Annotated in this window: 48 protein-coding genes and 3 pseudogenes (1 of these 51 running past the window's edge); 25 read left to right on the top strand and 26 right to left on the bottom strand. The window is 59.7% G+C overall.

What is annotated here, in order from left to right; genetic code table 11:
* Positions 1-282, bottom strand: the start of a protein-coding gene (locus AC1DT6_RS24890) for a LysR family transcriptional regulator (protein ID WP_035871513.1). The gene continues 636 nt to the left of window position 1, outside the view; only the first 282 of its 918 coding nucleotides appear in the window; it begins with the start codon at positions 280-282; the stop codon falls past the left edge of the window.
* A gap of 95 nt (positions 283-377) precedes the next feature.
* Between AC1DT6_RS24890 and AC1DT6_RS24885 the strand changes: the two genes are divergently transcribed.
* The 4 genes from AC1DT6_RS24885 to AC1DT6_RS24870 all read left to right on the top strand — a co-directional run bounded on the left by AC1DT6_RS24885 (position 378) and on the right by AC1DT6_RS24870 (position 6,949).
* Positions 378-3,809 (top strand): molybdopterin-dependent oxidoreductase, encoded by a 3,432-nt coding sequence (locus AC1DT6_RS24885; RefSeq protein ID WP_441633617.1) that lies wholly within the window; start codon positions 378-380, stop codon positions 3,807-3,809.
* Between the two features lie 47 nt (positions 3,810-3,856).
* Positions 3,857-4,822 carry a bifunctional Delta(1)-pyrroline-2-carboxylate/Delta(1)-piperideine-2-carboxylate reductase gene (gene lhpI, locus AC1DT6_RS24880; RefSeq protein ID WP_441633562.1) on the top strand — a complete coding sequence of 322 codons (966 nt, stop codon included), beginning with the start codon at positions 3,857-3,859 and terminating at the stop codon, positions 4,820-4,822.
* A gap of 10 nt (positions 4,823-4,832) precedes the next feature.
* Positions 4,833-6,278, top strand: coding sequence for a short-chain fatty acid transporter (locus AC1DT6_RS24875; protein ID WP_441633560.1), 1,446 nt, complete (start codon positions 4,833-4,835; stop codon positions 6,276-6,278).
* Between the two features lie 266 nt (positions 6,279-6,544).
* Entirely contained in the window at positions 6,545-6,949 is a 405-nt protein-coding gene (locus AC1DT6_RS24870; RefSeq protein WP_035871523.1) for an FKBP-type peptidyl-prolyl cis-trans isomerase, read from the top strand.
* 296 nt (positions 6,950-7,245) lie between these two features.
* Here the strand turns inward: AC1DT6_RS24870 and hfq are convergent, their stop codons facing one another.
* A complete protein-coding gene (gene hfq, locus AC1DT6_RS24865; protein WP_477104316.1) occupies positions 7,246-7,626 on the bottom strand; it encodes an RNA chaperone Hfq in 381 nt (126 codons plus the stop codon).
* Positions 7,627-7,917: 291 nt separating this feature from the next.
* On the opposite strand from hfq, the gene AC1DT6_RS24860 reads away from it, so the two are divergent.
* The 4 genes from AC1DT6_RS24860 to AC1DT6_RS24845 all read left to right on the top strand — a co-directional run bounded on the left by AC1DT6_RS24860 (position 7,918) and on the right by AC1DT6_RS24845 (position 10,262).
* A complete protein-coding gene (locus AC1DT6_RS24860; protein ID WP_276288488.1) occupies positions 7,918-8,184 on the top strand; it encodes a PepSY domain-containing protein in 267 nt (88 codons plus the stop codon).
* A 23-nt stretch (positions 8,185-8,207) separates the two neighbouring features.
* On the top strand, positions 8,208-8,744 hold the full coding sequence (locus AC1DT6_RS24855) for a cytochrome b/b6 domain-containing protein (protein ID WP_035871531.1): 537 nt from the start codon (positions 8,208-8,210) through the stop codon (positions 8,742-8,744).
* A gap of 314 nt (positions 8,745-9,058) precedes the next feature.
* Positions 9,059-9,502, top strand: coding sequence for a GNAT family N-acetyltransferase (locus AC1DT6_RS24850; protein WP_441634818.1), 444 nt, complete (start codon positions 9,059-9,061; stop codon positions 9,500-9,502).
* Positions 9,503-10,025: 523 nt separating this feature from the next.
* Positions 10,026-10,262, top strand: coding sequence for a hypothetical protein (locus AC1DT6_RS24845; RefSeq protein WP_441634816.1), 237 nt, complete (start codon positions 10,026-10,028; stop codon positions 10,260-10,262).
* A 1-nt stretch (position 10,263) separates the two neighbouring features.
* On the opposite strand, the gene AC1DT6_RS24840 is transcribed toward AC1DT6_RS24845, so the two are convergent.
* Entirely contained in the window at positions 10,264-10,701 is a 438-nt protein-coding gene (locus tag AC1DT6_RS24840; protein ID WP_441634814.1) for a tripartite tricarboxylate transporter substrate-binding protein, read from the bottom strand.
* A gap of 218 nt (positions 10,702-10,919) precedes the next feature.
* Between AC1DT6_RS24840 and AC1DT6_RS24835 the strand changes: the two are divergent.
* The 5 genes and pseudogenes from AC1DT6_RS24835 to AC1DT6_RS24815 all read left to right on the top strand — a co-directional run.
* Positions 10,920-11,135, top strand: a pseudogene (locus AC1DT6_RS24835) (DUF6538 domain-containing protein); the annotation flags it as partial.
* A 234-nt stretch (positions 11,136-11,369) separates the two neighbouring features.
* Positions 11,370-12,353: a site-specific integrase gene (locus AC1DT6_RS24830; protein ID WP_441634828.1), complete on the top strand. Its 984-nt coding sequence runs from the start codon at positions 11,370-11,372 to the stop codon at positions 12,351-12,353.
* 337 nt (positions 12,354-12,690) lie between these two features.
* Positions 12,691-14,436 carry a DUF6538 domain-containing protein gene (locus AC1DT6_RS24825; RefSeq protein ID WP_441634812.1) on the top strand — a complete coding sequence of 582 codons (1,746 nt, stop codon included), beginning with the start codon at positions 12,691-12,693 and terminating at the stop codon, positions 14,434-14,436.
* Between the two features lie 232 nt (positions 14,437-14,668).
* The gene (locus tag AC1DT6_RS24820; protein WP_441634810.1) at positions 14,669-15,484 is read left to right on the top strand and encodes a replication initiation protein; all 816 of its coding nucleotides are present in this window, start codon (positions 14,669-14,671) and stop codon (positions 15,482-15,484) included.
* Between the two features lie 1,841 nt (positions 15,485-17,325).
* Positions 17,326-18,072, top strand: coding sequence for a site-specific integrase (locus AC1DT6_RS24815; protein WP_441634808.1), 747 nt, complete (start codon positions 17,326-17,328; stop codon positions 18,070-18,072).
* 195 nt (positions 18,073-18,267) lie between these two features.
* Here AC1DT6_RS24815 and AC1DT6_RS24810 read toward each other — a convergent pair whose 3' ends face one another.
* From AC1DT6_RS24810 to AC1DT6_RS24800, 3 genes are all read right to left on the bottom strand, one after another.
* The gene (locus tag AC1DT6_RS24810) at positions 18,268-19,635 is read right to left on the bottom strand and encodes an MFS family transporter (RefSeq protein WP_441634806.1); all 1,368 of its coding nucleotides are present in this window, start codon (positions 19,633-19,635) and stop codon (positions 18,268-18,270) included.
* Between the two features lie 360 nt (positions 19,636-19,995).
* Complete coding sequence (locus AC1DT6_RS24805) at positions 19,996-21,156, bottom strand: acyl-CoA dehydrogenase family protein (RefSeq protein WP_477102907.1); 1,161 nt, start codon at positions 21,154-21,156, stop codon at positions 19,996-19,998.
* 22 nt (positions 21,157-21,178) lie between these two features.
* The gene (locus AC1DT6_RS24800) at positions 21,179-22,027 is read right to left on the bottom strand and encodes an HTD2 family dehydratase (RefSeq protein WP_441634802.1); all 849 of its coding nucleotides are present in this window, start codon (positions 22,025-22,027) and stop codon (positions 21,179-21,181) included.
* A 268-nt stretch (positions 22,028-22,295) separates the two neighbouring features.
* Here AC1DT6_RS24800 and AC1DT6_RS24795 point away from each other — a divergent pair, with 268 nt between their 5' ends.
* Both AC1DT6_RS24795 and citF read left to right on the top strand, forming a co-directional pair.
* Positions 22,296-22,847: a hypothetical protein gene (locus AC1DT6_RS24795; protein WP_441634800.1), complete on the top strand. Its 552-nt coding sequence runs from the start codon at positions 22,296-22,298 to the stop codon at positions 22,845-22,847.
* Between the two features lie 26 nt (positions 22,848-22,873).
* Positions 22,874-24,415 (top strand): citrate lyase subunit alpha, encoded by a 1,542-nt coding sequence (gene citF, locus AC1DT6_RS24790; RefSeq protein WP_441634798.1) that lies wholly within the window; start codon positions 22,874-22,876, stop codon positions 24,413-24,415.
* 54 nt (positions 24,416-24,469) lie between these two features.
* On the opposite strand, the gene AC1DT6_RS24785 is transcribed toward citF, so the two are convergent.
* From AC1DT6_RS24785 to AC1DT6_RS24775, 3 genes are all read right to left on the bottom strand, one after another.
* Entirely contained in the window at positions 24,470-27,916 is a 3,447-nt protein-coding gene (locus AC1DT6_RS24785) for a pyruvate carboxylase (RefSeq protein WP_441634826.1), read from the bottom strand.
* 44 nt (positions 27,917-27,960) lie between these two features.
* Entirely contained in the window at positions 27,961-28,779 is an 819-nt protein-coding gene (locus tag AC1DT6_RS24780; protein WP_441634796.1) for an HpcH/HpaI aldolase/citrate lyase family protein, read from the bottom strand.
* Between the two features lie 114 nt (positions 28,780-28,893).
* Complete coding sequence (locus AC1DT6_RS24775) at positions 28,894-30,072, bottom strand: CaiB/BaiF CoA transferase family protein (protein ID WP_477114975.1); 1,179 nt, start codon at positions 30,070-30,072, stop codon at positions 28,894-28,896.
* A 346-nt stretch (positions 30,073-30,418) separates the two neighbouring features.
* On the opposite strand from AC1DT6_RS24775, the gene AC1DT6_RS24770 reads away from it, so the two are divergent.
* Positions 30,419-31,342, top strand: coding sequence for a LysR family transcriptional regulator (locus AC1DT6_RS24770; protein ID WP_441634792.1), 924 nt, complete (start codon positions 30,419-30,421; stop codon positions 31,340-31,342).
* Positions 31,343-31,562: 220 nt separating this feature from the next.
* On the opposite strand, the gene AC1DT6_RS24765 is transcribed toward AC1DT6_RS24770, so the two are convergent.
* The 6 genes from AC1DT6_RS24765 to AC1DT6_RS24740 are packed head-to-tail and all read right to left on the bottom strand — an operon-like array spanning position 31,563 to position 36,183.
* Entirely contained in the window at positions 31,563-32,024 is a 462-nt protein-coding gene (locus tag AC1DT6_RS24765) for a RidA family protein (protein WP_441634790.1), read from the bottom strand.
* Positions 32,021-33,016, bottom strand: a complete 996-nt coding sequence (locus AC1DT6_RS24760; RefSeq protein ID WP_477114974.1) for a threonine ammonia-lyase — start codon at positions 33,014-33,016, stop codon at positions 32,021-32,023. Before AC1DT6_RS24760 ends, AC1DT6_RS24765 begins: the two co-directional genes overlap by 4 nt.
* A 60-nt stretch (positions 33,017-33,076) precedes the next feature.
* Positions 33,077-33,805, bottom strand: coding sequence for an amino acid ABC transporter ATP-binding protein (locus tag AC1DT6_RS24755; RefSeq protein WP_441634825.1), 729 nt, complete (start codon positions 33,803-33,805; stop codon positions 33,077-33,079).
* 56 nt (positions 33,806-33,861) lie between these two features.
* Entirely contained in the window at positions 33,862-34,602 is a 741-nt protein-coding gene (locus tag AC1DT6_RS24750) for an amino acid ABC transporter permease (RefSeq protein ID WP_441634823.1), read from the bottom strand.
* Positions 34,603-34,614: 12 nt separating this feature from the next.
* Positions 34,615-35,307, bottom strand: a complete 693-nt coding sequence (locus AC1DT6_RS24745; RefSeq protein WP_441634786.1) for an amino acid ABC transporter permease — start codon at positions 35,305-35,307, stop codon at positions 34,615-34,617.
* Between the two features lie 57 nt (positions 35,308-35,364).
* On the bottom strand, positions 35,365-36,183 hold the full coding sequence (locus tag AC1DT6_RS24740) for an ABC transporter substrate-binding protein (protein WP_441634784.1): 819 nt from the start codon (positions 36,181-36,183) through the stop codon (positions 35,365-35,367).
* Positions 36,184-36,552: 369 nt separating this feature from the next.
* Between AC1DT6_RS24740 and AC1DT6_RS24735 the strand changes: the two genes are divergently transcribed.
* On the top strand, positions 36,553-37,449 hold the full coding sequence (locus AC1DT6_RS24735; RefSeq protein ID WP_441634782.1) for a LysR family transcriptional regulator: 897 nt from the start codon (positions 36,553-36,555) through the stop codon (positions 37,447-37,449).
* 46 nt (positions 37,450-37,495) lie between these two features.
* Here the strand turns inward: AC1DT6_RS24735 and AC1DT6_RS24730 are convergent, their stop codons facing one another.
* From AC1DT6_RS24730 to AC1DT6_RS24710, 5 genes are all read right to left on the bottom strand, one after another.
* Positions 37,496-38,146 (bottom strand): alpha/beta hydrolase, encoded by a 651-nt coding sequence (locus tag AC1DT6_RS24730; RefSeq protein ID WP_477102904.1) that lies wholly within the window; start codon positions 38,144-38,146, stop codon positions 37,496-37,498.
* 84 nt (positions 38,147-38,230) lie between these two features.
* A complete protein-coding gene (locus AC1DT6_RS24725; protein ID WP_441635755.1) occupies positions 38,231-39,226 on the bottom strand; it encodes a succinylglutamate desuccinylase/aspartoacylase family protein in 996 nt (331 codons plus the stop codon).
* A gap of 108 nt (positions 39,227-39,334) precedes the next feature.
* The gene (locus AC1DT6_RS24720; protein WP_441635753.1) at positions 39,335-40,804 is read right to left on the bottom strand and encodes an aldehyde dehydrogenase; all 1,470 of its coding nucleotides are present in this window, start codon (positions 40,802-40,804) and stop codon (positions 39,335-39,337) included.
* 30 nt (positions 40,805-40,834) lie between these two features.
* Entirely contained in the window at positions 40,835-41,431 is a 597-nt protein-coding gene (locus tag AC1DT6_RS24715; RefSeq protein ID WP_045235681.1) for a thiamine pyrophosphate-dependent enzyme, read from the bottom strand.
* 2 nt (positions 41,432-41,433) lie between these two features.
* Complete coding sequence (locus AC1DT6_RS24710; protein WP_441635751.1) at positions 41,434-41,967, bottom strand: phosphonopyruvate decarboxylase; 534 nt, start codon at positions 41,965-41,967, stop codon at positions 41,434-41,436.
* Positions 41,968-42,092: 125 nt separating this feature from the next.
* On the opposite strand from AC1DT6_RS24710, the gene AC1DT6_RS24705 reads away from it, so the two are divergent.
* Positions 42,093-43,022, top strand: coding sequence for a LysR family transcriptional regulator (locus tag AC1DT6_RS24705; protein ID WP_045235683.1), 930 nt, complete (start codon positions 42,093-42,095; stop codon positions 43,020-43,022).
* 19 nt (positions 43,023-43,041) lie between these two features.
* Here the strand turns inward: AC1DT6_RS24705 and AC1DT6_RS24700 are convergent, their stop codons facing one another.
* Positions 43,042-44,004: a Bug family tripartite tricarboxylate transporter substrate binding protein gene (locus tag AC1DT6_RS24700; RefSeq protein ID WP_045235684.1), complete on the bottom strand. Its 963-nt coding sequence runs from the start codon at positions 44,002-44,004 to the stop codon at positions 43,042-43,044.
* Between the two features lie 501 nt (positions 44,005-44,505).
* The gene (locus AC1DT6_RS24695) at positions 44,506-45,459 is read right to left on the bottom strand and encodes a tripartite tricarboxylate transporter substrate-binding protein (RefSeq protein ID WP_441635756.1); all 954 of its coding nucleotides are present in this window, start codon (positions 45,457-45,459) and stop codon (positions 44,506-44,508) included.
* Between the two features lie 807 nt (positions 45,460-46,266).
* Between AC1DT6_RS24695 and AC1DT6_RS24690 the strand changes: the two genes are divergently transcribed.
* The 5 genes from AC1DT6_RS24690 to AC1DT6_RS24670 all read left to right on the top strand — a co-directional run bounded on the left by AC1DT6_RS24690 (position 46,267) and on the right by AC1DT6_RS24670 (position 51,783).
* Positions 46,267-47,040, top strand: a complete 774-nt coding sequence (locus AC1DT6_RS24690; RefSeq protein ID WP_477114973.1) for a GntR family transcriptional regulator — start codon at positions 46,267-46,269, stop codon at positions 47,038-47,040.
* Positions 47,041-47,303: 263 nt separating this feature from the next.
* Entirely contained in the window at positions 47,304-48,284 is a 981-nt protein-coding gene (locus AC1DT6_RS24685; protein WP_441635745.1) for a Bug family tripartite tricarboxylate transporter substrate binding protein, read from the top strand.
* Between the two features lie 64 nt (positions 48,285-48,348).
* Complete coding sequence (locus AC1DT6_RS24680) at positions 48,349-49,140, top strand: enoyl-CoA hydratase/isomerase family protein (protein ID WP_441635743.1); 792 nt, start codon at positions 48,349-48,351, stop codon at positions 49,138-49,140.
* A 45-nt stretch (positions 49,141-49,185) separates the two neighbouring features.
* Complete coding sequence (locus AC1DT6_RS24675; RefSeq protein ID WP_477102902.1) at positions 49,186-50,337, top strand: CaiB/BaiF CoA transferase family protein; 1,152 nt, start codon at positions 49,186-49,188, stop codon at positions 50,335-50,337.
* A gap of 141 nt (positions 50,338-50,478) precedes the next feature.
* The gene (locus tag AC1DT6_RS24670) at positions 50,479-51,783 is read left to right on the top strand and encodes an MFS transporter (RefSeq protein ID WP_441635739.1); all 1,305 of its coding nucleotides are present in this window, start codon (positions 50,479-50,481) and stop codon (positions 51,781-51,783) included.
* A gap of 197 nt (positions 51,784-51,980) precedes the next feature.
* On the opposite strand, the pseudogene AC1DT6_RS24665 reads toward AC1DT6_RS24670, so the two are convergent.
* The 3 genes and pseudogenes from AC1DT6_RS24665 to AC1DT6_RS24655 form a co-directional block, all read right to left on the bottom strand.
* A pseudogene (locus AC1DT6_RS24665) lies at positions 51,981-52,146 on the bottom strand (diaminopropionate ammonia-lyase); the annotation flags it as partial.
* 1 nt (position 52,147) lies between these two features.
* Positions 52,148-52,768 (bottom strand): annotated as a pseudogene (locus AC1DT6_RS24660) (CaiB/BaiF CoA transferase family protein); the annotation flags it as partial.
* Positions 52,769-52,873: 105 nt separating this feature from the next.
* Positions 52,874-53,797, bottom strand: a complete 924-nt coding sequence (locus tag AC1DT6_RS24655) for a LysR family transcriptional regulator (RefSeq protein WP_441635737.1) — start codon at positions 53,795-53,797, stop codon at positions 52,874-52,876.
* A 169-nt stretch (positions 53,798-53,966) separates the two neighbouring features.
* Between AC1DT6_RS24655 and AC1DT6_RS24650 the strand changes: the two genes are divergently transcribed.
* Together AC1DT6_RS24650 and AC1DT6_RS24645 are read left to right on the top strand one after the other, a co-directional pair.
* Positions 53,967-55,280: a dicarboxylate/amino acid:cation symporter gene (locus AC1DT6_RS24650; RefSeq protein ID WP_441635735.1), complete on the top strand. Its 1,314-nt coding sequence runs from the start codon at positions 53,967-53,969 to the stop codon at positions 55,278-55,280.
* Between the two features lie 67 nt (positions 55,281-55,347).
* Positions 55,348-56,310, top strand: a complete 963-nt coding sequence (locus AC1DT6_RS24645; RefSeq protein WP_477114972.1) for a hydroxymethylglutaryl-CoA lyase — start codon at positions 55,348-55,350, stop codon at positions 56,308-56,310.
* Positions 56,311-56,769: 459 nt separating this feature from the next.
* On the opposite strand, the gene AC1DT6_RS24640 is transcribed toward AC1DT6_RS24645, so the two are convergent.
* A complete protein-coding gene (locus AC1DT6_RS24640; RefSeq protein WP_441635731.1) occupies positions 56,770-57,546 on the bottom strand; it encodes a glycerate kinase in 777 nt (258 codons plus the stop codon).
* Positions 57,547-57,671: the final 125 nt, after the last annotated feature.

Raw genomic sequence — 57,671 nt, 5'->3', positions numbered from 1 at the left:
CGTGCCGGCGATCTCCACCGGGGCCACGCTCACGGCTTCCACCGCGTCCAGCACCGCATCCTCGATCTGCTGGGCATGCCGGAGAAAGCGCGTGCCGGCGTCGGTCAGGCGGACGCCGCCAGCATGGCGCGTGAACAACTGTGCGCCCACCGCTTCCTCCAGCGCCTTCAGGGATGCCGTCATCGACGACTGCGACACATGGCAGCGAAGTGCGGCACGCGACACCTGCCCGGTCTCCGCGATGGCCACGAAATGCTGCATTTGCTTCAAAGTCGGGATCATCGATTTTTACGATATTACTGTGTCGAAATTATGAATTAGAAATACCTCCACATGCTAGCTAGCATCCGGTCAGGAGACAAGATGCGGTGACACTCATGACAAAGGAAGACAAACGCGGCTACTGCACGTTGTGCCGCTCACGATGCGGCACGGTGAACGTGGTGGCGAATGATGCGCTGATCGAAGTCCGCCCCGACACCTCGCACCCCACGGGCAAGGCGATGTGCATGAAGGGCAAATCGGCGCCGGAACTGGTCCACAGCGCGGACCGCCTCCTTTATCCGATGCGGCGGACCAACCCCAAGACCGATGCGGATCCCGGCTGGCAACGCATTTCGTGGGAAGAGGCCCTGTCCGAAGTGGCGCGGCGGATGCTCCAGGCCCGGCGCGACGGCGGCGCCGAGTCGGTTGCGTTTGCCGTCACCACGCCGAGCGGCACGCCGCTGTCCGACAGCATCGACTGGATCGAGCGGTTTATCCGGCTATTCGGCAGCCCCAACACCTGTTACGCCACGGAAATCTGCAACTGGCACAAGGACTACGCGCACGCTTTCACCTTCGGCTGCGGCATGCCGACCGCGGACTACCGCAATGCCAACCTCATCGTGCTGTGGGGCCATAACCCGACCAACACCTGGCTGGCGCAGGCCGAGGCGATTGGCGCCGGCAGGGCCGCCGGCGCCAAGCTGCTGGTGGTGGACCCCAGGGAAACGGCGCTGGCCGGCCAGGCGGAGCAATGGCTGCGCGTGCGGCCGGGGACGGATGCCGTGCTCGCCATGGCAATCGCCAACCTGCTGATCGAGGCGAATGCGTTCGATCTCGCCTTCGTGCGTCAATGGACCAACGGCCCCTTGCTGGTCCGCAACGACAACGGGCGCTTGCTGCGGGGCCGCGACGTGGGGCTCGCCGATGGCGAGGCCTGCCTGGTATGGGATGCCTGCGCCGGACAAGTCCGGCCGTCATCGGCGCTGGCCGGGCGGGATTTCGAGCAGGTCGCGCTGCGGGGGACGTTCGAAGTGGGCAATGCCAACCGGCCGGGTCCCCCCACCCTCGCCTGCCGGCCCGCCTTCGACCTGTATGCAAGCGAATGCGCCCGCTATCCGGCGGACGTTGCCGCGGCACTCACCTGGGTGGCGGAGGCGGAGATCCGCCATGCAGCCAGCCTGTTCGGCGCGGCTGAGCGCGTGGCCTATCACGCGTGGTCCGGCGTCGGCCAGCATGACAATGCGACCCAGACGGACCGGGCGATTGCCTGCCTCTACGCCTTGACAGGCAGCTTCGACAAGCAGGGCGGCAATCGCATTTATCAAAAGCCGCCGTACAACCCCGTCAGCAGCTTCGGCCTCTTGCCGCCGGAGCAAAAATGCAAGGCGCTGGGCTATGAGGCGAGGCCGCTCGGCCCGCCCGCGCAAGGATGGGTCACGGCGCGCGACTTGTATCGGGCCATCCTGCACGCGCAACCTTACGCCGTGCGCACCCTGGTTGCCTTTGGCACCAATCCCCTGCTGTCGCAGGCCGACGTGGAAGACGGCGCGCGCGCCCTGCGCAGCCTGGACTTCTACGTACATTGCGACCTGTTTGAGACACCCAGCGCCCGCTACGCCGATGTCTTGCTGCCGGTCAACACACCATGGGAGCGAGAAGGCCTGCGCATCGGCTTCGAGATCTCCGCCGAGGCCGAACAACTGGTGCAGTTGCGCCAGCGCATGGTGTCGCCGCGCGGCGAATCGCGCGCGGACAACGACATCGTGTTCGACCTGGCTGTGCGGCTGGGCATGTCGGAGGCCTTCTTCGGTGGCAGCCTGGAAGCGGGGTGGAATCATATGCTGGCCCCTTGCGGCCTGACGGTGGGCAAGTTGCGCGAGCAGCCGGAAGGCATCCGCGTGCCGGTCGCCGACGTGGAGCGCAAGTATGCGCGCAGGCCACGCGATCGTGCCTTCAATACGCCGACCGGGCTGGTGGAGCTATATGCCGAGCAGCTCCTGCGCCACGGCTATCCGCCCTTGCCACGCCCGGACCAGTCTCCTATGGATGCCGAGGACGCTTCGGGCGACGCCTTCCCGTTCGTGCTGACCTCGGCCAAGAGCGGCTACTACTGCCACAGCCAGCATCGCGGCCTGCCCTCGCTCAGGCGCCGTGCGCTCCAGCCCGAAGCGGAGATCCCTGCCGCGCTGGCGGCCGCGCGCGGCATAGTCAGCGGCGATGCGATCCGGGTGAGCACAGCCGTCGGCAGCGCAAGGTTTATCGCCAAGGTCAGGGAAGGCCTGCATCCGCGCGTGGTGGTCGGCGAGTTTGGCTGGTGGCAGCGCTGCGACGCGCTTGCGCAACCCGCGCTGGCTGTCTCGGGACAGGGCAACAGCAACTACAACGGCCTGATCGCCGCTGACAGCATCGACCCCGTCAGCGGCTCCGTGCCGCTGCGCGGCTACCGCTGCAACGTGGAGCGCGATCCCGGCGTCGATGTGGGGCGGCGCAGGTGGGACGGATATCGCGCCTTCCGCGTCGCCAGCCTGGTGAAGGAAGCCCGCGAGGTCACGTCGGTATTTCTGGAACCCGCCGATGGCGGCGGCCTGCCGGACTTCCAGCCCGGCCAGCATGTGACGATCAGGCTGACGATGCCGCCCGCCGGCGAGGAGATCGTGCGCTCGTATTCGCTCACCGGCCCGGCCCTCGTGCCGGACCGGCGCGGCTACTCCATCTCCGTGCGCCGCGCGGTGGGCGTGTCGGAAACCGGCGAGACTGTATTCGGGCGCGCCTCCTCGCATATCAACCTGTGCCTTGCGGCCGGCGATACGGTCTGGCTGCGGGCGCCGTCCGGCACCTTTGTCATGCCGCTGCATACCCGGCGGCCGCTGGTGCTGCTGGCCGGCGGGATCGGCATCACGCCGTTCGTCTGCCTGCTCGAATCGCTGGCCAGCCTCGCCGATCCGCCGAAGATCCTGCTCCTTTACGCGAACCAGAATGGCCTTGCCCATGCATTCCGGTCACGCATCCGGGCACTACGGCAAACCCTCCGGGGGCTGGAAGTCGTCGACTTCTACGACCGTCCGGCGGAATGCGACGTGCCCGGGGTCGACTACGACATAGCCGGACGCGTCAGCGCCGACCATGTCCCGGCACGCCTGCTTGCCCAGCGTCCCCTGGTCTATATGTGCGGCCCCGCGCCGATGATGAGCGCTTTCGCCGATGCGCTGGCTGCCCGCGGCGTGCCCCGCTCCGACATCCTCCGGGAAGTGTTCCGCTCCCCCGAACGGACGGTGGCCGGGACCGGCCAGCAGTTCAACGTGGTGTTCGCCAGGTCCGGCATGTCCAGCACCTGGCGCTCGGCGGACGGGCCTTTGCTGGGCTTCGCCGAAAGACTCGGCCTGGCATTGCCCAGCGGGTGCCGGGTCGGCCAGTGCGAAAGCTGCGCGGTACCCATCGTGTCGGGCCGCATCCGGCACCTGCACGGCGAGGATCCCGACGATGCCGGCGTGTGCCTGGCGTGCCAGGCCGTTCCGGCCAGCGACATCGTGCTGAATGCGTGATCGCGATTGCCGGCGCCTGCCTTATTCCAACCCCCACCCAAGCCACTATGTTGATACTGGACTCCGACACCACCCGTGCCCTGCTGCCGTTCGAGAATCTCGTGCCCGCGCTGCGCGCGGCGTTTATCCGGGGCTGCGAAGTCCCGCAGCGCCACAGCCATGCCATTGATGCGGACGGAACCATGCTGCTGATGCCCTCCTGGCGGGGCGGCGCCTACCTTGGCGTGAAGACCGTGACGATCTACCCCGGCAACACGGCGAAAGGCCTGCCGGGCTTGTACTCGACCTACCTGCTGCACGACGCGCGCACCGGCAAGCCGCTGGCCATGATCGACGGCAACGAGATCACGTCCAGGCGCACCGCCGCCGCGTCGGCGATGGCGGCCTCGTACCTGAGCCGCAAGGATGCGTCGTCGATGCTGGTGCTCGGCTCGGGCCGGGTCGCCAGCCTGCTGCCCCATGCCTATCGCGCCGTCAGGCCAATCGGGCGCGTTGCCGTCTGGGACATTCATGCGCCGCAAGGCGAAGCGCTGGTGGCACGGCTGCAGGCCGACGGCTTCGACGCGCGCTTTGTCCCGACGATCGCCGCCGCCTGCGAAGACGCAGACATCGTGACCGCAGCCACGCTCTCCACCGCGCCCCTCGTGCATCGCGCGTTCCTCAGGCCCGGCACCCACCTGGACCTGATCGGCGGCTTCACGCCAGCCATGCGCGAGGCCGATGACGGTTGCTTCGATGCGGCTTCCGTCTTCGTCGACACGGGCGAGGCCGTGCTCAAGGCCGGCGACCTGCTGCACCCGATCGAGGCCGGCGTGCTCGACGCGGCCGACATCCGGGCCACGCTCGCGGACTTGTGCCAGCGGCGCCATCCCGGCCGCGTGGACGACGCGGAAATCACCGTCTTCAAGGCTGTCGGCACCGCGCTGGAAGATCTCGCGGCGGCCGTCATGGCCTATGAAGGATTCAAGGGCTCGCAAGGCGCCACGCCGAGCGCAGAAGCCATGTCAATGTAAGGAGACAGCAATGAAAAGCACCCCCCTATCGCTGGACGCGGCGGACCATCCAGGCCGCGGCGGACTCGAACGGCTGGCCGTCAAGGTCACCGACTGGTCCGAGCGCTGGTTCCCCGATTCCTATATCTTTGCCGCCATCGCGGTGATCGTCGTGGCAATCGGCGCAATGGCGGCCGGCGCGCCGGCGCAAAGCGTGGCGCAAGCATTTGGCGACGGCTTCTGGAGCCTGATCCCGTTCACCATGCAGATGGCGGTGGTGGCCATCTCCGGGTATGTGGTGGCGGCTTCGCCGCCTGCTTCGCTGCTGATCCGGCGGCTCGCCGCCCTGCCCAGGACGGCGCGGGGCGCCATCGCCTTCGTCGCGCTGGTGAGCCTGCTGACTTCCCTGCTCAACTGGGCCATCAGCCTGATCCTAAGCGGACTGCTGGTGCGGGCCATCGCAAGGCGCAGCGGACTGCGCGTGGACTACCGCGCGGCCAGCGCGGCGGCCTACCTGGGGATGGGGGCCACCTGGGCGCTGGGCCTGAGTTCTTCCGCCGCGCAGTTGCAGGCCAATCCCGCCAGCCTGCCCAAATCCCTGCTCGATATCACCGGCGTGATCCCTTTCTCCCAGACCATCTTCCTGTGGCAGTCGATGGCGATGACGGCGGTGCTGATCGTTGCGTCATTGCTGGTGGCATATTTCTCCGCACCGGCGGGAGACCGCGCGCGCACCGCGCAGGACATGGGCGTAGATCTCGATGACGCCGGCGATGGCATCGGCCGTCCCACGCGTCCCGGCGAATGGCTGGAGTACAGCCCCTTGCTGACCTTGCTGATCGTGGCGCTGGGCGCGGGATGGCTGGTCCGCGAGTTCACCACCAAGGATCCTGTCCTCGCCATCTCCAATCTCAACACCTACAACTTCCTGTTCCTCATGCTGGGAATGCTGTTGAACTGGCGGCCCAAGCGCTTCCTGCGCGCCGTGGCCAAATCGGTGCCCTCCACCGCCGGCGTGCTGATCCAGTTTCCGCTGTATGGCGGCATCGCATTCATCCTTACCAAGGCTGCCGGCATAGACGGCACTACCCTTTCGCACCACCTGGCGTCGGCCTTTGTCTCGGTCGCCACCAGGGAATCGTTTTCCGCCGTCATGGGCGCGTACTCCGCCGTGCTCGGCTTCTTCGTGCCGTCGGGCGGTGGCAAATGGGTTATCGAAGCGCCCTACGTGATGCAGGCGGCAAACGCGCTGCAGGTCCACCTGGGCTGGGCGGTGCAGGTGTATAACGCCGCGGAGGCGCTGCCCAACCTGATCAACCCGTTCTGGATGCTGCCGCTGCTCGGCGTGCTGGGGATCCGGGCCAAGGACGTGGTGGGCTTTACCTTCACCCAGCTGCTGGTTCACACGCCGCTTGTGCTGTTCATGCTCTGGGCATTTGCTTCGACGCTGCCTTACCGCCCGCCCGTGATGCCTTGATGCGTACAGGCTCCGCCAAGCCGCGGAGGCCGGAGGCGGCCCCTGTTCAACCGGATATGCCGGTGCCTCCGGCGCATTGCCCGGTTGAGTCTGGCCATCGGGGAGTCCATGCTTCGCAACGGCGTCTGGCGGCGCTGGCGCCATCGCGCCCGGCCCCCTGGGTTCAGCCCGGTTGCGGCTTGCGATGGTCATCCCGGTTTAAGATGGTGGTTTCCGGCCGGCCTTGCCGGCCCGGACTTCACCCCCACCACTCTGCAAACTGACACATGAAGAAAATTGCCCTGCTACTTGCCGCCCTGGGAATGGCCTCCGTCGCCCACGCAGCCGCTCCGGCCGTGGAAACCCTGCCGTCCGGCATGTCCATCGAGCAAATCGTCAAGGGCACCGGCGCCACGCCGAAGGCGTCGGACACGGTAAAGGTGCACTACCGCGGCACGCTGACCGACGGCACCGAGTTCGATAGCTCGTACAAGCGCGGCCAGCCGATCTCGTTCCCGCTGAACCGCGTCATCCCCTGCTGGACCGAAGGCGTGCAGAAGATGCAGGTCGGCGGCAAGGCCAAGCTGGTCTGCCCGGGCCCGACCGCCTATGGCGCGCGCGGCGTGCCGGGGACGATCCCGCCGAATGCCACGCTGAACTTTGAAGTGGAGTTGCTCGGCATCGGCAACTGACGGAGGGCGGTTCCACAGTTTGACCAGGCCCCGGCAATCCCGCCGGGGCGCTGACGAACTGACGATTGCGAGCGAGTCGCCCGGGAAGATCGTGAAGAGCGTGAAGAGGCCGGGATGTGACCATCGCCAGCACGTGCTGCCGGATGAGCCAGGCGAATCATCGCTGTCGGATCGGGTTCGAGCCACTCGATCCGATCATGGCGAGGACGAACTCGACCCGCAGCTATCTGACGCAGCAATTCGCGGCGATCAACAACGCATCCGGCAAAAACGGACTTCGCGGCAGCGTGGCAACCCTATTCGTTTGTGCCGCCGGGCGCCATGGAGCGACGCTTCCGCGTCACCACAAGGGGCGCCTGGGTATTGCCGTCGGACGTCACGCGTGGCGTGCGCGGACCAACGCCCGGCATGCGCGGCCCGCTGCCTGGCGCACGCGCGCCGCCACCGCCACCGCCGCCTGGCGGCCGCGTGCCGGTGTCCAGCTGGATGGTCGATATGGCTCGCTTGTAGATGGTCTGCATGCCGCCAGGTGTGCTCAGCATCACCACGAAGGCGTCGAATGACTCGATCGAGCCGACGAGCCGGATGCCGCTGACCAGGTACACCTGCACACGCTTGCGCTCTTTGCGCGTTGTGTTCAGGAAGGAGTTTTGCGGGTTGGTATCGTCGAGCTGCATGTGAATTCAAAAATGGGGCAGGCGAAGCGCTGCGGGAAACTTGGGCTACTGCGGCGTTGCCTGGCCGGCGCCGGCGCACCACATCGGTGCTTGCACGCACATGCGCCATGTGCCGCGCACGCCGGAATGGCGCCGCGCCATCCTGGCCTGCATTAGCCATTCTAGCGCAAGCCGATCAGTCCCCCTGAAACCGATACGCTGCCCGCGCGGCGGCAGGGGCAAATCCGTATTGCGAATCGTTACCTGCTTGTCTATGCTTCGCAGTCACATATGACTAAGCGGAGGTCTTCCATGCAGCGTATTTGCCTGTTCCTGCTCGCTGGCGTGTTCTCAACGGGAGCAATCGCTGGTGCCAAGTGCGTCGCCCATCCCAAGGCCGAATGGATGAAAGAAGCCGACGCCAGGGCCAGGATCGAAGCCCAGGGCTACACCATCAAAAAGTTCAAGGTGGACGGAAACTGCTACGAGATCTACGGCACGACGAAGGAAGGCAAGAAGGCCGAGATCTACTATGACACCAAGACCCTCGATGTCGTGAAATCTGAAATCGAGAAGTAACGGCAGTCTCAGACGTGCACGCCATGATGACCGGCGCTGCGTCGATTCGCGTTTGGGATATTGCCGTGCGCCTGACGCACTGGAGCGTGGCCGCGCTTGTGCTGCGGGACCTGGTCGAGGACTCCGGCGGCCCGTCGCACCGCGCCGTGGGCTATGTTGCCGCCGGGCTGGTCCTGTTCCGGATCCTGTGGGGTTTCATCGGCAGCGAGCCTGCCAGGTTTTCCGCGTGGCTGCCCACGCCCTCCCGCCTGCTGGCCTACCTCAAGGCACTGATTGCACACCGCCCGCCCCGGTATCTGAGCCACACCCCGCTCGGCGCGATGATGATGATCACCATGTGGGCCATCATCATCGCGCTCGCCGTGACGGGCTGGATGTCGAGGCTGGACGCCTTCTGGGGCGAGGATGGACCGAAGGACGTGCACGAGTTGCTGGCGGACGCCCTGATGGTGCTGATCGTCATACACCTCATTGCCGCCGTCGCGATGAGCATGGCTCACAAGGAGAATCTCATCGCCGCCATGCTGACCGGCAACAAGCGGCGCGATGGCGGCACTTGAAGGTGCCGCGGCAGCATGTCAGCATTGTCGCGATACGGGTCTCCCGCCAGCCATTGCGATTCGGCTTGGCCCGTGCCGATGCGCGGCTTCCAGGAGAGCGGCAATTCTGCCAAATTCCTGCCTGCGCGCGCCGATAACACATACATCACACAGTGATACAAATTGGAGTTACCTCGGGCTTGTCACGAGAACGTTCAAGCTGGTAGCATCCCGCAACTAGTTGCATCGTATCAGCAGTGGGTGCTGACGCGCGGCATCAACAAAGTGCCAGAGCTGCCCGGCAGCCTCATCGAGCACTGACCGGAGACTGTTTCATGCTTACCCACGTCTATCTCCGTTCGGCGTCCCAAGCCGACATCGAGCCGATGACTTCGTTGCTGGCAAAATGCGGCCTAGCCACGGAGGACGTAACGGAGATTCTCGACAGCTTCCAGATTGCGCTTTGTGACGGTCGTATCGTTGGCTGTGCTGCAGCGGAGCGCCGTGGACACTCAATTGTCATCCGGTCCGTGGCAGTGGAGTCCGGCTATCGAGATAGAGGCGTCGCGAGCCGCCTCGTAGAAAAACTTCTCGTGCGCGCCCGCGGCACCGAAGTCCGACATGCTTTTCTCTTGTCCGCATCGGCCCCCTCCTATTTCGCGCGCTGGGGTTTCTGCCACATCCCGTTTGATAAAGCGCCGCCTGAAGTCCAAGCCTCACGGGAATTCAGTAATGCTGCGCAAAGCTCAGCGCTATGCATGTACTGCGAGCTCAGGTAGGCATGGCCTGACGCGTGAAGGCCCTTGCCTCGCTTACTGYCCCTGTAGGCGCTTCTTGCCAGAAGAAAATCCAGTGCACGTTCGCCACAAAAATACCCGCGTCGCCGGAAACCGGTGGCACGGGTGGCAGCAGGACTATATCGCCAGCCCATGCAGAATTGAGAGTTCCTAATCCGCGAATTAAACGGATTTTTCCTGCTCATCTCTTGACCATTGTGACCCTCACCACCCATGGCATGGCAGGTGGCGGGCAAGTTGTCATGACACAGCGCTAAGGTTAACCCGCGCCCCACTGATATCCGTCTTTTTCGGCACTCGCCTGACTCCAAATTGTCATCAAGGTCCCGTTAAATACGCGAGCGGTTACCGCAGTAGCATCGGCGAATTCATCGCCGCTACTGGCGAGCCAGACTCCGGCATGTTTGCCAAAACTAAAAAGAACGCCCGTTCGCTAGATACCGCCAAGCAGAACGAGGCATAGCAATATTTGAAGGTCAATATGCATCAAGCTCTCGCTTCTCCCATGGCCACGAACGACGCGTCGCTACCCGGCGCTGGCAGTGGGAGAAGGACTCGCTGGACCGTCTCGGCCGGCATCAAGGCCCTGCGCCAGGAAGCGGCAAGCCTGCGCGCAACTGCTCAGGCAAGGATGACCCTGGCCGGCACTTGTGTTGCGCTCTGTGAACCTGGCGACTTGCTGCAGCGGGCCGCGATTCTCGACAGGGGCGCCGACGTTCTGGCGCTGACCGACTGGACCTGAGTCAGTTCGCTTTCTTTATCGTCGCCCGGGCAGTAAGCGATGGTGCCGCGAGGCCATACCACGCGCTCATCTGCATACCCTTGATGCCGTGTTCGGTGAAGATCGGGACCTCGGGGAACAACCGAAGACGCCTCTCCGCAGCGACCGCGATAGCGCGGACTTTTCCACGTCGGATATATGGGACGGCCCCGGTGTCGAACAGATATGAGAGCTGTCCGGCCATGACATCAGAGATGGCTGGGCCACTACCTTTGTAGGGCATGTGGATGACGTCGATGCCGGCAATGGACTTGAACAGTTCACCTGCCAAGTGAGCCGATGCGCCAATGCCGCCCGAACCATGGGAGAGCTTTCCTGGTTTTGCTTTGGCAGCATCGACGATGTCTTTCGGTGACTTGAATGGCGATGCCGCAGGCAATGCTACAAAGCGCTGCCACATCGGTGGGGCAGGCCCGACGCCCACTATCTATGCTGCCCTTGCAGTCTCCCCGCCACGCGTGCTATGGTGCGGCTTCCAGGAGAACGAAGCGCCCTCCGCCATAGCAGGTTGGGCGCTTCTACCGAAGGCGTACCCCTGAAACGCTTACGGGTCGGCTAAATCGCCTACTCGCCTGGCAAACCCGCGCCAGCGCTGGCTTTCCCGGCTGCGGCTGCTACATGAGACTGCTACATTTTCGTCTCGGAGGCAGCATGGCACACCCCTACCTCACCACCCGCAAGACGACGCGCCAGCTCTACTTCCGGCGAGCGGTACCCAGCGATTTGCACGCCATCCTGCCCCGCGAAATCTGGATAAGTCTGGCGACACCTTGCCGGCGCACTGCGCTGACACGGCTGCCGAGGGCAGCCATGTGGTTTGAAGAAACGCTGGAACAGGCGCGACGCCGGCTCGGGGGCGGGCTCACGGGTAGCTGGACACCCGGCCCGGAAAGCGGCCTACGTCAGCCCCGCAGCGCGGCGCCCCCGCCTCAGCCATGGCCCGACGCAGAGCGATGGCTTGACCCTAATCTGGCCGCATGGGAGACACGCCTCGACGCGATAGCGACCCAGGCAGCGCCGGCGCCACCGAGACTCCCCCCAGCCGGGCCCGAGGATACCTGGCCCACCGTGTTGGCATCCTGGCATCAGCTGCGCGCCCCCGCCGACAGAACCTTCGCGGCGGCCGCCAGCGAAGTGGCCCGCTTCATCACCCTCACGGGCGACAAGCCAGTAACGCATATCACCTTCGCCGACGTCGAGCACTACAAGCGGCACTGCCAGGAGGAACTTGAGCTCTCCCTGGCCACTATCAACAAGAATCTGTCCACGCTGTCGGGCATCCTGGGCAGCGCCATCCGCGCGCATCTGGGTAGCCTGACCACCAATCCCTTTGCGGGCGGCAAATACGCAAAAAAGGCAGTCACCAAGGGCCGGGCACACCGCCGCGACGCATATTCACCGGAAGAGCTAACCCTGTTGTTGCACTCCCCGGTGTTCACCACCGGCCTGCGCCCCCAGGCGGGCGCGGCGGAAGCGGCATACTGGCTGCCGCTACTCGGATTGATGACGGGGGCGAGACTCGAAGACCTGTGCTCGCTGCGACCTTGCGACATCGTGCAACGAGAGGGCGTCTGGTGCGCGCATCTGCACGACGCAAAACGCGAAAAACGCCTGGGCCTGCCCGACATCAAACGCCATGTGCCGCTGCACGCGGCCCTGGGGTTCCTGTCGTACGTGCAGCAGCTACGCGCGCTCGGGCCCTCGGGTCGCCTGTTTCCCGCCTTGCGTGCGGATAAATGGGGGCTCCACGGCAAGATTTTCGGCGGCTGGTACAACCGGTACCTCGACGCACTCGGCCTGGACGACCCCCGCCTGACATTTCACAGCTTCCGTCACACCTTCCGCGCGGCCTGTGAAGAATCAGGGATTAGCGGCGACATCGCAGAGGCCCTGATGGGCCGAGCCCCCGATGCGGACTACGGTCGTAACGAAAACGGTGAAAAACGGCTGTCCATCCCAGTGCTCGCCGCCGCCATCGCCAAGCTGCGCTTTGATGGCGTGGAGATGGCACACCTCTACGTGAACCCGGCCCCGATGCCCGGCTTGACTTGAGATGTGCTCCACCGCCATCGACCGGATTTGGCTGGCTTGGTCAATGCCCTTGGCAAGCGAAAGCCCCCCGGCCATCAGGTCGCTCGAACGCAGCGAAGTGCGCAGCAGGCCCGGCGCCACCGGTTAAACCCGACCACGGCCGCCATCGCAGGACGCGACAAGTCTCCCGCCGCGGTGGGCATCCCTGCGGCACAGAAGTCGGATACGCTCAAGCGGGCTCCCCCTGAAACGCTCCCGACCGGCCTAAAACGATTCTTACCTAAGCCCGGCCTAAATTAAAGGATTTGAACGCCTGGGTGCTACACGAGGCTGTTACATCAACCGTCTCGGAGTCACCATGTCGCACCCTTATCTCGCTACGCGCAAGAACTCGCGCAACCTGTACTTTCGCCGTGCCATTCCGGCAGAACTCCGCCCTATCCTGCAACGCCACGAAATCTGGATTAGCCTGAAGACACCCTGCCGCAAGACGGCCGTCACCCGGCTGCGGGAGGCCACGCGCGCATTCAACCAAACCCTTCAGCAGGCTCACGCCACGCTTCTTGGCCAGACCGCCGCTGATTGCCGGAACCACGTCCGTGGCGCAGCGTCGGGCGAATGGCTGTCCGATATCGACATTGATATCGACGTCGACGCCCTCACGCTCGAGCAAGTGGAAAGCCTGTTCGCGCGTTACCGCACCTGCGCGCTCGCCAACACAACGACAGAGCGCCAGGAACTGACGCCAGCGTTGATTGAACGCGTCGTCGAGCGTTACCGCGCCCATGCGCTTGCCAGTGAGGAGGAGCAGCGCCTGGGCATCAGCCCCGCCGAACTCGACGAGCGTCGTGCTCTCGCCACCCTCGCCAGGACACAAAGCGGCCTCGCCCGCGCCACGCGCGACGATGCCTATGTGGATGACCTGGCCCGCGATATCCTCAGCGCAGAAAAGCTGCATTTCGACCCCGCCAGTCCGACCTACAAAACGTTCCGCGCGGCGCTACTAAAGAACGAAGTCGAGACCTTGGACGAAGAACTTGCGCGACTTGCTGGCGACGGCCACGAGACGCCTCCGCTGTGGCCGCTAATCTCGCCGGCCGATACGTGGGAGGCAGCCTTCGACTCCTGGTGCGAAGGCCAGGCGCCGTCGGCGCGGTCGGTTGCCGCGGCAAGGAGCCTGGTCGAGTACTTCAAGAAGCTCACCGGGAAGGCACTGGCGGCACAAATCACGTTCGACGACATTGAAACGTACAAGCGCCGTTGCGCGGAAACCGTCTCGCTGGCGACCATCAACAAGAACCTGTCCATCCTCTCCGGCGTGCTCGGTCATGCTATCCGTGCACACCAGTGCTCGCTGCCATCGAATCCGTTCCAAGGCACCAAGTACTCCAAAAAAGCCGTGTTGAAAGGACGTCGAAGCCGTCGCGATGCATACACCGTGAGCGAGCTCAACTGCCTGCTGCGCTCGCCCGTCGTCATCGACGGAGTTCGTCCGCCTGCCGGCGCAGGCGAAGCCGCCTATTGGCTGCCACACTTGGGTTACATGACTGGGGCGCGCCTGGAGGACCTCTGCTCACTGCGGCCCGGCGATATCGTGCAGCGCGAGGGCGTCTGGTGCGCCCATTTGCACGATGCAAAACGCGAAAAGCGCCTGGGTATTTCTTCCATCATGCGCTATGTGCCCCTTCATGCGAACCTCCTCGCGATGGGATTCCTGGACTACGTGGAGCAGCGACGGATGGCGGCCCCAACGGAACGCCTGTTCCCGGCGTTGCGCCCGGATAAATGGGGAAACCACGGCAAATCCTTTGGCGCCTGGTTCAACCGCTACCTCGATGGTCTTGGCCTCGACGACCCCCGCCTGACCTTTCACGGCTTCCGGCACACGTTCCGCGCATTCTGCGAGGAATCCGGCCTCAGCCAAGCGGTCACCGATGCGCTGATGGGCAAGGCAAAGGACAACGACTATGGGCGAAACGAGGGCGGGGAAAAACGCCTACCATTCTCCGTCCTCGTTCAGGCGATGGAAAGGCTGCGTTTCCCAGGCGTCCGACTTGAACACCTGTGTGCGAACGCGTCCCGGAGCCCTTCGGAGAGCCAATGAGGGCCATGCGAAATAGCGGGAGCGCCGTGCAGGAAGTGCGAGCGAAAGAGGGCACGTTCCCCGATTTCTTTCGCTAACGCCGCTGCCTGCTTTGCGAACCGAATTCCTGCCCCTCGCGGCGCTCCGTCTCGGGAAAGTGTCTCCCCACGAAGCCGCTGGCATTTGACAATTTCCGCACATACAACAATTCCGCGACAAGCAACTCTGTCTCAACCCGCGGGCTATTACCGATATGAACGACCTCCTGGACCCCGCCATCCTCGGACGCATCGGCCTCGCTTACGATAAGAAGCCGAGCTTCGCCGAACGCGCTGCGCTCGCAGCGCTAACCCTGCCGAAGTTCTACAGCGGCAGCTTGCCGTTCGAACCGTTCTTGCTGAAGAGCAGCCTGTTCCGCCCAGGTTCGGGTTCGCGCACCCTCTATCCGACGTATACCGAACTGAGCACCTATGGCAACACGCATATCGAATATCAAGGTGAAGAACTCCGCCAGGACGACCTGCGCACACTGCTGGCCCTTCTTCGCCATCGCTCAGGCAAAATCATCGGTGATGTCATCGAATTCGTCGCCCGCCCCTTCTGCCGCGACGAGTTGGGTTGGGCAGATAGCGGTGACAGCGTTGCCAAACTCCAGGCTTGCATCCTAAGATTGCGCCGCGCTCGCATTCGGGCAGTGTTCCCTCACGCGGTCATGCACGACTTTCGTTTGGTCAGCGAAGCCTCATTCAACAAAGAGTGTTGGTCTGTCTGGTTGTCGGAGGATTTGATGCCGATACTGACGCGCAGCCTGACGTTTATGAAGGCCAGTGAGCGCCTGGCCATGAAGGACGGGCTCGCAAGCTGGTTGTATGGCTTTATTAAAGCCGATTCCTGCCTGTTGCCATTTGACCTGCACGCGATGCACGCAGCCGCGGGCTCCACCTATGCGCAAAAGGACTTCAATCGGCATGTGCGACGCCACCTCGCGGCCTTCAAGGAGAGCGGCATCGTGCACGGCTATGCTTTGCAGGGAAAGCAGTTGCGCGTCTACAGGACCAAACCATCCTGAATGGCCGGCACCCAGCGCATTCGGTATTGCGCACGGCATCTTCTGACCGGGGCGCCAGGCGGTGATGCGTGAGCCGCCATCAATCCTTGATGGTGGCAAAACCTTCCACCTTCCTCGCCATAGCGTGCTTAATACAGCACCCGCAAAATGGCAAACCCTTCCACCTTTTTGGGTGTTTTGCGGCGAAATGTTCCACTCGACACGGGTGCCAGCCCTTATCGCAACAGGCCGGAACCGTAGCCGTAATCCTTTTCAATACCTAGCTCGCGCATCTTGCGCTCGCAACTCGGAGTGCAACACAGCTTCGCCGCATGGCACGGCTGCGCGATGAGGTTCAACTCTCCCCCTAGGAGCGACTACAAGCCTTCCAAGATGGTAATCAGTCACGCGCTTCGCTCTAACGCGGCAGTTCATCAAGGATTCAACTCCGGGTGCCGGCCGGATGGGCCTGCCCTCCCCCCTTGAACGGGCCCCTCACTTTCCTACGCCATCGTTCGGCGGCGAAGCGATGTTCTTGAATCTTTCCTGTGCACTCTTCCCGTCCCTGACTGAACCCGTGCGCCATCTGCCCACGTGGACTATTCCTCGAGCCCCCCTGAACGACCCGACCGGTTAAACCGCTGAAACTACCAGCAAGCCCCGGTACGGCCGGACCACGGCGGCACTTAAACCCTGGTCAGCCACCTCCAAGCTCGACTGCCTAAAGCGACGCTCGCAGTGTCGGATGGTCCACTGCTTCCCGCCCAGACTGGCCGGCAAAATGCGACGGCGAGGGCGTTCGGCAGGGCTTGGCAGAGCACCTATAGGCCAGCACCTACGAGACGACGATGCTCAGCTTGGTGGAGACCACTGCGCACCTTTCAATCGTCAATTTGTCTGTAAGATGCGATGCGCGCTTCCGTTCAACTGAGTCTTCTCAACACGCGAACTCAGAGCAAACGCCTGCGCTGCGGAAGAAGTCCAAGAAGCCCAACATCCAGTACAGCCCAAGACGGCAGCAGCCTGTCAGGTATTCCTTCTCCCCCTTTCTTTTGACTGTAGCGATTGGCCACCTCGTTTGGTGAGGCACCCGTGGGCAGCAGGCGGAGCAAAGCGAGACTGCCGCCACGCCATCAGCCTGCGCAGCCGCCTGGTCATCCGCCACGGCGGATGCCGGCTCGTCCGCCGACGCCATGCTGGTGGCGCGAGGGGCTCCCCAAGACAACGGACTTCCACCAAACGCCGGAGGCCAACAAGGATGGTTGATGAAGCGTGGCGGAGTTGGAAAGAGTCCTTTTTTGACTCCTAGAAGCAACCAAGTTTGTATGTGACGCCCGGCCAGCCCGTGATATCTCGTCGGACCGGCTGCCAACCACTCCGTCGCAGGTCGCGTTGCGACAGCACAACGCGGCCGCCTGCTGAGTGGTAGGTGCGCCTAGCCCCCCCGGCCGCCCCGCGCAGCGCCTCGCCCCCTGAGCCCTGCCCAGAGTCGCAAGGCGCCGCGAGGTCCCCATCCCCGCCATAGTCCGCAGGCATCTGTGACAAAGCAATTGGCCAGGAACAACCAATTGGCACGGCGCCGCCAACTTTGCGACTTCATTTTAAGTCGCACGCGCTCACGTTCTTTTTAATTTTTCTGGAAATTCGTTTTAGACAGGGCGCGGTGATGGCCGCCCTCGCTATACAAAGCTCCTACCACATTGGAGTATTTAGAGATGAAGCCTGTTATCGTTACACCCCGCGCCCAGGCCTTCGCGCATAATTTCGAGCCTCACCCTCCGACGCCCCCGTACGAAGAAGACTGCCGTCGTGAACACCAACCGAATTCGTACCACCTGACATCGCAACGGCCTGGCGAAACCATGCGCCGACAATCTGACACCTCAGCCAAAAATCTGTTACGCAGCGTCAAGGCGCGGCCCGCGGCATCGTGGGCGCGTCGTAATCCCCCCCGTGCATTCACCATCGCGGAGCTCAATGCGCTGCTTGCTTCGCCCGTCTACACACAGCGAGAATGTCAGGTCAAGACCTGGGGCGACGCCGCATACTGGCTGCCCCTGTTAGGACTCTACACCGGCGCGCGCTTGCCGGAACTTTGCCGCCTCCAGCTGTCCGACGTCCTCGAACTCGAGGGGGTGTGGTGCCTGCGTTTTCGTGAGCGCAGGCGCGACGACGCGACTGCCTCACTAGCCGGGGTACGGCATGTCCCGCTCCATTCGCATTTGCTGCGGTGGGGCCTCCCTGCCTATGTCGCCGGCGAGCGCACCGCGCGCGGCAGCGGCCCGCTTTTTCCCCAGCTAGCGACGGACCGCGCCGATTACCGTGCAATGGCCTTCAGCCGCTGGTTTTCCCGCTACGTCCGACAGGAACTTGGCTTCGGCGAGCGCCCTCTCACATTCTGCAGTTTCCGGCACACTTTTGCGGCATTCGCCGGGGGCACGTCGCGCGGCAACGCCCACATCGCCATCCTAGGGGGCACCCCGGCGCTTCGGCGCGGGCGCAATGCCGGCGGCCAGGAACGCCCGGCACCTGCACAGCTCGTAGAAGTCATGCAACAACTGGTCTACCCCGCGCTTGACACCGGGCATCTCGACCGCACCCAGCCGTAAAGACAACGGGCGGCGCTCCTGCGCCGCCCGTCCTCCCCCCTAATTGCTGAGCAAAGTTCCACCAATCGCATGGATGGTAAGCGATACCCGAAGTACATCAGGTCAACGACGGCAACCGGTGGAACTTCGGCAAAGATAGTGCTTTATGCCACACAAGACCTCTCCCAGCCAGGTCTGCGGTCCTGCGGAGCAACATCACAATAGACCTCGCCGTCGGAAGCCGGTATTCGCTTCAATCCTTCCGGACCCGTCTAGGTAGCCGTGTTTGGCGAGGTCTGACATCAGTGTCGAGGCGATGAATGTGACTGCCGCAAGTGCCGCAACGTAGAAGAAGAAATACGATTCAATGTGCGCCGAATGCAGCGACAGAGCTGCGTACTCGGCAGTTCCCCCAAACGTCGCATTTGCAAGGGCATAAGGCAAGCCAACACCGAGCGCACGGACCGTCGCTGGGAACAAGTCAGCTTTTACAATCCCTGCAATTGGCGTGTAGAAGGATGCAATCAAAAGACCCGATACTACCAATCCAAATGCCGCATATGGGTTCGTTACCGAGTGCAGCGCGAAGAGTATGGGAGCTACTAGCAGCGTCGCCAGGCCAGAAAATAGCAGCATATTGGTCCTAATTCCGATTTTATCCGCCAGCAACCCAAAAATTGGTTGGCATAGCATAAATAATACCAGTGACGCCGTCATGATTATGCTAACGGTTTCTGGATTCATGCCAGCGGATACGACGAGAAACTTCTGCATGTACGTCGTAAACGTGTAGAAGTAGAGCGAACCACCTGCAGTGAATGCAAGAACCAGCAGCACTGCACGCTTATGTTGCAGCAAACCAAAAATCGAGCCCGCATCCTTCCGTTTCATCTCCTGCATGGACACCGTTTCAGTCATGGCTCTACGGAGATAAACAACCACAATTGAACTCATAGCCCCCATGAAGAAGGGTATCCGCCAACCCCATTCCATTAGTTCTGTATGGGATAAAGTATGCTGCAGAACAGTGACCGTCAACAGCGCAAGCAATTGTCCGGCAACAATTGTGAAGTACTGGAATGACCCGAAGAAACCTCGGCGACCGGCGACCGATGCCTCACTGATGTAAGTCGCTCCGGTACCATACTCCGCGCCGACCGATAAGCCTTGTAACAAGCGGGCGACAACGAGGAGAACGGGAGCAGCGACGCCGATGGTTTGATAGGTTGGTAACACGGATATCATCAGCGAGCCGGCGCACATCATGAAGACCGAGATAATCATCGATATTTTCCGACCTCGGGTATCCGCAATCCAACCGAATATCCATCCGCCTAGTGGCCGCATAAAGAACCCCACCGCGAAGACGCCGGCAGTTGCCAACAGTTGGCTCAACTGATTTCCGGAAGGGAAGAAGGCCGAGGCGAAATAGATAGAGGTATAAGCGTAGACAAAGAAATCATACCACTCGACCAGGTTTCCGGAGCAGGCACCGATAATTCCTTTGACGCGACTTTGGATAGGTTCTTGAGCAGCAAGCAAGCGCCCGTCGGCCCCCATATGGGCCACATCTTTAGGCAACATCTTTGTCTCCTGACAATGCAATTTTGCGAAAATTGCGATTTCAAAATCGCTTCCGCTAATATTTTTTGCGTAGGCTGCACTGCTCTTTATGACAGCTAATACTGCAGCTTACGTATCGGTGCCATATCTACGTCGCGAAGCGACGCGTGATGAAATAGATTTTCCTGATGCCGGCATCAAGGAACTGCATGGCCTGCACAAGGGGGGCAACTCGCATCATTGCGCCTCTCGCTCCGAAACGGGGCACGAACTGAGGTCCAAGTGAGGAGGACACCGATGAACCCATGACCTACGATTACCCGGCCTAAGGATGCGACTCGCAACCGATTGCCAGTCACCATAGGTCACAAGGCCAGAAAATCAGAATGAGCGTGGCATCCCAAGGATGTGCTCACCAACATACGAGAGAATCAGGTTCGTGGAAATCGGGGCGACCTGGTACAGACGAGTCTCACGGAACTTGCGCTCGACATCGTATTCTGCAGCGAAGCCAAAGCCACCGTGGTACTGCAAGCAGGCGTTGGCGGCTTCCCACGATGCATCCGCTGCCAACAGCTTGGCCATGTTAGCTTCCGCGCCGCAGGGCTGATGCTCGTCGAACAGCTTCGCAGCCTTGAAACGCATTAGGCTTGCTGCCTCCACGTTCACGAAGGCCTTGGCGATTGGGAACTGCACGCCTTGATTCTGGCCAATGGGGCGACCGAACACCACACGCTCGTTGACGTACTTKGTCACCTTATCGATGAACCAGTAGCCGTCTCCAATGCACTCCGCTGCAATCAGCGTACGTTCGGCGTTCAGGCCATCCAGGATGTACTTGAAACCCTTGCCCTCTTCGCCGATGAGGTTCTCCGCCGGAATCTCCAGGTTGTCGAAGAAGAGCTCATTAGTCTCGTGGTTGACCATGTTGATAATGGGCTGGACCGTCATACCCTTACCGATGGCTTCGCGCAGGTCCACGAGGAAGATGGACATTCCTTCTGACTTCTTCCTGCACTCCGCCAGCGGCGTGGTCCGTGCCAGCAGAATCATGAGGTCGGAGTGCTGGACACGCGAAATCCAGACCTTCTGCCCGTTCACGACATACTTGTCGCCTTTACGCACTGCGGTGGTCTTGATTTTTGTCGTGTCGGTGCCTGTAGTCGGCTCCGTAACCGCCATCGATTGCAGACGTAGCTCTCCGCTCGCAATCTTCGGAAGGTATTCCTTCTTTTGCGCTGCCGAGCCATGGCGCAGCAGCGTTCCCATGTTGTACATCTGCCCGTGGCAAGCGCCGGAATTACCGCCGGCGCGGTTGATTTCTTCCATGATGACCGACGCCTGCGTCAGGCCCAGCCCGGAGCCACCGTACTCCTCAGGAATCAGAGCTGCCAGCCAGCCGGCGGCCGTCAGTGCGTTGACGAACTCCTCCGGGTAGCCTCGCACCTCGTCAATCTTGCGGAAGTACTCCGAAGAGAACTGACCGCACAAATCGCGGATAGCTTCGCGGATTTCTTGATGTTCATCGACTTTGTTCAGCACGATAGTCTCCGTGTACGTTCGTTTAGCTAAGTTCGGCAGTAGCAGTCATCGCAAGCGCACCGCCCTCGTGGCGAATCCACAGTTCAACAGACTTCCCGTCCCCGCTTCGCTTCCCGCAGACGTAAAAACGCTGGGGCACGAAGGTGGGGCGAACTCCCTTGAAGGAGAAGCTGCTAACCGTGGCGTCAGGCAAGTTCCTGCGCACCAGGTCGAGGAGCAGCACGGCTAACAACGGGCCGTGGACAATGAGGTCAGGGTAATGCTCGACAGCAGTCACATACGGGTGGTCGTAGTGAATTCTGTGACCGTTGAAGGTCAGGGCGGAGAATCGGAACAGCAGCACTGGGTCGGGCACCACTTCGCGAGACCAGTCTTCGTCGGTACGCGCAGCAACCGGCTCCGGACCAGTCGCATTTGGCGAGGCTTCTTCCCTGTAGACGATGTCGTGCTCTTCGGTCACCGCAAGGCCCCGCGCTCCGGAATACTGGTGCTCCACGGTGACGAAGGCCAGTGACCCCGTCCGCCCTGTTTTGGCATTCACGTCCAGAATGGTGGACTTCTTCGATACAGTCTCACCTACGCGGAGGGGCTGATGAAACCGCAACCGCCCGCCGGCCCACATGCGTCGCGGAAGCGGCACCGGCGGCAGGAAGCCGCCTCGCTTGGCATGGCCGTCAACGCCCAGCTCAGACTGCCTGTGCAACGGCAAAAAGTACAGCCAATGCCAGAGAGGGGCGAGTGCGTCTCCGCGAACCGGTGCTGGGTCTTCACGGTCCAGGGTCGCGGAGAGCGCCTTGACGGGGAACGCGGTTATCTCGTCGTGGGACTCGGTTGAGTTGCCGACCCACTCCTTCAGCTTGGCAGTGTCCATGAACGTCTCTTCGGTCTGTTTTCTAGGCCCCCACTATGCACGGGCTAAGGGCAACTTCCCATTCGCAAGTTCGGAACGAGCCTTTCGGCTGCACAGAAAACATCGAGCATGCGTTTACCCGAATGGAGCGTTCGGAAGAACCGGATTTACGTAGCGCGAAACTGTGGCCAAGATTGGCTCAAACCATCCGATTCGGCAGACCCCCATGCGCGTCCAGATTCGTTGTCGCTCCCGAGTGGCTCTCCACAGACTCGTGCCGGCATTTCCCATGCGGATTGCCTCCTGTCACGGCGAACATGCCCTTACGCGAAATGGATTTTCACGCACTTTGCAAACGGACCGTGCTATCGACATTCCAGCTTTCGAATCAATCGACCTGCAACTGGGTGGCAGCGTGTTTTCCGCGTCTAGCTGTTATCTGGAACTCGCCGATGGGAACCTGAAGGAAATTACCCTGGGCCCATCGCACCTAAGCGCGGAAACGCCCTCATGGGCGCCGCTTCTGCGGGACATGATTTCGGGAACGGTCTTTCACCACCCACAGGAGAACTGGAATGCTCATACAGTTGCCCATGCGCTGAACACGACACCCGAACGAATCCGGACCGCTCTGTTCACGCAAGGCATGGCCTTCACGCACATATGCCGGACGCAACGTCTCATGCGCGCGCTATTCGAGTCGATACAGTTCAAGCTCTCCGTCGCGGACCTGCGGGACAGAGTGGGCTGGGGTAGCAAAGGCGACCTGGAAGCGTCGTTCTACGATTGGTTTGGCGTATCGCTCCAGACGGTCGCACGCCTGAGAGACGATGGACTGTAGTTCCTACAATGCAATGCGGAGGACGCGTGAAAAACAAGATTGGACGTGATATTCCGGAATGGGTGGGCGGCCAACGTCTGGTACCTTATGCTGGCATCACCGGTTGCCCCGAGGTGCATCGGCGCGCGGCGCCCAGCCTACGCACATTTCCCCGTGGCACTCCGAAGGTACTGCCCTCGTTGCGCGAAGCCATCGACGCGGCCGGATTGCGTGACGGCTCAACCATTTCCTTCCACCATCATCTTCGCAACGGCGATGCTGTTGCCAATGCAGTGTTGTGCGAGGCCGCGAATCAAGGCTTGCGCGGCCTGACCGTGGCCGCCAGCTCAATCTTCCCGGTACATGGCCCGTGGGTGGAACTCATGGAAGCCGGCGTCATTGGCCAGATTTACACTGGGTATGCGTCAGGTCCCGTCGCCGGCGCGGTGGCGCGCGGCGCGCTTGCCGCCCCCATGTTCATGCACACCCATGGAGGGCGCGCCCGCCTCATCGAGTCAGGCGCGTTAGCTATCGATGCCGCCTTTGTAGCTGCACCGACCGCTGACAACTATGGAAACTTGAACGGTGTGTCCGGCCCGTCAGCCTGTGGAACGCTCGGCTATGCCGAAGCCGACGTGCGCTACGCGGCCACGGTGATTGCGGTCACCGACAACCTGGTTCCCTATCCCGCCTGCCCTATCGCCATCAGCCAGGACTACATCGACTATGTGGTCCCTGTCCATTCCATCGGGGATAGCACCAGAATTGTGTCCGGGACGACCCGGCCAACCGATGAGCCCGTGGGCCTGGCCATTGCATCTCTGGCTGCTCGGGTCATCGAAGCGGCGGGCCTCCTTGGCGAGGACTTTGGCTTCCAGACCGGCGCCGGCGGCATCTCTCTCGCGGTTGCCGCGGCCCTTGGCGAAATCATGGCCCGTCGCGGTGTCAAAGGCAGCTTTGCGGCTGGAGGCATCACCGGCTACTTGGTTGAGATGCTCGAGCAAGGCCTGTTTCGCAGTCTGCTGGACGTTCAGTGCTTCGACCTACGTGCAGTGGAATCCTTCCGCACCAACCCACTTCACCAGGCAATGTCTGCCTCGATGTACGCGAATCCCTGGAACAAGGGAGCTGTTGTCAATCGCCTGAGCGCCATGGTTCTCGGTGCAGCGGAGGTCGACCTTGATTTCAATGTCAACGTGACGACCGCCAGCGACGGTCGCATCATTGGCGGGTCCGGCGGTCACAGCGACACAGCAGCCGGTGCCGAACTCGCCATCGTCACAACTCGCTTGAGAGCCGGAAACGTACCGAAGATTGTGGAGCAGGTACGTACCGTCACCACACCTGGCGCCACCATTGACGTGGTCGTGACGGAAGCAGGTATCGCAGTCAACCCGCTTCGCCTTGAGGTCAAAGAGCGACTGATTGCCTCCGGTCTTCCGGTTGTCAGCATCCACGAATTGCAGGAAAAGGCCTGCCGTGGCCTTGAGCACTATCATCAGCCCGGCACAGCCGAGGGCAAGGTGGTTGGAATCGTCGAATATCGTGACGGTACAACTCTGGATGTCATCCGTTCCATTGGAGCCTGACGAATCGAAGGCGGCGACACCAGTGTGCCGCCGCCTTCATCAGCCTGGAATGTCTTACTGCAACTCCATCAGTAGCTGGCCAGCGCGAACCTGAGCGCCTGGTTGCACGAGAATCTCCTTCACCGTCCCACTGACTTCAGCCACGACACTTGTCTCCATCTTCATTGCCTCAATTGCAGCCACGACTTCACCCTTGGCGACAACTTGCCCCACCCTGACGTTCACAGTTATCACGGCACCTTGCATCGGCGAGCCGACCAGCATCGGATTGCCGGCGGTGGCCATTCTTGCCCCCGCGGCAAGCTTCCCAGCCTCTCGCTTGCTGGCACGAACTGGGCGCGGCTGACCATTGACATCAAAGAACAAGCGCACGCCGCCCTCCTCGTCCGGCTCGGCTTGGGCGTTCAAGCCTACGAACAGCGTCTTACCCCGCTCCAGGTTCACCGCAATTTCGTTACCGGGAGTGAGCCCGTAGAAGAAGACGGGGGTGGGAAGGATGGAAACGTCATCGTACTGTTCCCGATGCGCACAGAAGTCCTTGAAGACCTTGGGATACATGAGGTACGAGGCGAGGTCGTTGTCGGAAACCGGCTGACCAATCTCTCGTTCCGCCTGGCTGCGCGCCGCTTCCAAGTCCACCAGCGGAATATGAGCGCCGGCGCGACCGACGATTGGCTTGGCACCCCGCAGGAGCTTTTGCTGCAGAGCCGAAGGGAAGCCGTCGGCTGGGTAGCCCATCTCTCCACGGAACATTGAGACGACCGATTCCGGCACCGAGGCTTCCTTCGCGGGGTCCAGGATATCGCCTGTGGACAGCTTGTTTGCGACCATGTGAAGCGCCATGTCGCCAACGACTTTCGAAGATGGCGTGACTTTAACGATATCCCCAAACATGACGTTGACATCGGCATAAGCCTGTGCGACCTCTGGCCATTGCGCCTCCAGTCCCAGCGACCGAGCTTGCTCCCGCAGGTTTGTATACTGACCGCCAGGCATCTCGTGACGGTAGACATCCGAGGTGCCCGCCCGCATCGCCGCCTCGAAGGGCTCGTAGTTCTTGCGGACTGATTCCCAGTATGTGCAGAAGGGTTGCAGGTCACGATAGCCTACTGCCGGCTTGCGCGCGTCATGCTCAAGGGCTGCGCAAATGGCACCCAGGCTTGGCTGGGACGTCAGCCCGCTCATGGAATCCATGGCGCCGTCGACCGCATCCACCCCCGCCTCCACGGCCGCCAGCACCGACGCCACGGATGCGCCGCTCGTATCGTGAGTGTGGAAGTGAATGGGAATACCCACTTCCTCCTTCAAGGCCTTCACCAGCGCGAATGCGCCCTGCGGCCTGCAAACACCTGCCATATCCTTGACTCCAAGAATATGTGCGCCGGCCTTTTCCAACGACTTTGCAATGTCAACGTAGTAGCGAATGTTGTATTTGTCTCGCGAACTGTCAAACAAATCGCCGGTGTAGCAGATTGTGCCTTCGCAAAGCGCCCCGGACGCAATGACGGCATCCATCGCCACTCGCATGTTTTCGACCCAGTTGAACGAGTCGAAAACCCGGAAAAGGTCAATGCCTTCCGCGGCAGCGCGTTTGACGAAGTGCTGCACCACGTTGTCCGCATAGTTCGTGTACCCAACGGCATTGGAGCCGCGCAGCAGCATCTGGAACAGGATATTGGGGACGGCGGCGCGTAGTGCCGCAAGGCGCTGCCACGGGTCTTCACGCAGGAACCGCATTGCCACGTCGAACGTAGCGCCACCCCAGCATTCCATTGAAAAGAGTCCCGACAACTGGCGCGCGTAGTAGGGTGCGATGGCGGTCATGTCTTGCGTGCGGAGCCGCGTTGCCAGCAGCGACTGGTGAGCATCGCGCATCGTAGTGTCGGTGAGCAAGACGCCAGAACTGTCTTTCATCCACTGGGCGAAGGCTCTGGGTCCAAGCCTGGACAGTAGCGTCCGACTTCCCTCCGGAATCTCATCGCTAACCGTCTTCAGAGGAAGCGGGTGCGACAGGATGATGGACTTGGGAACGAGGCGGCCCTTGACATCGGGATTGCCGTTGACGTTGACATCGGCGATGAAGTTCAGCAGTTTCGTCGCTCGGTCTCGGCGCTGGCGGAAACTAAACAGCTCCGGGGTATTGTCAATGAACCGGGTAGTGCAGCGCCCCGAACGAAACTCTTCATGTTCGATAACGTTCCCCAGAAACGCTAGGTTGGTCGCCACGCCCCGGACCCGGAACTCGCGCAGTGCCCGACTCATGCGCTCATTGGCCTCATCCGCATCTCGGCCCTTGCAAGTCACTTTGACGAGCAACGAATCGTAGTACGGGGTAACAACGGCCCCCGTGTAGGCTGTACCCGCATCCAGGCGAATGCCAAAGCCTGCAGCACTTCTATAGGCAGTCACCTTGCCGTGGTCAGGTGCGAATCCGTTCTCTGGGTCTTCGGTGGTAACGCGGCATTGGACAGCATGTCCGCGCAGCTTGATGCCGTCCTGGTCTGGCACCCCCGACGGGGCGTCACCAATGCTCGCCCCTTCGGTGATGCGAATTTGAGCCTTCACGATGTCGACACCCGTCACTTCCTCGGTAACGGTGTGTTCGACTTGCACTCGGGGATTTACCTCGATGAAGTAGAACTCCTCGGTGTCAGCATCCATCAGGAATTCCACCGTGCCGGCATGCGTATACGACACCGCATTCGCAAGCTTCAACGCCTCGCCGCACAAGGCATGTCGCGTGGCGTCATCTAGGTAGGGAGCGGGCGCCCGCTCCACCACCTTCTGATTTCGACGTTGCACCGAACAATCACGTTCGAACAAATGAACGATGTTGCCGTGGGTGTCGCCGAGAATCTGGACCTCCACATGCTTCGCTCTCACGATGAACTTCTCGAGGTAGACCTCGTCGTTGCCAAAGGCCGCCTTCGCTTCGCGACGGGCCGCTGCGATGGCGTCAGCCAGGTCTCCCTCCTGCTGAATCGCCCGCATGCCGCGGCCGCCTCCGCCCCAACTAGCCTTCAGCATCAGGGGGTAGCCGATGGCCGCCGCCAGCTTCCTGGCTTCCTCGATGTCATCCGGCAGAGCATTCGTGGCAGGAACCACCGGTACACCCACGCGCTCGGCCAGCGCCCTTGCGGCCACTTTGTTGCCAAGCTCCCTCATCACCTCTGGCTTCGGGCCAATGAAGGCGATGCCCTCGTGCGCGCAACGCTCGGCAAACTCCGGATTCTCGGACAGGAATCCATAGCCCGGATGGATTGCGTCTACGCCTGCTTCCCTTGCCACCCTCAAGATGTCATCGATGTCGAGGTACGCATCAACCGCCTTCTTCCCCTCGCCAACGAGGTAGCTCTCGTCCGCCTTGAAGCGATGTTGTGCAAACCGGTCCTGGTACGAGTAGATGGCTACGGTACGGATACCCAGCTCACTGGCGGCGCGCATCACGCGGATGGCGATTTCGCTCCTGTTTGCGACTAGGAGACTGCAGATTTTCTTCATCGTGGGGGCCACTTCGTAGTTGAGAATGTTGCGCGTGCATGCTTTCAATCTGGCTGCGGACCGGCCTGCCTTAGCAGGTCGACCGCGCGCGCAATGACCGGTGCATCCACCATCTCTCCGTCGAGTTGGAAGGCGCCGGGACTGGTCTTGGCTTGCTCAACGACCTTCTTCGCCCAGGCAAGCTGAGTTTCGGTGGCCCGATAGGCGCCATTCACCCCGGAGACCTGTGCTGGATGAATGCACAGCTTTGCCCCGAATCCCAGCCTCCGACCGCGCTCACTCGCCCTGTGAAGTTCATCCACATCGGAAATGGATACCGTCACCCCATCCACTGGCGAAGCAATTCCCGCAACCCGCGACGCCAAGACGAGCATCGAACGAAAGAAGAGCAACTCCTGGTCGTCTCCCTCGATGCCGAGCTCAGTCCGGAAATCCACAGTACCAAATACAAGGCGCGCTACTCCGGGTGCAGCAGCAATTTCGCTGACGTTGGCCATGCCTCTGGCGGTTTCAATAAGCGGAAGAACCTTGACCTCCGGAGGAAGATGCTTCACCACCAGAGCAATATCCGCTGCGCTTTCTGCCTTCGGCAGAATCACTCCACGGACACCGTCCTTGCGACACACTCGGATGTCGTCCTCGAACCATTGCGTCTGCGTCGCGTTGATTCGCACCATTCCAGAGCCGCCAGTTGCCAGGTAGTCCACCAAGAGGTGCCGGGCTCGGTCCTTATCGTCAGTAGAAACGGCATCCTCAAGGTCAAGAATGACCACATCGGCGCCGCAGGCGTGAGCTTTGGCAAAGCGCTCGGGGCGATTGGCCGGCACAAAGAGATAGGAACGAGCAGAGTTGTTGGTTGCCATTTGGTCAAATTCTGGTGTGCAAGCGCGCATGCCCCCGCCCTCTCGCCCACGAACGAGGCGTGAAGAGGCAGCACGAATTGAGGGAGCGGCGTCAGTCTACGGTAGAGCGTGACGTTAGATTGCGCCTTCGGTGCTCAAGCGGGAGACGTCATCACTGGTGTAGCCGAGTTCACGAAGAATGCTCTCGCTGTGCTGGCCAAGCGCGGGGATTGCATCCATCCGTGGTTCGAACGACTGCGGCATCCCAGGAGGGCGCAATGCCGGGATGACCCCCACCGGTGATTGGACCGAAGTCCAGCGCTCCCGTGCCTTGAGTTGCGGATGATTCCAGACATCCCGCATATCATTCATGCGTGCGTTAGCAATCTGCGCGTGCTCCAGGCGCTCCACTACTGCATCAATAGTCAGCGAGGAAAATGCATTGGCGATGATTTCCGTCAGCTCCACCCGGCCTTTGGCACGCAGCGAATTTGAGACAAACCGCTCATCAGTCGCAAGTTCCGGCCGCTCCAGGRCAACCCGGCAGAAGGCATCCCATTCGCGTTCATTCTGAAGCCCCAGAATGATGGTCTTCCCGTCACCGGCCGTGAACGGGCCATAAGGAAAGATGGTCGCATGCGATGCGCCGGCCCTCGGAGGCGGCGTGGCACCGTCAAAAGCGTAATAGAGTGGATAGTTCATCCATTCAACCATGCTCTCCAACATCGATACGTCAATATGCGCCCCCTTACCGGTCTTGCTGCGCTGCAACAGCGCGGCCAGGATGTTGGTGTACGCGTACATGCCTGCTGCGATGTCGGCAATGGAGCAACCCGCTTTCGAAGGGCTCTCCGGCGTGCCGGTGATAGAAACGAATCCCGACTCCGCCTGGATTAGCAGGTCATAGGCCTTCTTGTCCCGGTAGGGGCCATCATTGCCATAGCCGGAAATGTCGCAGACGATGATGCCCGGGTAGCGCTGGGAAAGCGCCTGGTACGAAAGGCCCAGGCGGTCGGCAGCGCCCGGGGCGAGGTTCTGCACAAGCACATCCGCTTTATCGAGGATTTTCTGGAGGATGGCAGGCGCTTCGCGGTGCTTGAGGTCCAGAGCAAGACTCTCCTTGGAGCGATTTGTCCACGCGAAATGCGACGACATGCCATCCACGCGCTCGTCATAACCCCGGGCGAAATCGCCAACCTTGGGTCGCTCAACCTTGATAACCCGGGCACCTAAGTCGGCCAACTGACGGGTGCAAAAGGGCGCTGCGATTGCATGTTCTAGAGATACAACGGTGATGCCATCAAGGGGACGCATAGCAGCCTTAGTAAGAAAGTACCTCGCCTGACCTACCACAGCGGGAACGGGCGAAAGAATTTGGTACGCGGCAGCTGCTCGTTACAGTAGAAGTCGCCACGCGATGCCAGCGCATCCTGCTTTACCGCCAGGTATCAACCGCATCTCGTAAGAGATGCATTTCTGCGCACGGAGGCTAGTCTCGCAGCGCGGAGCCCTGCGGTAAATCTCGAATTCTCGAACCGCTCATTCGCCTCCACCGAAAGCAGCGCTTGATAGAGCTACCATGTAACCTCGGCGGGCATTCCTCGGACAAAGTTTGCGACAAAAGTGACGCCTTGGTACAGTTATGCTGAAGGAGTACCTCATGCACTTTGATTTCGCCGACCTCCGGCTGTTCGCACGCATCGCCGAGGAGGAAAACCTATCTCGTGGGGCGAAAAAGGCATTTTTATCCCCCGCTGCGGCTAGTGCGAGACTTAAGGCGCTGGAAGACCAGTTAGGAACCCGGCTCTTCTATCGCGAAAGCAAAGGGCTGGCCCTGACTCCCGCAGGTGAGCGACTTCTTCGGCATGCGCGGGTCATCGAGCGCCAGTTCGAACACGTACGCAGCGACTTTGAGGAATTCTCCAAGGATTCAGTTGGCCATATACGCATCTTCGCAAATACGACCGCAGTCACGGAATTCATGCCCGAGGTGCTCGCCCACTTTATGGCAGAGCGGCCGGCGGTCACTGTGGACCTCCAAGAGCGCCAGACGCGAGACATTATTCGAGGGGTGTTGGACGCTAGCGCCGATTTGGGAATCATCTCTGGTCCGCTAAACTCGGAGGGTCTTGAGGTCGTCCATTTCAGTACGGACAAGCTGGTGTTGGTGACTCCTGCTCGGCATCCCCTGATTGAAAGGTCGAACGTTTCGCTTGTTGATACACTTGAGTATGAGCATGTAAGTATGCATGAAGGAAGTACACTTCACGCCTTCCTTACCGACCTCGTCCGAGACGAGCGGCGTAAGCTGCAAATTCGAATTCAGGTTCGTAGTTTTGAGGCCATGTGCCGGATGATAGAAGCCGGGGTTGGCATTGGTATCCTTCCTCTATCGGCGACCCTTCGCCATCGCCGTACGATGAAGTTGGAAATCCTGGAACTCGACGAGCCTTGGGCTATACGCGAGCGCGTAGTGATTGCTCGGGAATTGGATGGACTTCCTAGCTGCGCGAAGGCCCTCATTGACGAGCTTATCAAAGTCGCGGAGGCCGCAGGGGGCAGTCCGAGCGGAAGCGTAGCCTGAGGGGCTGGTCTCGCCTGATGACAACACGCCAAGGCAATACACCCTCTTCCGCTCACGCCCAACCAGCAAACATCCATCGCGACAACACCGCGTTCATGGATGGTGTTTTGATGGCCCTTGAAGCATTCAGGGTTTAGAAGCTTTTATCGGGCAGGACTGACGGCACCTCATTGCCGGAGTCCTGCCCCACTCCGTGGGACGCAAGACGAACGGAACATGCTCACTCACGAATCTGGATGATTGCCTCGATTTCAACCGTCATTCCATGGGGAAGGGAGCTCATACCAACCGCCGAGCGGGCGTGCAACCCCTTCTCCCCAAAGATACTCACCAGAAGGTCTGAGCAGCCATCGATGACCCGGGAATGATTCTTGAAACTCGGAGTAGCATGCACCATACCCAACAGCTTGACTATTGCCTCCACACGACTCAGGTCCCCGAGAGCTAGCTTGATGCTCGCAAGCATGTTCAACGCCGTAAGCCGTGCATCCTCATACGCCGCCGACGCTTGTTCCAGCGAATCCAGCCGGCCTAGTCGATAGGTATTGTTGGGTAGACGAGGCCCATGGCCCGACAGGTAAAGCATGCTCCCGACCACCCGATAGGGCACGTATGTGCCATTGGGGGGTAAGGCCGCCGGGAGTTCCAGTCCAAGTTCCAAGAGTCTTTCTTCAGGACTCATGAGTTGTTTCCCCCTGTACTCCCAACTATTGCCCGCGTGTACACGCCAGCATCCACATTTCCGCCAGAGCAGATAACCACAACGTTCTTCCCAACCAGGTCGGCCTTCCTCGCCAACAGCGCCCCCAGCGAAGCTGCGCCACCAGGCTCGACGACGAGCTTCAGCAGGCGGAATGCTGTCGCTACTGCGCACAACGCCTCATCGTCGTTCACGCTCAGCGCCTTCACATCGTGACGCAAGAGTACGCTGAGAGGCTTGGTGCCCGCAACGGGACCGGCTATGGCATCCATCACAGTTTTTGGAACTGAGCTGTTCTTCTCGGGAACACCACTCACCAATGACAGCGCCATCTTCTCATATCCGGCCGGCTCCACAATGTACGCCCGAACATTCGGCCACACTGCCTTCACCGCCGTGATTACCCCCGACGAAAGGCCGCCGCCACTGCAGTTGACCAGGATGGCATCCGGCACTACCCCGCGCGCCTCCAACTGCTCGCAAATCTCTAATCCGGCGGTACCTTGCCCTGCCATGACGTCATAGTCATYGAACGGCGAAATAAAGGTCAGTCCTCGCTCCTTCATGATGTGACGTGTTACGATTTCGCGGTCCTCCGTCTGCTGGTCATACAAAACAATCTCCGCTCCCCACCAGCGGCAGCTCTCAATCTTGATTTCAGCCGCGGTCTTCGGCAAAACAATGACGGCGGGGCATCCTATAAACTTGGCACCCGCGGCAACTCCCTGACCGTGGTTGCCAGCAGAAAATGTAATTACGCCTCTGCTAAGTTCCTCCGCATTCAGAGAGAGCATCTTGTTCAACGCTCCCCTTATCTTGAAGGAACCTGTACGCTGCAGCGGCTCGGCCTTCACGTATACGTTGCAGCCGCACGCTTCATCCAGCATGGGCGATTCGATGATGGGGGTCCGAATAATGTACCCAGACAAACGTTCTGCGGCAGCCCGTATGGCCGCGATATCGAATTGTTTCATCCTACATGCGCTCAGATTGTTCAGCGAGATGCGCTTAAAGCGCCAAGCCGATAAGGTAAATCAATGGGTCCGCAGGTCGCTCAAAAACTTCTTGGCACGGTCACTCTGCGGGTTGGAAAAGAAGGTGTCTGGGTTACCGCTCTCGACTAGGCAACCGTTGTCCATGAACCAAACACGGTCAGCGACCTCGCGTGCGAAGTTCATTTCGTGCGTGACGCACATCATTGTCATCCCGTCCCGTGCAAGGCTCTTCATCACCTGCAGTACCTCGCCCACCATTTCCGGGTCCAGTGCGCTTGTTGGCTCGTCAAACAGCATGGCTGGYGGGTCCATAGCAAGTGCGCGCGCAATGGCAACACGCTGTTGCTGCCCCCCAGAAAGCTGCCCGGGATAAGAGTCCGCCTTACTCGCCAAGCCGACGCGTTCCAGCAATTGCGCGGCTCGTTGCCGAGCATCCGATTTCTTCTTCTTTTGAACAGACATCGGGGCAAGCATAATATTTTCCGCCACGGACAAGTGGGGAAACAGATTGAAGCTTTGAAAGACAAAACCAACGTGACTGCGGAACTTGTTGATGTCGAGTGCCGGCGAATTTACGTCCTGTCCACCAAACTCAATCGTCCCCTTCTGAATGTCCTCCAGGCGGTTTACTGTTCGAATCAGCGTCGACTTCCCCGAACCGGACGGGCCACATACAACAATCACCTCCCCCCGTGCAACCTCGGCAGTTATGTCGTTGAGGGCGTGATAGCTTCCGTACCATTTGTTAACGCGTTTGAAATTAATCATTGGAATCTGAGATGCTGCACTGTTTTGCATTGAAAATACCTCCAATGACCGTTAAATTAGTCAACGACGACTGCCGGCGACACCACTGATACGGAGGCAGCGTCACGACGGACGCCCGTACGCTTGTTGGTGATGCGGCGCTCTACATAGCGCGCCAAAGATGTCAGAGCGAAGCCGAGCAAGAAATAGACCGCAGCAAGGATGAGGAACACCTCAAACGGCTTGGTGAGAAGTATGCTGTTCACCTGGTTTGCAGCAAAAGTCAGTTCATTGACGCTAATGACATAAGCAAGTGACGTGTCCTTGATGATGGAGACAAACTGGCTAATCATCGAAGGAATCATGTTGTACAGTGCCTGGGGAAGGACCACCTTTCTCATTGTCTGCATATAGGAGAGGCCGACTGCACGAGCTGCTTCCGTCTGTCCCTTCGGCAAACCCTCTATGCCCGCGCGAATGATTTCTGAGATATAGGCGCCCTCATAGATGACGAGTGTCACCAGCATCGTCGTGAATCCGCTCACTGTCCGCCCAATCAAGATGGGTACAAAGAAATACACCCAGAAGATGAACATGAGCAGTGGAACGCCACGGACGAGATACACAAGACAGACGGCAGGTTTGTTCAACCAACTTATGGGTGACACACGGGCGAGCGCAACGAGAATCCCGAGCGGAAACGCCAGCAGAAGACCGAGCAGGGAAAGTAGCAGCGTAATAGCCAGTCCCCCAAGGGGGCCGTTAGAATACTGCCCCATTAGCAGAATCTCGCCGTTCTCGCAAAGAATTGAAATAATGGAGTCCACGGCTTACCTCGTCTTCAGTCGATAGTGGCGCTCAAGGGCAGAGCCGCCAGCCATGATTAGCAGAGAGACACCGAGGTATGCGATGGTCGTGAACAGATAGACCTCGACCGTGCGAAAAGTTGCGCTCTCAATCTCTCTCGTCACATAAGTCAGTTCTACCACCCCAATCGTCATGGCAAGGCTGGTGTTCTTGACGAGCAGGACGGTGTGGCTAATCATCGGGGGCAAAGCGATTCGTGCCGCCTGCGGCAGTATGACCTTCCGGCAAGCCTGGAGATAGGTCATACCCAGGGCGCGGGATGCCTCTAGCTGTGCCTTGGATATCGAGCGAATTCCACCCCGAAGGTCCTCCGACATATATGCTGCCATGCAGAGACCGATGGCTATGAAGGCGAAGACGAATTCACTGTTGTTCGTGTTGAACCACATCTGGACCGACTCCGGAAGCAATGTCGGAAGCCCAAAGTACCAGAGGAACACCTGCACCAGGATGGGCACGCTTTGGTGATACTCAACATAGGCAGCCACCGCCGCTTGCCCCCAGCGATTGTTGCTCAACCGGACAACCGCTAGGACGGTTCCGAGCACAATCGCAAGCAACCAGGATAGCGTGGCTAGCTCTAGCCACGTCACGACTCCGCTTGCTATCAGGCGTGGATACTCGGCCTGCAAAAGTATTGAGAAATCCAACTTCATAGGTAATGCGCCAAGTGGGTGTTCGGGAAGGGCCGGCGTACGCCGGCCCACAAGTCGTTAGCCTTTGATTGGCTCAACTTTGAAGTCGCGGCGCATCTTGTACTGCGTGCCACTGCCCAGCCACTTGTCGAAGATGCGTGTCGCCTCTCCCGATTTTTCCATCGACTGCAGCACTCCGTTCACGTGACTCGCGAAGCCGGCTTCCCCTTTGCGCATCCCAAGCCCCCAGTATTCGTGCATGACCGGCGGTTCGAGGATTTCGATGGGCGTCGTCGCCTCTGCCTGCATCTTCAATTTGACCAACATCATCTCGCCAAGTGCCAAACCGTCCACTCGGCCCTGCTGCAGTGCCAAGAAGGCAGCGGGCGCGTCCTGATAGGTTACGGTTGTTGCCGTCGGGACTGTCTTCTTGACGGCCATCTCCGACGTCGACCCCTTATTCGCGCTCACGCGCTTTCCCGCGAGGTCAGCCGTAGTTTTCAGTCCTTCCGAGCGTTTCACCGCCACTTTGGTCAGACTGACAAAGTACTGGTCGCTGTAACCAATTTGTTCGGCCCGTTCCGGCGTCCAGCCAAGTGCGGCTGCAAGGATGTCCACTCGCCCCTGCTGTAGCTCGGGAATCCGCGCCGCGGTCGCAATCAGCTTGAGTTCGAGCTTCACACCCAGGCTCTTGGCAATCGCGCTGCAGAAATCCACGTCGTACCCTTGTACTTCCCTGGTCTGGGCATTGGTGAAGCTAAATGGCTCGATAGTGCCCAACACGCCGCAAACCAGTGCACCTCGCTGCTTGATGTCCGCCAGCTGGTCCGCGAAGGCACTGACTGTAGTCAGCGAGAGGCTCACGGCTGCAATAGCGATTGCCGACAACTTACGCATGGAATTCATCCTTTCAGGTCTTGGGGATTGGAAGCCTCAGCAAGGGCTGAGGCTCGGAACTGCGACGCACGCGTGGGGCACGCGAACGTCCCTGGCTCGAAATAGATGGAGCAAGAGTCGCCCGTCTTGTTACCTGCTTTCCACGGGCATCCGGCCCGTGTATGACGGACCGTTGCATTTTCGAAGGTCTCCGGCCTCCCTACCCCTCCTCAGCTAGAGGGGGCGAGATTCTCTCTTTTTGCCTCTCGGGAGGAGAAATTGTTGGATGCATTTTGATACCAGAATACAATTACAACAAACGAGTTTTATCGATGCGATTCGATGAATAGAAGCAATGTGTTTTAGTGGTTATCCCTAGCAAGGTGCACTGTGGTTACGTTTAAACAACTTGAGGCAATATTCTGGGTCGTGCAAGCGGGCGGATTCGCGCAAGCCGCCCTGAGGTTGCACACAACCCAGTCCGCAGTCTCCAAAAGGGTGCAGGAGCTCGAACAACTCTTCAACACGCAATTGTTCGACCGCGGAACAAGAACCGCCCGGCTGACGGAAAAAGGGGAAGAGATGTTCTTGTTGGCAAAGAAGCTTCTGGCGGAACGGGATGCAGCGATGGAGCAATTCACCCAACCGGACGCGATGCAGCGTCGGGTTCGCATTGGCGTTACCGAGCTATCGGCCATGACCTGGCTACCCCGACTGGTCAATCAGATTCACGAACACTATCCACGAGTCGTCATCGAGCCCGAAGTGGATATGAGCACTAAGCTACGGGACAAGCTCCTGGCGGACGAGCTTGATTTGATGGTAGTGCCCGATGCTTATACAGATGCGCGCTTTGCATCAAAGGTAGTAGGCAAAGTTGAGAACGCGTGGATGTGCAAGCCCGGATTGCTTGACGCTCAGCGGCCAATCCAGATACACGAACTCGCGGCGAGGCGCGTACTCGTGGACAAGTCTGGCACGGGGATTATTTACGACAGCTGGTTCAAGTCGATAGGATTTCGCCCCGTCAACGTTATCGTCAGCAATAGCATCGTGGCATTGATAGCCCTTACCATATCCGGGTTCGGAGTGAGCTACTTCCCGAAAGACTGCCTTCGTCAGATGCAAAGCGCTGGACTTCTCGATGTCCTTGAAGTTAATCCGCCGCTACCGGATGCCACCTACGTGGCGATGTACAAGTCGGACCAACGAAGCACGCTGATTGCAGCCATCGTCATGCTCGCTCAGGAGTGCTGCGATTTTTCTACAATTTTCCAGACGGCGTGATGAATGCCGGCCAGCCATCACCTTAGCTCGCGCGACTGTCAACCGGTTATGGCGAGCGGTCCAGATATGCGCCCACCAAGCGCTCCAGGACGGCCAATTTTCCGGTAAAAAAGTGGCTGGCGTTAGGAACAACGACGATAGGCAAGCCTTGCGGACGCGCCCAGTCGAACACAGCTTTGAGCTCTACGCGCTGGTCCCTCTCACCGTGAATTGCCATGGTCGTGGATGGTACGGGAGGCGTCTCGTAGGTGCGCTGCCCTTCGATAGTTCCCCATGGTGTGCCGGCGAGCACGATGTGAGTGCAATTGACCCCCTGTTCGTGTAGCACCCCCGTGGTCCGTGCAATCACGTATGCGCCGAAGGAGAATCCCGCCAAAACAAGGGGCAAGGCCGGATAGATTCGTCGCAAGTGCTCGATGACCAATAGCACATCGAGAGTCTCTCCGTTTCCGAAGTCATGCGTGCCTTCCGAGCCCCCTACGCCCCGGAAATTGGGGCGAACGGCGACGTATTGACGGGACGCTAGTATCTTCGCAAACAAATTTGGAACCTTATGTTCTGCGGTTCCGCCCTGCAGCGGATGAGGGTGGGCGATGACCGCGATGCCGCGAATGGGTCCCTCCGGCACATTAACCAACAGCTCAATGTCACCGACGATTCCGCGTATCACAAACCTCTCGATTGCTGAAGAAGTCATCGTACCACTTTCTTTACGTCCATTTCTGCTCAGACCCTGTCTAGAAGCCGAATCCCGCGTTGCCGGCTTACGCTCTTTACCGGACTAGATTGCCTTCCCCAAGTGGAGGAGACAGTCTCCGCGCTCGCACATTGCCACGGCTCGTTCGCAAACCACGACACCGCTTGCCAAGAAATGCACCGCTTCAGGAACGCGGAGCGGGCTTTCAGGGAAATAGACGTAGCCGGCGAGGTCACCCACCCTCACCTCATCGCCAAGCATGACACGAGCTTCAAACAGGCCATTTTCTGGCGCGTAGACGAAGCAATCCTTGTCAACAGAAAGAAACCTAACCTCGGGCGGCGGAGGAAGCCCCTCTGATTTAGTCACGCCAAGCCAAGCCAATACACGCAGTACGCCCGACTCGCACATCTCACGGTAGCCAGGATGAACCCATCCGCGGCCGCCTAGTTCAGTGCCCAGACGCGGTATGCCGGTGCGCGCCGCGGCTTCGGAAGAACTGCCGCTCCCTGGTGCACTCGAGAACAATAGTCCGTAGGGCGCTCCGAACGTCGACATCAGAGCTCGACGCTCCGCTTCAGACGAAGAGCCCGTTGAAGCGACGGATGTCGTCGCAGGCAAATAGTTGAGCGATGTCCCGCCGCTATGGAGGTCGAATACGAAGTCCGCGCGGCTCATCAGTTCGGTCTCGATGAAATGGGCAATCATCTCGGAGGGTGCGCCGCTCGGATTTCCGGGATAGAGGCGGTTCAGGTTTCCCTCATCTATCGGAGACACACGATTACCGTCTTTGGCTGCCGGGTAATTCGCCATCGGCAAGATGATGAGATGCCCTTGAATATCGTTGGCCTGCAATTGTCGCGCCAAGCGCGTCAGTGCCACCTGCCCTTCGTATTCGTCGCCATGGGTTCCGGACAACAGCAACACGGTCTTACCTACGCCGTTCTTGATGCTCACTACCGGGATGGGAAGCCATCCGTACGCCGAGCGATTCACTGAGTATGGAAGTCTTGCATAGCCGGCGTGCTTGCCCGGCTTAGCCAAATCGAAATCCAGTGAAATTCTGCTCTTTGTCATCATGTTTTTTGGTAAGCGCCGCACCTAGTCGCCCTGGTGCAGCCGATGGCAGATTGTCAACCGCCGGAAATGGGGGCGCTGCGCGGCGCAARCATCCGCGCAGGCCACGACTCACCGAATAGTGAACGGATTCCCTGAACCGGCGCCTGTGTTAATCCACACGCTCTTTGTCTGGAGGTACGCGCGGATGGCATCAATCCCGTTTTCCCGACCCAGACCCGAATCCTTATAGCCGCCAAAGGGCGACATGAAGCTGACGGCTCGATAGGTATTCACCCACACGGTGCCGGCCTGAATCCTTTCCGACATCCGAAACGCGCGACCGATATCAGATGTCCAAACCCCTGCCCCAAGCCCATAGCAGCTATCGTTGGCAATCTCGATAGCATCTTTTTCGTCCTTGAATTTCAGAACCGAAAGTACCGGACCAAACACTTCCTCTCGGGCAATGCGCATCTGTGGCGTCACATTGGAAAAGATAGTGGGCTCGACGAACCACCCATCTCCGCATGATGCCGGCTGGCCACCCAGCAAAAGGTTTGCCCCCTCTTCCTTCGCAATCTTGATGTAGGAGAGGACCTTTTCATACTGTGCCGGCGTTGTGATGGGGCCCACCTGCGTCGACGCGTTCATTGGATTGCCAAGCTTCGCTGTCTTCGCCAACGTTAGTAGCTTGTCGATGAACGCATCATGGATATCCTCCTGCAACAGCAGACGAGAGCCAGCAATGCAGGTTTGCCCGCTGGCCGCGAAGATGCCCGAGACAGCGCCGTTGACTGCATCGTCCATGTTTGCATCATTGAACACGATGTTGGGCGATTTCCCGCCCAGTTCCAGGCTCACGTGCTTGAACTGTGCTGCACATTGCTGGTTGATGGCGCGCCCGGTTGCATCGGAGCCCGTGAACGTTACCTTCTTAACAAGTGGATGCATGACGAGCGGTGACCCAACCTCGGCTCCGAAACCCGTCACCACATTAAACACGCCCGCTGGGAAGCCCGCTTCCTGGAAGAGCAGAGCCAGTTCCAAAGCGGAGACCGAAGTGAATTCGGACGGCTTTACGACTACCGTGCACCCCGAAGCCAGCGCCGGCGCGATTTTCCACGCCAACAGCATTAGCGGGGAGTTCCACGGTGTAATGGCGGCTACGACACCCACGGGTTCATTCCGCGTGTAGTTGAAGTATCCCTTCTTGTCTAGCGGAACTACCGTTCCCTCGATTTTGTCGGCAAGGCCGCCGAAATAGTAGAACCACTGCGGCAGATACTTCACCTGCGCGCTCATCTCAGCGAGCAACTTGCCGTTGTCCCGCACTTCAAACTCAGCCAGCTGTTCGGCATCCCTGGCGATAAGGTCTCCTAGCTTCCGCAGCAAAGCGCCACGCTGGGTGGCTGTCATTTCTGCCCACGGGCCAGCGCGGAACGCATTATCGGCTGCGTTGACCGCGCGGTCGACGTCCGCCTCCGTGCCGCGAGCGACTTGGGCCCAGGCTTTCCCGGTGAAGGGATTCTGGGTTTCGAACCAACGACCATCGCTCGCATTCACGAAGGTCCCGTCGATGAACATTTGATACTGCTTCATGGCGCAATGCTGTCCGGATGGGTTAGAAGACTAGAGCGGCGCAAATCCCAGGTGCTGACGGAAGCGGTTCTTGACGAATACGCCGTCGCGCGGGGGCAGAGCGCGCTGATGCTCTTCCGCGGCAATGTACACCTGAGCCACGGTCATGCCATCCGCATTCTTGATTGCCTGCGTCAGCTTATCCAGTTCCGCAATCTCGGAGACTTCGAGCGTCGAGCGAACACCGCATCCGGCTGCCACCTTTGCGAGGTTGGTGCCCAGGCTAGTATGGCTTTGCTGCATGCCGGTCTCACCGAAGTGACCGTTGTCAAGAATCACAACTGCCAGGTTCCTTGGGTTTTGAGCTGCGGCAGTGGCAAGACTGCCGATACCCATCAACTGCTCGCCATCGCCTGTAATGGCAATGACCTGCTTTTCGGGTTGTGCCAGGGCCAGCCCGAGCGCAACCGAGGTAGACCCGCCCATAGCGCCCCAAAGATAAAAATTGGAAGGACGGTCCCCGGCCGCAAAAACGTCGTACGAAGGGGAGCCAAGACCCGTCACGACGAGCGCATCAGGAAACTGCTTCAGCAGGGCGGCAACGAATTCGCGGCGGTTAATCGCCGACTTGGAGGTCGAGGTAGTCATGTTCAGCGCACCCACTTTTTGCGGCCGATGAGGCTTTGAGAGAGAAGAATGGCGACGCGTTGTCCTGCGTCGAATGCGGAGACCAGTCCCGCGTCGATGAGTTCTGCGGCATCTTCCGGCGAGTCCACGCGATACACCGTAATGCCCATCAGCTCAAGCGCCTTGGCGGTGGCCAAGCCCATTGGCGCCTGCCACGGATTGAACTCGGCGTACTCGCCGCGCATGGTGACGATGGTGAAGAACGGGAAGCGGCAGCTATCCAGCAGCGAGAACATATTCACGCAGTTGCCAACACCACTGCTCTGCATTAGCAGGACCGCACGCTCGCCACCCAGCCACGCGCCGCTGACAACACCGACACCTTCTTCTTCGGTGGTGAGAACAACGTCGCGGATTTCGGGGTCCTCTTTGGCCCGTTTGATGACATGGGAATGGCCGGCGTCCGGCACGTAAGCAACTTGGCGAACCCCGTTTTGCTTGAGGACTTGAAAGATATCTTCTTGCCAGGCAAGGGGCTCAGAATTTGGATTGGTCATGGGAGATTGTCTCGGTGGGGAATGACATCTGCTATCATAGAATTGACTGATAGGCTTTATGAAATACAATAAAGTGATTCCTCCAATCAGTAATTTGGATGACAGCAAAGTGCACTAGGGGACATATGGATATCAAGCAACTGCGTGCGCTGCTGGCCATCGCGGAAACCGGGAGCGCCACCAAGGCCGCCGAACTCCTTAGCATTGTTCAACCGGCTGTTTCCCGGCATGTAAGGCTGCTTGAGGAGGAATTCGGTGTAGAGCTTTTTGAGCGCGAGCGGCATGGAATGGTCCTCACGGAGGCTGGTAGAACATTGGTTGAGTACGGCCGACGCGCGTTGCGCGAACTGGACCGAGCCAAGGCTGAGATTCAGCCGGTGAAAGGGGCGATTTCAGGCACAGCCGTCATCGGTTTGCTGCCGAGTACGTGCGAGTTACTGGCAGCAGAACTTGTCGCAACTGTGAAAGGCAAGCATCCGCAACTCGTTGTTCGGCTCAATGTGGGCTACGCAGGCAACCTCCTTCAGTGGCTTGAGGCAGGCGACGTTGAGATAGCGCTCTTGTACGACATCAAAGCTTCCCCTGGCCTGCAAGTAGAGGCGCTGCTCGACGAACAGCTCTATCTAGTCGGCCTTCCTGGCACCGTGCCGCAAGGCGATGCGCACACCATCGAGAGCCTTCGAGACCTTCCGCTTGTGCTACCAAACGCGCCGCACGGTCTTCGCACAGTGGTCGAGCATGCGTGCGCTGTCGCAGGAATCAAACCCACTATCGCGGTCGAGACCAATTCCCTGGCTGTCCAAAAATCTCTGGTTGCAAAGGGCTTTGGGTACACAGTTCTACCCAGCTCGGCGGTATCCGAAGAACTGGAAAAAGGCATATTGGCGGCTGCACCAATTACCTCCCCCAACCTCTCCCGGCGAATCGTGCTGGCACATGCGGCTACGCGTCGAATGTCCCCAGCCGCGAGCTTTGTTTCGGCGGAACTGGTGACTCTGGCCAAACGGCTAGTGCTCGATGGAGCTTGGCCAGGCGCCGAGTGGGTAGGCCCGTAGCGGCATGCATTGACGACGGTTAGTCCGGCTGGATGTTTCCTGCCTTGATAACGTCTGCCCATCGTTGCGTCTCGGCTTGAACGAACTTGGCGGCTTTGTCGGGTGTGGAATCCAAGATGGGCTCAACTCCAATCTTGGCTAGCCGTTCGCGGACTTCCGGGTCTTTGACTGTCTGTAACAAGGCAGCGCTCAACTTCTGGACGACAGGGGCCGGCGTGCCTCGAGGCACCATCACCATGTTCCAGATGGATGTCTCGTAGTTAGGAAAACCAGCCTCCTTCATTGTCGGCACATTCGGCAGCACACTGGAGCGTGTGCCCGTCGTCACAGCAAGAGGCTTCAGACGGCCGGCCTTAATCATCGGTCCTGCGGTAGTAACCGCATCAGTGATGAACTGGAGGTCGCCGGAAATCACAGACTGAACGGCCTGGCTTGCGCCTCGAAATGGCGCGTGGACAATGTCTAGATGCTCCTGGTACTTGAGCAGCTCCACTGCCATGTGCAACGCACTACCCTTTCCTGCAGAACCGTAGCTGTACTTCCCAGGATTCTTTTTGATGTCGTCGACCAGTTCCCTGGCCGTGTTTGCCTTGACGGACGGATTCACGGCGAGAACCATTGGCACGGCTGCCACCACCGCAACTGGCACTACCGCGTTGGGCTCATACGGCAGAGTCTTGTACAAGGAAGCGTTGATGGCATGGGAACTGGTGCCAAAAAGTAGCGTGTAACCGTCGGCCTTGCTTTTGGCCACGGCGTCAGTGGCGATAGTGCCTCCTGCCCCCGCCTTGTTCTCCACGACGACAGATTGGCCCAGTATGGCACCTAGCTTGTTACCCACAATACGGGCCACTAGGTCCGTGCTTCCACCGGCGGCAAAACCTACAACCATGCGAATCGGATGGTCCGGGTATGCCGGCTGGGCTTGAGCGCCAAAGGTTACGAGCGCACCAATCCCCACTTGAACCAACAAGCGTTTCATGTCTCTTCCAGGTAATTATTTAGCCGGGTGGTGTGTGCATCGATACCCGTTGCATCGATGGTATCTAGTACGGAGGCGCATGGTGAAATAGAAAATAATGCTGCTGCCATCAACGGATGTTTTGACTGCGCCCGGAAATCAATCTGCCGTCTGCGTGAACGTCCCGAGAGTCCCCAGCGCTACCCACAGGACAGGCGAGACTAGAATCGGGTCCGCAAGTGGCCATGCCGCAGCCGCCCCCATGGATGTAGCAACGCACCACGTCGAAAGCGCTCGGAGATAAGCAACTGGAACAACCCGCGCATCTTTTGGCGCAGGCGGCGACACGCTGGGCCGACACAAGCCTGGTCGTCCCAGGATGTTCTGAATGAGCGCTTAGCGCGTGGCAAAAATGCGAAAACGCCGGCTTGCATTCGCAATGCCGGCGTTTCTGTCGTCACGGGTTTCACTATCTCCGACGCGCATGGCCGTGGTACTCGGCCATCCACGCAGGCGAGCGTCCTAGTCCGCCTCTACCTTCATCGTCTTCAACAACGGTTGCCATTTGTCGCTTTCCGCCTTAAGCCAAGTCTTCAGCCCCTCCGGAGTTTGCTTGTCTACCGGAACAATCTCGGCACCAAGCTCATCGAGTCGTTTGGATACCATCGGGTCCTGCAGCGCCTTCTGCAGAGCTTTGGTGAGACGTGCTGTCACCGCCGGCGGGGTACCCTTGGGAGCGTATAGCCCATGCCACACCTTCATCTCGAAACCCTTGAGACCACCCTCTTGCAGAGTCGGCGTATTGGGAAGCGCCTTGATTCGCTTCGGCGTGGTGACCCCATAAACTTTGAGTCGGTTCGCGTTGATGTGCGACAGCGTCGAGGTCGTCTGGTCACACAGCAGGTCAACCTGACCGCCCAGCAATGCAGTAAGTGCTGGCCCTGTACCCTGATAAGGAATCGAGTTCATCTTCGTATGCACGGCTTCCTCAAACAGGAGCCCACACAGTTGCGACACTGCGCCCAGACCGGCGTTGGCTAGAGAAACTTTGTCCTTGTTCTGGGCCACGTACTTGACTAAGTCAGCAGCCGTTGTGGGCGGAAGGTCCTTACGCCCGAGAAGCGTCATTGGCACATCGGCAACTTGCCCAATGTACGCAAAGTCCTTTAGCGGGTCGTACGAGAGTTTCTTATACAACGCCGGCGCGGTCGCCATCCCATTGTGGTGAATGAGGATGGTGTAGCCATCCGGCTGTGCTCGAGCGACATATGCAGCCGCCACCGTTCCTCCTGCGCCCAGGCGGTTCTCCACGATGACGCTTTGCCCTAGGTCCTTGGACATGGCCTGACCAAGTGCCCTGGAAACCACATCCGTCGGACCGCCGGCCGAGAACGGCACGACGAGGGTGATAGGTTTCGACGGAAACGCATTCTCGGCCATCACTCCCGAGGAAATCCCGAGCCCCACTGCCCCCATGACCAGCCACTTGGCGCCAAGGCAAAGGCTCATTACTCCGGTTCTGCAAATCATGTCTGTCTCCAATACCGTCTTGGCAGGCTGCAGGCCTGCCTATTTCCTCGGTAGTGGCGCAAGGTTGCCGGAGAACAGGCACGGGGAGAATCCGGATTTTCTGAATGGGCCATACGGCTCGGGCGAACGCCGGCCAGGGGCTACTTGACCAAAATTCACCTACTAGATGCGGCACCGATGCCGTCCCACAGTTCAGCTTGGGCCTGAATGCCGCGCGGAGACGACGCGCGAGCGGTACAACGCGCTCGGCGCGCGAAGAGACTTGCCCGCCGACCCGCGCTCAGCCCCTTAGGGACTCACTGTGTCGGTGTGGATTCGACAACCGGTTACGCGCCAGGGCGCTTTCCCGAGCAAGGCTTGCTGCCCCTCGCATATTTCGGCATGCGTGCCGGCGGCCGACAGTTTGTTTGCCTGCGTCCCTATTAGGCGGCCTTCGGGCCTTCGCGCCGCATTGCCTCTCTCTGTACATTCTGGGCCCCGAGACAGGCACCGCGCTTGACCTAGTAGAAACCCTCATACCAAACCCGGTCACGGAAGCATAATGTACGTACAGCCGTACAGTACGTACATTCGAACAGCCAAATGAAAACAGCCCGCTCGCCACATCCGCATGTCGGTTCTCCCAGTTCCCGGGGCGGAGCGGGCCGTATTGGCCGGACAACCGTACAGGCTTCGGAGATAATTCGCGTTAGTGAACTCAATGACTCCGGTACGGGGTCGCATCCGCCCGTAGCGGGCATGGGGAACAACGCAATGGCCTCGGAACACGGCAAGAATCTTCTTTTAAGTACCGGCGGGAGGCAGCCGCTGTACTCGACCCTGGCCAATCTCCTCACCACGGATATCCAGGAAGGCAAATACCAACCAGCCTCCATCCTGCCGTCTGAGAACGAGCTGGCGCAGCGGTATGGCGTCAGCCGCCAGACGGTGCGCCAAGCACTGCGGGCCGTGCGCGAACAGGGACTCATCTCTTCGCATCCCGGCATAGGCACCATCGTGCGCGAGCCGGTGCATCGAGACGACGTGTTCAGCGCCGTGAACTCGGTCAGCGACTTGCTCCAGTTCGTTGAGAACACCGAGATGCACCTGGTAAGCCATCGCGAGGTGGTGGTCGACGACGCGTTGGCAAATACGCTCAATGCCGCAAAAGGACTCCTCCTCTCGGAAGTCTCTTTCGTTCGCAAGTGCCCCGGCGCGGACTTGCCGATGAGCTATGTCCGTATCTACGTATCGCCGCGGTATGCCGAAGCACAGAAGCGGCACGCCGTCTCGAACGCGCCGATTTACAAGAGCATCGAAAAGATGTTTGGCGTGCGTGTGGCCGAAATTCAGCAGCACACCACTGCGACGCTGCTCGACGCAGAACTCGCCGACATCCTGCAAGCCCAACCTGGAAGCGCTGCGCTGCAGATGGTGCGTTTCTTCTACGATGCCAACCAGGGAATGATTCAGGCATCGATTAGCTACTACCCGCACGACCGGTACACACAGACCGTTCGTTATCGGGCCACGCCAACCGAAATCTGACTGCATCCGCCCTCGACCATGCGCCGCACAACCCATCTTCTCTCACTACGGCTGTCGCCGCCCGGCCTGAATGCCTCATGCCTAGTTGCCCGGACAGCCTGCGCGCATGGACAGCTCGGCGAAGAGATGACTCGCGAGAACCTGTACCGCACATCGCTTCAGTCGAGTCCTTCATAGCGCTTCGCGTTTCCCGTCAGGCTTCTTTGAATTAGGGCCGGCCTGACGGCACYCAACTACCACTCGAAAAATCAAGGAGACAAAGCATGAACGCCATGTTCCGCCTGGCGCTGGGAGCGCTCGCCTGTACGGTTACCGCGACTACGCCTGCATTCGCAGCAGACCCGGCAGCAAACTACCCCACCCGCCCCATCAAGATGATTGTGCCGTTCCCTGCGGGCGGCACGACCGACACGCTGATGCGTCTGATTTCGCCCACGCTCATCAAGGAGCTGGGGCAACCCGTCGTCATCGAGAACAAGTCCGGTGCCTCCGCGACGCTTGGTGCCGATGCCGCGGCGAAGTCACCGCCTGACGGTTACACGTTGCTGGCCGGCAGCGCTCACCACACCATTGCTCAGTCGGTGCTGAAACTTTCCTACAAATTCGATACCGACCTGGTGCCCATTGCCATGACTGCCATCGTGCCGAACGTCGTGGTCGTCAACAGCAACGTCAAGGCGAAGACCATCCAAGAACTCGTTGCGGACGCGAAGTCAAATCCGGACAAGTACAACTATGGCTCGGCCGGCCCCGGCAGCGCGCACCACCTGATTGGCGAAATGTTCAAGCTGCGCACCGGTGCTCCCATCACGCACATTCCGTATCGCGGCAGTGCGCCGGCTGTGTCCGACCTGCTAGGCGGCCAGGTGCTCATCATGTTCGATACGGTGACCTCGGCGCTGCCCCATATCAAGTCCGGCAAGACCCGCGCCCTCGCCGTGACCACCGCCACTCGCTCCAGCGCCCTGCCCGACGTACCCACGCTGGCCGAGGCCGGCGTGAAAGGCATCGACGTCGGCACGTGGTTCGGCGTCCTAGCGCCCGCGGGCACACCGCAGCCCATCATCAACAAGCTGAACGCCGCCATCGTCAAGGCCGTTAGCGACCCGACCATCAGCAAGCAACTGCTTGCACAAGGCATCGAACCGCACCCGAGCAGCCAGGCGGAGTTCAAGGCGCTCATCACCAAGGAAATTGCCGACTTCAAGAACCTGGTCGCGCAGACCAAGTTGGTCGTCAACTGAGCGGCCTCTCCTTCGGTACTGCTGAGGGTCTCCCTTTCACTTCGTATCAGTAAGCCAAAACAGCATGACAACACAGCAAGTCTTTTGCGCCATCGAGAACGGCGTTGCCACCATCACTCTGGACAATCCCCCGGTCAACGTTGTGACGCTGACCCTCTCCCGCCAACTGGGTGAGACCCTGGACGCACTGGCTGCGAATGACGATGTCCGCGCTGTCATTCTGCGAGGCGCAGGTACCAAAGCCTTCTGCGCCGGCTCGGACATCGGAGAGTTCGTCGAACTCGAGCTCATGTCCCCCGGCCAAGTGGTACCGAAGAAGCTTAAGCGCCAGAACGAGATTTTCTTCCAGCTTGAGAACTTTCCAAAGCCGACCGTGTCCGCAATCGAAGGACTTGCCTTTGGTGGCGGTCTGGAACTCGCCTTGTGCTGCGACCTGATTGTGGCATCCAAGACCAGCCGCGTGGCACTGCCGGAAATCAAGCTCGGCGTCTTCCCGAGCAGCGGTGGCACCGTTCGCGCGACGCGTCGCATCGGCTCGGCACGCGCGAAGGAAATGATGTTCCTGGGCGAGCCTCTGGATGCCACAACAGCACTGTCTTGGGGTCTTATTAACCGTGTTGCTCCTTCCGGCCAAGCTCACACAATGGCACAGGAGCTTTGCGCCACCCTGGTCCGTCGCCCACGCCAGGCGCTGGCGCTCTGCAAATCCATCATCAATCTGTCCTTCGACCTCCCCATGCGCGAAGCCATGGACGTCTCCTTTGCCGCCAGCGATAAGGCGTTCAGTTCGCCCGAGTGTGCAGAGGGTGTGCGTGCCTTCTTTGCGAAGGGAGCACCAAACTACGAAGGCATTTGAATCAACGCTTGCTGTGTCATCCCGTATTAGTTGGAGGAAGTACAAATGAAACCGCTGGAAGGTCTTCGCATTCTCTCGCTCGAGCAGTTCGCTGCCGGCCCTTATGGTTCGATGTTCCTGGCCGATATGGGTGCCGAGGTCATCAAGATTGAGAACAAGGCGATTGGCGGAGACCCCTCGCGCCACATTGGCCCATACCATCTTGGCGAGGCGGACAGCCTGTTCTTCCAGGGCTGGAACACCAACAAGCGCAGCGTCGTCCTCGACATGAAGGCCGAAGATGACCGCAAAGTCTTCGAGAAGCTCGTAGCGGGTGCCGATGCGGTGGTCAACAATCTGCGGGGCGACCAGCCTGAAAAGCTCTCCATCTACTACAAGAGCCTCAAGCATCTGAATCCCAAGCTTGTCTGCCTGCATATCTCGGCATATGGTCGCAACAACTCGCGGGAAGCCTGGCCGGGCTACGACTTCCTGATGCAGGCCGAATCTGGCCTGATGGACCTGACCGGCGACCCATCTGGCGCCCCGACGCGCTTCGGTGCATCGGTCATCGACTACATGACGGGCATCACCGGCATGGTGGGGCTGCTGGGCAAGCTGCGCAGTGCTGACAGGACGGGAATCGGCGGTGATGTGGATGTCAGTCTGTTTGATGTCGCCTTGCACCAGTTGGGCTACGCTGGTACGTGGTACCTCAACGAAGGCTTTGTGTCTGGCCGCGTACCCCGCGGGGCTCACCTCTCGGTCACGCCGGTTCAAACCTTCCAGGCGGCAGATGGCTGGATTTACGTCATGTGCATGACCGACCGGTTCTGGGACTCGCTGCTTGAAGTGCTCGGCAGCCCCACCCTGCGCGCAGACGAGCGCTTCCAGTCACAGGCCCTCCGGCTTACGAACCGGGACGCATTGACCGTGGCGCTCGACAACGAGTTCAAGAAGCAACCCGTCGAGCATTGGCTCAATGTCCTGCGCGGCGTCCTGCCGATTGCCCCGGTCTTGAACTTGAAGCAGGCACTGGACAATCCGTTCGTCGAGGAAGTTGGCATGGTTAGCCAGGTCCCGCATCCGCAGAAGGACGACCTGAAGTTGCTGGCAAACCCGCTGAAGTTCGATGGTGAGCGTTTGAGTCAAAGCCCGTGCAATCCACTCGGCGCAGACCAGTCCATGGCACTGGCTCCGACCAAACAAGCCGCCTGACTGGCAGGAACCATGGGCATCACGCACCTGGGCAATAGGCTCAGGTGCATCGTATCTCCTGGCCAACGTGCAACACACATGGCTGCGCCAGCACCAGAAATACCGCCGCCGGCGTCCGCCGAAGACGGCACGGAGGCTTTCATGCTAAACCCCACGTCCGAGAACTCAGCACGGCTACGATGGCTCATCGTCATGCCGGCGGTGTTCCTGATGTACATGATTTCGTTCTTTGACCGAGTCAACATCGGGATGGCGCTGCCCCACATTACGAAGGAGCTGGCGCTCAATGAAATCCAAGCCGGATGGCTTGGCGGCTCGTTTGCATGGGGATATCTCGCTACGCAGCTGCTCGCCGGCTACCTGGCCCTCAAGTTCGGCTCGCGCAAGCTCATCGGCGTCTGTCTTGTGCTGTTCGGGGGCATCTCGATACTTACGGGATTCGCCAGAAGCTTCGAAGAACTACTCGCAATCCGATTCGCGCTTGGACTGGCGGAAGGGCCCATATATGCGGCATCCTCGATGCTGCTCACACAATGGTTCGTCAAGTCGGAACGCGGACGCGCCTTCGGCATCTGGAACCTAAGCGTTGCAGCCGGCGGCTTCCTTGCCGGCCCTATCTCCGCGGCCGTGCTAGCGCATCATGACTGGCGCATGATGATGGTCATCGAGGGCCTGCCGGCATGGATTTTCTGCCTTGTATGGTTCTACTCGATTCCGAAGAGCCTGCAATCCGCGAAGTGGCTCGCGGAGGGAGACCGCCTGAGCATCGAGAGGGAGCTCGCGGCAGAGCAAGCTTCCCACAAGGACAATAACACTTCGTCGTGGATTGTCGTATTCAAGGAGCCGTCCGTCTGGCTGCTGACGATTGGCTTCGCATGCAGCCAAATCATCCTCTATGGCCTGACGCTCTGGCTACCCACCATCTTCAAGTCGTTCAGTGGCGTCAGCGAGATGATGGTCGGCGTCCTCTCCGGCGCGCCGTTCATTATGTCGATGGTCGGGGTCTACTACATTACCAGCCGCTCCGACAAGCACAACCAGGAACGCCGCTGGCATGCGGCCATCCCGATGGTCATCTCTGGTCTGACATTGGTTGTCCTCGCTGAGATGCCTACTCATGCCCTGTACATCCAAATCGCCCTCATTTTGTGTGTGGGCTTCATGCTCAAGATGCCTACCCCACTTGTCTCTTCCTACTTGACAGAGATTCTCCCTCTCCAGAAGGCGATTCCTGCCGTGGGCGTGGTCGTCGGCGGCGGGAGCTTTCTGGGCCAGTTTCTGGGCCCCCTCATTGTGGGCTACGCCAAAGCACATTCCACTGGTTTTTCACTTTCGTTCGTGATTTTGGGATGTGCGGGGATTTTGGGTGGAGTCCTAATCATTGCCGCAAAATCCAGGACGACCACTTCCACAGTGAATGGCGCCGCCCAGGCAACAGAAGCTTGATTTGCACGGTCACGGAGGCTGAACGACGCAGTAGTCGCGTAGCCCCACGATGGGTGCCCAGTGGTGACGCGAAACCGGGCGCCCCATCCGCACCAGCTTGAATGAAGGCACACCTGGCGCTCGTGAGGTCCAGTCTGCCAAGCCACCCTCACGGGTGCTTGTCGGGCTCGCATGCGATGGGCAACGGCGTCTGGAAGAATGAAGGCGTCGACGCTGTTCCCAAGGAAGCGCCATGCGAGCGGCGACGTCTCATCACAGACAAGCCCGGCCATGACGGAATCGACAGACCCCGTTGCAGTGGTCGCCCCGTCCCTGCAGAGCACTTTGGTACAGGCAATCGGCCTGCACTGGCTCAACGACAATCAACGTTGAACACCGATTCGTACAAAGCAACATCAACGACCTGGCCTTCACCGCCGTTGCGCTCACGATGAGAAAGTGCCAAAAGCACTCCAATCACCCCATGTAGCGCGGACAGGGAGTCGCCAATGGATACGCCAACTCTTACAGGAGTGCGCCCTGGTTCGCCACTCAAATGACGCAACCCTCCCATCGCTTCGCCTATGACGCCAAAGCCCGGCCGGTCACGATACGGCCCGGTCTGCCCGTATCCGGAAACCCGAAGCATAATTAGCTTCGGGTTGACGGACTTCAACTCGTCCCATCCCAAGCCCCATCCCTCCAGCGTTCCTGGCCGAAAATTTTCAATTAGAACGTCGGCGGATGCAACGAGTCGTCGAACAACATCCTGGCCTTCCGGGGAACGCAAGTCTAGGGTGACAGACTGCTTGTTACGCGACTGTGCTGCCCACCAGACGGAAGTGTCATCATGCAGCATGCGCCACTTGCGGAGTGGGTCACCGTTCTGGGGGGATTCAATCTTGATAACTTCTGCTCCGAATTCTCCGAGCATCTTCGCCGCGAAGGGACCTGCGATTAGTTGTCCGAGTTCGACGACGCGGATTCCTTTCAGAGCCTGTTCCATTGCCTCACTACATTTGTCCTTGGATGAACAGAATGATGTGACATCCAGGCGCTCATAGCTTTGCGGTATTGTCACGCACCCTTTCCAAGCTAGAAAGGGTCGTAATCAGTTGCCGCAGTTGGAGCCCTGTGGCTTCAGGCCGCATAAGTGCTCGACGAGCTTCGTTGCCTCCGGTTGCAATGCATTGGGGTCCCTAACCCCCAACCACAACGAGCGGGCGGCCCACGGGTCCGATAGCCGGACAGCTCTTAACCCCGCGACCAGGATTTCCTGCCGTACTGCTCCCTCCGGCAGAATGCCAATGCCAAGTCCTGCTTCAATCATGCGGCAGATGCCATCGAAGCTCGTCACCTGAATCCGCAGCTTCAACACGCGCTCGAGCGCGGCCGCCGCCTCGCTCATGCGGTCCAGCAACGAGCTGCCCTGATTCAGGCCCACGAAATCATATTCGAGGGTGTGTGCAAACTGCACTTCCGTACGGTGAGCGAGAGGGTGCTCTGCCGGCACCAGCACCACGAGAGCGTCATCCCGATAGCGATACTTTTGCAGCCCTGGAGCGTGCACATTGTCAGCAAACACGCCTACGTCGGCCACACCATTCATCACCGCTTCCACAACCTCGTGACTCAGACGCTCCTCCAGGCTGATTCTGATGAGTGGCTCTTTGCTCAGGAATGCGGCGAGGTCCTTCGGCAGGAACTGCACGACTGCTGAGGTATTGGCCCATACCCGCACATGACCACGAACTCCAACCGAAAAATCGCCCATGGCACTGGCCATGCGGTTCACGGTCTCCAGCACGCTCTTTGCGTGCCTCACCAATTCGTGGCCCGCAGCGGTCAGCATGAGGCCGCGAGGCAGGCGGAGAAACAATGGGCAGTCGACCGTGCGCTCCAAATCGGCAATCCGCTTGCTCACCGCAGACATCGTCATATGCGCCTTTTCAGACGCACGTGTGACGCTGCCGTTCTCAGCGACGAGCAGGAAGATTCGGAGCGACTGAAGGTCGAAATGTGTTGGCTTGAGCACTGCGCCAGGCTCCGTACTAGTGGGGATGGTATGTTACTCCTCATATGGTCGCCTTTCCAATTGGGAAAGGGTCCTTGAGAGATGACTGATTTTCCAATGTGGGCGCACGTCAAAGAATAGTGCACTCACGAGCGGAATTACCCGCCGGGCAAAGTAGTAGGAGACACACATGCCCACAGTGCACTCGGCCATCCCTGCAGCCGCGCCAGTCGCGCGTTCCCACAAGGAGTGGTACCGCCATCTATACGTTCAGGTATTCATCGCCGTAGTAATCGGCATCCTCTTAGGGCACTTCTACCCAAATGCTGCCCAAGCAATGAAGCCTCTGGGCGACAACTTCCTGAAGTTGGTGAAGTTGATGGTTGCCCCGCTAATCTTCTGTACCGTCGTGCATGGCATCGCCAGTATGCGAGACATCAAAGCGGTCGGTCGCCTTGGTGGTAAGGCACTCATCTACTTTGAGGTAATGACGACGTTGGCCCTTGCCATCGGTCTACTCGTTGTCAACATAATGAAGCCAGGGGTCGGCATGCACGTTGACCCGACCAGCCTCGATGCGTCGTCCATTGCTGCCTACACGAAGGCTGCACACGAGCAGACAGTTGTCGGCTACATATCCCACATCATTCCCCACACGGTGATTGGCGCGTTTGCAGAAGGGGACCTCCTTCAGGTTCTCTTCATCTCCATCATCTTCGCGTTCGCGCTGCAGATGCTGGGGGAAAAAGGGAAGCCGATGCTGGACGTTATCGATTCAGCAGCGAACACTTTCTTCAATATGGTACGTATCGTCATGTACGTATCGCCTCTCGGCGCGTTCGGCGCCATTGCATTCACGATTGGGAAGTACGGCATCGGGTCATTGGCATCGTATGGTCAATTGCTTGCGACGTATTACCTCACCGCGGTGCTGTTCGTTGTGATTGTGCTTGGCGCGGTTTGTCGCTTAGCCGGGTTCAGTCTCTTTAGCTTCCTGAGATACATCCGCGAAGAACTCCTGATTGTCCTCGGCACGTCATCGTCCGAGTCGGCGCTTCCTCGACTGATGGCAAAGCTTGAGCGGCTTGGTTGCGACAAGTCGGCTGTCGGCCTGGTTGTCCCATCTGGATACTCGTTCAACCTCGACGGGAGCTGCATCAACATGACGGTCCTCGCCATCTTCATTGCGCAGGCCACCGACACCTACCTCTCCCTGGGGCAACAGATTACGCTGCTGGCTATTCTGCTCCTGACATCGAAGGGCGCGGCAAGCGTGAGCGGTGGCGCCTTCATCGTCCTCGCCGCGACCCTCGGGACGATTCCCGGCTTCCCGGTCGCAGGTCTAGTACTCGTTCTCGGCGTGTACCGGTTCATCTCGGAAGGCGGCGCCATCGTAAACGTCATTGGAAACGGCATCGCCACCATCGTGGTTGCCAAATGGGAAAAGGTCCTCGACGAGGAAACGCTCCAACGCGAGCTTAAGCAGGGCCCCGATTTCAGTTAAGTAGTAATGGTTCCGAGCCGGGGCATCTGACTGCCAGCTCGTGAGCCAAGTCAATGAGGAAAGCATCATGGACGCCAAGAAGATATTCATCCAGGAAGTCGCGACGCGCGACGGATTCCAGAACGAGGCAAAATTCGTAGCGACGGAGGACAAAGTAAGCCTCATCAACGCTCTCAGCGCGTGTGGCTATGCGAAGGTCGAAGTGACCTCATTCACCTCGCCAAAGGCAATCCCTGCCCTACGCGATGCCGAGGCCGTGATGCATCTCATCACCCGTCAGGACTGCGTGGTGTACACGGTTCTGGTTCCGAACGTCCGTGGAGCGGAACGAGCCCTTTCCTGCAACGTCGACGAAGTCAATCTCGTTATGTCCGTCAGTGAAAGCCACAATCGAACAAACCTTCGTATGTCCCGGGAGCAATCCTTCGCCCAGCTGTCGGACGTCATCAAAGTGGTCCGCAGCACCCCAACCGCCATCAACGTATCCCTTTCGACAGCAATGGGTTGCCCGATGGAAGGGGACGTACCTGTCGAAACCGTACTCGGCTGGATGCAACGGTTCGCGGACTTGGGCGTTCATGGGGTGACCTTGTGCGACACCACCGGAATGGCGTACCCATCCCAGGTCAAGGCTCTGTGCGAGGCTGCTAAGTACCGATGCCCGTTTCTCGAACTGACGCTCCACTTCCACAACACTCGCGGCCTGGCCCTGGCTAATACCCTTGCAGCTCTGGAAGCTGGCATCGACCGATTCGATGCGTCCCTGGGCGGACTCGGTGGGTGCCCCTACGCACCTGGGGCCACGGGAAACGTCTGCACAGAAGAACTCGTGCACATGCTAGAGTTGGACGGATACGATACCGGCGTCGACCTAGCCGCCATCCTCTCCGCCTCAGCCCGATTACCTTCCCTCATTGGCCACGATGTTCCGAGTCAGTTGCTTAAGGCTGGTCGACGTTCGGACCTTCACCCGATGCCGGCAACCGATAGCCTACCGGAGCAGAAAGYATTCGCGACATGCGCTAACTAAGTGCCGCTGCTCAGAATTACTGTCGGCCAACGCACACTACGTGCGTTGGCAGATTTCGTTGRCGGCAGGCAGTCATCTCGATTCAACGAGTAAGAAGTACCAGTTTACGTTAAGCGCTCAGCGTTGAACTGTTGAGCCACCTCGATACTTGACACCCCGGCCGAATGTCTCAGCAGCCAACCATCGAGAGGGGACCTCGCCCCACTGCTAACGCAGGACACTTCTCGCGCAACCCTGAATGCTTGCGCAGAGGATGGCCGCCCAAGGTTTAGGCTCGCTCACGAAACCTCCCCTCCGCAATCGTGTCCATCACGGAACGAGTGACCGCAACGACCAACGGGACGCGCGGCTCGCCCGCTCCCGTTCCGGTATCCCTAAGCAGGAGGGGATGCCAAGCAAAAAGAGCCAGTGCACATGACGGGCAACTGGCTCTGAAACCACAAAATCAGTGGTCGGCACCTACAAGCCTTTGCTCCAACGCCGAGCGGATGTAACGAGCCGCGTCAGCTGAAGCGACGCATCCTCAAGCAGGCGCCCAGCGTTCTCCATCGCATAGCTCAACGATACCGGGCCCTGCTGGATTGAAATACACCCGTCAAAAGCCTCCGTCAGTGCAGCGCTACTATCTACCGCCCCGGAAACTAGGGAAACTGGAACGCCAGCATGCCGTGCCAAGTCGGCAATAGTCGCTGGCCCCTTGCCCATCATTGTCTGAGCATCTGAACGCCCTTCTCCCGTAATCACCCAGTCGAACTCACTCAACCCCTCCTGCAATCCGGCTGCACTCAATACAAAGGACGCACCCGATACCAATTCAGCTCCCAATAGGCGAAGCGCATAGCCAATTCCGCCGGCAGCTCCACTGCCCTCTTCGTTTGCAAAGTCCTGACCCGCAGCCGACGTGCATCGCTGTGCAAATCGCTCCAGCGTCGCATCGACCGCAGCCAGGGCTTCCACGCCCTTTTGCGGCCCAAACACATAGGTTGCTCCCGTTGGGCCGCAAAGAGGAGCATTAACATCTGAAAGACCGATGAGTCGAGCGCCCGCAAGAGCAGGTGGCTGCTCGTAGCGGACATCACGGATAGACTCAAGATTCTCTAGGCACGGCGACAGCGTATTGCCGTTTGCATCGGAAAAGCAGAACCCGAGCTCCGCGAGCAGACCCGCCCCAGCCTCATTGGTGGAAGAGCCGCCAAGCCCTATTGCAATGGTGCTATTGAGACTTGTATAAATCATGACAACCGATTTGAGTCTGACGCGTTATCTGACCAAGGCGTTGATCGGGAGTCGATTGCATGGCTGGGAAGATGGACGAAGCGACCAGAAAGCGGGTTCGCGCTGGACGGATGCTGTTAGCGAAC

The sequence above is a fragment of the Cupriavidus sp. 01L45 genome (assembly GCF_056399885.1).
This window is presented reverse-complemented; position numbering and strand designations above follow the sequence as displayed.

What these genes read in the sequence shown, in the direction of transcription:
- AC1DT6_RS24885 (WP_441633617.1), top strand. Translation starts at nt 378, where the DNA reads ATGACAAAGGAAGACAAACGCGGCTACTGCACGTTGTGCCGCTCACGA.
- lhpI (WP_441633562.1), top strand. Translation starts at nt 3,857, where the DNA reads ATGTTGATACTGGACTCCGACACCACCCGTGCCCTGCTGCCGTTCGAG.
- AC1DT6_RS24875 (WP_441633560.1), top strand. Translation starts at nt 4,833, where the DNA reads ATGAAAAGCACCCCCCTATCGCTGGACGCGGCGGACCATCCAGGCCGC.
- AC1DT6_RS24870 (WP_035871523.1), top strand. Translation starts at nt 6,545, where the DNA reads ATGAAGAAAATTGCCCTGCTACTTGCCGCCCTGGGAATGGCCTCCGTC.
- hfq (WP_477104316.1), bottom strand. Translation starts at nt 7,626, where the DNA reads ATGCAGCTCGACGATACCAACCCGCAAAACTCCTTCCTGAACACAACG.
- AC1DT6_RS24860 (WP_276288488.1), top strand. Translation starts at nt 7,918, where the DNA reads ATGCAGCGTATTTGCCTGTTCCTGCTCGCTGGCGTGTTCTCAACGGGA.
- AC1DT6_RS24855 (WP_035871531.1), top strand. Translation starts at nt 8,208, where the DNA reads ATGATGACCGGCGCTGCGTCGATTCGCGTTTGGGATATTGCCGTGCGC.
- AC1DT6_RS24850 (WP_441634818.1), top strand. Translation starts at nt 9,059, where the DNA reads ATGCTTACCCACGTCTATCTCCGTTCGGCGTCCCAAGCCGACATCGAG.
- AC1DT6_RS24845 (WP_441634816.1), top strand. Translation starts at nt 10,026, where the DNA reads ATGGCCACGAACGACGCGTCGCTACCCGGCGCTGGCAGTGGGAGAAGG.
- AC1DT6_RS24840 (WP_441634814.1), bottom strand. Translation starts at nt 10,701, where the DNA reads ATGTGGCAGCGCTTTGTAGCATTGCCTGCGGCATCGCCATTCAAGTCA.
- AC1DT6_RS24825 (WP_441634812.1), top strand. Translation starts at nt 12,691, where the DNA reads ATGTCGCACCCTTATCTCGCTACGCGCAAGAACTCGCGCAACCTGTAC.
- AC1DT6_RS24820 (WP_441634810.1), top strand. Translation starts at nt 14,669, where the DNA reads ATGAACGACCTCCTGGACCCCGCCATCCTCGGACGCATCGGCCTCGCT.
- AC1DT6_RS24815 (WP_441634808.1), top strand. Translation starts at nt 17,326, where the DNA reads ATGCGCCGACAATCTGACACCTCAGCCAAAAATCTGTTACGCAGCGTC.
- AC1DT6_RS24810 (WP_441634806.1), bottom strand. Translation starts at nt 19,635, where the DNA reads ATGTTGCCTAAAGATGTGGCCCATATGGGGGCCGACGGGCGCTTGCTT.
- AC1DT6_RS24800 (WP_441634802.1), bottom strand. Translation starts at nt 22,027, where the DNA reads ATGGACACTGCCAAGCTGAAGGAGTGGGTCGGCAACTCAACCGAGTCC.
- AC1DT6_RS24795 (WP_441634800.1), top strand. Translation starts at nt 22,296, where the DNA reads ATGCGGATTGCCTCCTGTCACGGCGAACATGCCCTTACGCGAAATGGA.
- AC1DT6_RS24785 (WP_441634826.1), bottom strand. Translation starts at nt 27,916, where the DNA reads ATGAAGAAAATCTGCAGTCTCCTAGTCGCAAACAGGAGCGAAATCGCC.
- AC1DT6_RS24780 (WP_441634796.1), bottom strand. Translation starts at nt 28,779, where the DNA reads ATGGCAACCAACAACTCTGCTCGTTCCTATCTCTTTGTGCCGGCCAAT.
- AC1DT6_RS24770 (WP_441634792.1), top strand. Translation starts at nt 30,419, where the DNA reads ATGCACTTTGATTTCGCCGACCTCCGGCTGTTCGCACGCATCGCCGAG.
- AC1DT6_RS24765 (WP_441634790.1), bottom strand. Translation starts at nt 32,024, where the DNA reads ATGAGTCCTGAAGAAAGACTCTTGGAACTTGGACTGGAACTCCCGGCG.
- AC1DT6_RS24745 (WP_441634786.1), bottom strand. Translation starts at nt 35,307, where the DNA reads ATGAAGTTGGATTTCTCAATACTTTTGCAGGCCGAGTATCCACGCCTG.
- AC1DT6_RS24740 (WP_441634784.1), bottom strand. Translation starts at nt 36,183, where the DNA reads ATGCGTAAGTTGTCGGCAATCGCTATTGCAGCCGTGAGCCTCTCGCTG.
- AC1DT6_RS24730 (WP_477102904.1), bottom strand. Translation starts at nt 38,146, where the DNA reads ATGACTTCTTCAGCAATCGAGAGGTTTGTGATACGCGGAATCGTCGGT.
- AC1DT6_RS24725 (WP_441635755.1), bottom strand. Translation starts at nt 39,226, where the DNA reads ATGATGACAAAGAGCAGAATTTCACTGGATTTCGATTTGGCTAAGCCG.
- AC1DT6_RS24720 (WP_441635753.1), bottom strand. Translation starts at nt 40,804, where the DNA reads ATGAAGCAGTATCAAATGTTCATCGACGGGACCTTCGTGAATGCGAGC.
- AC1DT6_RS24715 (WP_045235681.1), bottom strand. Translation starts at nt 41,431, where the DNA reads ATGACTACCTCGACCTCCAAGTCGGCGATTAACCGCCGCGAATTCGTT.
- AC1DT6_RS24710 (WP_441635751.1), bottom strand. Translation starts at nt 41,967, where the DNA reads ATGACCAATCCAAATTCTGAGCCCCTTGCCTGGCAAGAAGATATCTTT.
- AC1DT6_RS24705 (WP_045235683.1), top strand. Translation starts at nt 42,093, where the DNA reads ATGGATATCAAGCAACTGCGTGCGCTGCTGGCCATCGCGGAAACCGGG.
- AC1DT6_RS24700 (WP_045235684.1), bottom strand. Translation starts at nt 44,004, where the DNA reads ATGAAACGCTTGTTGGTTCAAGTGGGGATTGGTGCGCTCGTAACCTTT.
- AC1DT6_RS24695 (WP_441635756.1), bottom strand. Translation starts at nt 45,459, where the DNA reads ATGGGGGCAGTGGGGCTCGGGATTTCCTCGGGAGTGATGGCCGAGAAT.
- AC1DT6_RS24690 (WP_477114973.1), top strand. Translation starts at nt 46,267, where the DNA reads ATGGCCTCGGAACACGGCAAGAATCTTCTTTTAAGTACCGGCGGGAGG.
- AC1DT6_RS24685 (WP_441635745.1), top strand. Translation starts at nt 47,304, where the DNA reads ATGAACGCCATGTTCCGCCTGGCGCTGGGAGCGCTCGCCTGTACGGTT.
- AC1DT6_RS24680 (WP_441635743.1), top strand. Translation starts at nt 48,349, where the DNA reads ATGACAACACAGCAAGTCTTTTGCGCCATCGAGAACGGCGTTGCCACC.
- AC1DT6_RS24675 (WP_477102902.1), top strand. Translation starts at nt 49,186, where the DNA reads ATGAAACCGCTGGAAGGTCTTCGCATTCTCTCGCTCGAGCAGTTCGCT.
- AC1DT6_RS24670 (WP_441635739.1), top strand. Translation starts at nt 50,479, where the DNA reads ATGCTAAACCCCACGTCCGAGAACTCAGCACGGCTACGATGGCTCATC.
- AC1DT6_RS24650 (WP_441635735.1), top strand. Translation starts at nt 53,967, where the DNA reads ATGCCCACAGTGCACTCGGCCATCCCTGCAGCCGCGCCAGTCGCGCGT.
- AC1DT6_RS24640 (WP_441635731.1), bottom strand. Translation starts at nt 57,546, where the DNA reads ATGATTTATACAAGTCTCAATAGCACCATTGCAATAGGGCTTGGCGGC.